Origin of the sequence: Streptomyces sp. NBC_01571 (assembly GCF_026339875.1) — a bacterium.
Taxonomy (GTDB): Bacteria; Actinomycetota; Actinomycetes; order Streptomycetales; family Streptomycetaceae; genus Streptomyces.
On sequence record NZ_JAPEPZ010000001.1, the window covers coordinates 967863 to 1024751 of the forward strand.

Below are 56889 nucleotides of genomic sequence, written 5' to 3' on the forward strand. Positions count from 1 at the left end.
CGACGCGCTGCGCGCCGCCTACGACCGGGCGTCGCCGGTCTTCGGCCGGTACCGGCTCACCCAGGTACTGCTGTGCCACGGGCGCCCCAAGGGCACCGACTACATCCGTGACGACGTGCGCAACGTGCGGACCCCGAAGATGCTGCTCGTGGGCACCCGCGGGGACCCCGCGACGCCGTACCGCTGGACCGAGGAGACCGCCGCCCGGCTCGGCTCCTCCGCCGTCGTGCTCGACAACAGGGGCGAGGGCCACACCGGGTACACCTCCTCCAAGTGCGTGCACCGGAAGGTCGACGACTTCCTGCTGTACGGCTCCCTGCCGGACAACGGCAGTTCCTGCGGCCCGGAGAGCGGAAGGGACAACCCCTGACGCACGTCACGGAAACGGCGTGACCCGGTAACACCGACAAGTCGGATACAACCCCTTGTGCTCCCCGGTCGTCACACTGGGCAGGCGTCGCCCGGCGCGCGCCGCACCGTACGTGACCGACCGTCGTGACCGAAACAGGGGAACCCACCGATGCGCATCAGCTCCGTTCTCGCCCTCCCGGCCGCCGCCGCGGCACTGCTCCTCGCCGTGCCGCAGAGCAGTTCGGCCGCCGCCGGGTCCGCCCGGCCGGCCGCCGCGGCCCAGCCCGCCAAGTGCGCCGACAGGTCCGTCGTCGTGCGCGCCCACCAGGCCACCGACCCCAGGGTGGTGCACATCAGCGTCACCAACCGGTCCGCGCGGACGTGCACCGTCGACCGCATCCCCACGGTCGTCTTCGGGGATCTCGACGGCGCGGCCCTGCCGGTGCCCGCCGGTGAGAGCGGGCCGTACGCGCTCGGCGCGGGCAGGACGGCGTACGCGGCCGTGCGGACCATCGCCGACCCGGCCGACCCCGAGGCCCGCCGGGTGGACTCGATCGGGGTCTCGGCGGACCCCGCACGGTTCGGGCGTTCCTTCACGGCCCGGGAGCTGGGCGCGGGGGACGCCGTACTCGTGTGGGAGCCGGTCACCACGTGGTGGCAGCCCTCTCAGGCCGCCGCCGACCGGCAGCTCAGCTGAAGGACACCTCCGGGGAATAGAGGTCCATCCACGTCGCCAGGTCCAGGGTCCGCTCCAGCCCCCGTCGCGACGCCTGCGTGATCTGCGGGGTGTCGCGGTGGGCGGCCTGGCGGAGCCTGTCCGGGTCGACGAGGTCGAAGACCGGATGCGCCGGCCGGGCCAGCAGGTCCTTCGCGTGGTCCTGGAGGGCGATCGCGTATTTGGGGTCCTGGGTGGACGGGTAGGGACTCTTGACCCTGTCGTACACGGACTTCGGGATCACGTCCGCGGTCGCCTCCCGCAGCAGGCTCTTCTCCCGCCCGTCGAAGGACTTCAGGGACCACGGCGTGTTGTACACGTACTCGACGAGCCGGTGGTCGCAGTACGGCACCCGCACCTCGAGGCCGACCGCCATGCTCGTGCGGTCCTTGCGGTCGAGCAGGACACGTACGAACCGGGTGAGGTGGAGGTAGCAGATCCGCCGCATCCGGTACTCGAAGTCGCTCTCGCCGTCCAGGCGCCGGATTCCCGCGACGGCCGTGCGGTAGCCGTCGGCGACGTACGCCTTGAGGTCCATCGCCTCGGTGAGGTCGGCGCGCAGGACGTCGGCGTCGTCGCCGAAGTCGCGCTGGAACCGGACGAGCCACGGGAAGGTGTCGGCGCTGCGGGCCTCCTCGTCGAAGAACTGCAGATAGCCACCGAAGACCTCGTCGGCGGACTCCCCGGAGAGCGCGACGGTGGAGTGCTCGCGGACGGCCTGGAACAGCAGATACAGCGAGGTGTCCATGTCGCCGAAGCCCATCGGGAGGTCCCTGGCCCTGATCACCTTGGCGCGGACGTCCGGGTCGGCCAGGGCCTGTGCGTCCAGGACGATGTCACGGTGGTCGGTGCCGGAGGCGCGGGCCACGTCGTGCACGAAGGGGGTGTCCGGGGTGGCCCGCAGTTCGTCGGCGACGAAGTGGTCGCTCTGGCCGACGAAGTCGACGGCGAAGCTGCGGACCCGCTCCCCGTGTTCGGCGAGCTGGCGGGCGGCGAGCGCGGTCATGGCGGAGGAGTCGAGGCCGCCGGAGAGCAGCGTGCAGCGCGGCACGTCCGCGACGAGCTGGCGGCGCACGATGTCGTCGAGGAGCGTGCGCACGGTGGCGACGGAGGTGTCGCGGTCGTCGGTCTGCGGCCGGGTCTCCAGCTGCCAGTAGACGTGCCGGCGCAGGCCGGAGCGGTCGACGGTGACGACGGTGCCGGGCTCGACCTCGTGCATGCCGTCCCAGATCGCGTGCCCTGGTGTCTTGACGAAGGTGAAGAGCTCCCGCAGACCGTCGAGGCGGACCCTCGCGCGGGCGAGCGGGTTGGCGAGAATGGCCTTGGGTTCGGAGCCGAACAGGACGCCGTCGGAGGTCGGGTAGTAGTAGAAGGGCTTGATGCCCATGCGGTCGCGGATCATCACGAGCTTGTCGTGGCGGCCGTCCCAGACGGCGAACGCGTACATGCCGTTGAGCCGTCCGGCGAGCTCCGCGCCCCATTCCAAATAGCCGCGCAGCACGACCTCCGTGTCGGAGTCGGTCGAGAAGCGGTGACCGCGGCCGGTCAGCTCACGGCGCAGTTCGGTGAAGTTGTAGGCCTCCCCCGAGTAGACCAGCGCGACCGTGCCCTCCGGGGTCTCGGCGGTCATGGGCTGCCGTCCACCGGGCAGGTCGATGATCGCGAGCCTGCGGTGGCCCAGGGCCGCGGGGCCCTCGGCCCAGGTGCCGCGGTCGTCGGGGCCGCGGCAGGACATCGTCTCCGTCATCGCATCCAATGTTTCGCCCTCGGCACGCAGCTCGCGATCGAAGGAGACCCATCCGGTGATGCCGCACATGCGTTACCTCCTGCGTCCGGTTCGCAGGCAGCGCTCCGCGCTCACCTGCACTTACAGGGTCCCGCGGTCGCTTCCACAAAACCAGTTGTATCCAGCAGCTATACCTTGAGGCTCCGCCCTGCGGGAAAGGGGCGTCAACACGGACGTAACCCGGCCGGCACAGCGACCCCGTCGATTCCGGCCGCGTTTTGCCCGCCGCGGACCCGTCGACCCCCTCGACGCCGGGCCACCCTCCGCCGGAATCGGCCAAGGGTAAAGAATTGCCCAACAAGCGGAGAGATCCCGGGACGCTTGCTCCCTTTCGCCCCTTTCCGCCCCATGCGCTTCACTCATGGTGTGCGCCGGATGCTCTCGCTGCTGTTCGTGGTCCTCGGCCTGGCCGGGGCCCTGACCCTGGCGTGCGCCGTCTCGGCCTGGTGGTGGTGCCTGGCGGGGCTCCTGATGGCACTGACGGCCGTCGGAGCGCGGGACCTGGCGCAGACCCGCCATTCGGAGCTGCGGAACCTCCCTCTCCTGGGCCATCTGCGCTTCTTCGCGGAAGCCGTGCGGCCACACGTGCAGCGCCAGGTCGTCGAGCGGAACCACGACGGGCGTCCGTACGACCGTGCGGTGCGCGGCATGGTGTACGCGCGGGCCCGTGGCGCCGAGGCGGAGGAGCCGTTCGGCACCGAGCACGACGTGTACGGCGGGGGGTACGAGTTCCTGGTGCCGTCGATGAGCCCGGTCGAGGTGCCGGAGAAACCGCCCGTGATCCGCGTCGGGGGTCCGGACTGCACCCAGCCGTACGACATGGCGCTGCTGAACGTCTCGGCGATGAGCTTCGGAGCGCTGTCCGCGAACGCGGTCCTGGCCCTCAACAGGGCGGCGGCGCTGGGTGGTTTCGCGCACGACACCGGCGAGGGCGGTCTGTCGGACCATCATCTGCGCGGCGGCGGCGATCTGGTCTGGGAGATCGGCACCGGGTACTTCGGCTGCCGGACGGCCGAAGGGGGCTTCGAGGAACGGGAGTTCGCGGACAAGGCGGCGCTGCCGGAGGTCCGGTGCGTGTCGCTCAAACTGTCCCAGGGCGCGCACCCGGGCGTCGGCGGGGTGCTGCCCGGGGCGAAGGTGAGCGCCGAGATCGCCCGGGTCCGGGGCGTCACGGCAGGGCGCACCGTGCTCTCGCCGCCGTACCACCAGGTCTTCTCGACCCCCCGCGAGCTCGTGGGGTTCATCGCCCGGATGCGGCGCTCGGCGGGCGGCAAGCCGACCGGCCTCAAGCTCTGCGTCGGTTCGCGCCGCCAGTTCCTCGCCGTGTGCAAGGCGATGCTCGCGGAAGGGGTCACACCCGACTTCATCGTGGTCGACGGTTCGGAGGGCGGCAGCGGGGCCGCGCCCCCGGAGTTCTCCGGCCGGCTCGGAACGCCGCTCACCGAGGGGCTGATCACGGTGCACAACGCCCTCGTCGGCACCGGTCTGCGCGACCGCGTGCGCGTCGGTGCGAGCGGGAAGGTCGCGACCGGCGCGGACCTCGTCACCCGGCTGCTCCAGGGCGCCGACTACACGAACGCGGCCCGCGCGATGCTGTTCGCCCTCGGCTGCCGCCAGGCGCAGCGCTGTCACACCAACACCTGCCCGGCCGGCATCACGACCCAGGATCCGCGCCGCGTCCGTGTTCTGGACGTGGCCGACAAGTCCGTACGGGTGCACCGGTACCAGCGGGCCACGGTCCACAGCGCCACCCGGATCATGGCCGCGATGGGAGTACGGGATCCCGGTGAGCTCACTCCGAGCCAGCTGCTGCGCCGTACGGACCCGGCGACCGTACGGTCCTACGCGGAGCTCTACGAGTGGCTGGAGCCCGGCGTTCTGCTCGCCGAGGCGCCGGCCTCCTGGGAGCGGGACTGGGCGGCGGCGGACCCCGACTCGTTCTGACATCAGAACTCCACCGGGTCCCGGACGATCGGGCAGGTCATGCAGTGTCCGCCGCCGCGCCCCCGTCCCAGCTCGGCGCCCACGATGGTGATGACCTCGATGCCGGCCTTCCGAAACCGCGCGTTGGTGTGGGTGTTGCGGTCGTAGGTGACGACCACACCCGGTTCGAGGGCGACCGCGTTGTTCCCGCTGTCCCACTGCTGCCGCTCCATCTTCCGGTCCAGGAGCCAGTCCCGGGCCGCGGGCCGTGCCGTCGTCTGCGCGAGGAGATCGTGCGGCTCGACGACGTCGACGCCGCGCTCGCGCAGCTTCTCCACGTAGTCCGCGTGGTCGCGCCGGGCGTTCTCCACCCACATGACGTCGTCGAAGAGCAGGTCGCCGGAGTTGGTGGGGGTGAGCCGGCGGTGCGCCAGACCCGGCGCGCAGACCAGCACCCTGCGCAGTCGGCCGACCTCGGAGTGGACGCCGTACACCGACCGGTTCATGGTGTCCTGACGGGTCACGGGGCGCCTTTCTCCGGATCGGGGGGGACGACGGTTCAGGAGGTGAGGGACTGGGGAGGCGATCCGGGTACGGCCGCCACCCGGCACGCGGACGATCAGGCCGACGCACCCGACGACCTCGCCCCGATGTGCCTGCGGCATGCTCCGGGACCCTGGCCATGGGGGGGCGCCGCAGCTGCGCGCTCTTCCGTTCCGCCCTTGCGCCGGTACGCCTCCGGCTGCGTCATGGAGGTCCTGCGGCGGTGTCGGGAGCATGAGGGGCGACCCGAGTGACACTAGCAATCAATTACCCCAAATGCCCGATAAGGGAATCAGTCCTATGGTGCTGATATGGAGCATGCGCTGAGTCCCGCAACCCTCTCCGATCTGCGCCGGCCGCGGCCCTACCCCGCGGTGTCCGTGCTGACACCGACGCACCGCCGCGAACCCGACAACGCCCAGGATCCGGTCCGGCTGCGCAATGTCGTGGCCGAGGCCAAGAAGCAGATCGAGTCCGATCCGGCCGTCACCCGTGAGCAACGCGCCGAACTGGTCCAGCAGCTCGACCAGGCCATGGCGGAGGTCGACCTGGCCCACGCCGAGGACGGTCTGGCGATCTTCGCGGCGCCCGGCGAGCACCAGGTGTGGTCGCTGGCCCGCCGGGTCCCCGAGCGTGTCGTGCTCTCGGACACCTTCCTGACCCGCAACCTGGTCGCCGCCCAGTCCTCCGAGCGGCCGTTCTGGGTGCTCTCGGTCTCGGCCGACCGGGTGACGCTGTGGAACGGCGGCGGCGCGCGGGTCGCCGAGGAGCACACCGACGGCTTTCCCCTGACCCGCAGCCTGGAGGACCCGGACGCCGAGCGCCAGGAGCGCGTGGGTGACCTGGCCAGCACCTTCCGCGCCGAGCGGACCCGGAACTTCCTGCGCGAGGCCGACACGGCGATGAGCGCCGTCCTCCGTGAGCGGAGCCGTCCGTTGTACGTCACCGGTGACACCGCCGCGCTCTCCCTCCTGGACGAGGTCGGCACGGTCACGAGGGACGCGTGGCACCTCCAGCACGGCGGCCTCGCGCACGCCACGCCCGAGGCCGTGTGGCAGGCGGTCCGTCCGCTGGTCGGCGCGGAGGAGCGGAGGAACGCCGACACGGTGGCCCGAGAGCTCGAGTCGGCCCGCGGCCGCAAGGAGTTCGCCGCCGGGGTCGACGAGGTGTGGCAGAACGCGTCGCAGGGCCGGGTCCGGCTGCTCGCCGTGGAGGAGAACTACCGCGAGACGGTCCGCGACGACGGCGACCACCTCGTGCCGGCCGAGAGCGGTGACCTGGAAGCCCGCGACGACATCGTCGACGAGATCGTCGAACAGTGCCTGGAGACCGGCGCCGAGGTCCGTTTCGTCCCCGACGGCAGTCTGGGTGACGCGAAAGGCATCGCCGGGGTGCTGCGCTACTGATCTCTCCGGCCGACAATCTCCTGGAGAACTGTCGGTCGAGAGGTGAGCACGTGAGCGAGTTGTTGGGTGTGGCGGTCCTTGGGGCAGGCCACATGGGAGCCGACCACATACGACGAATCGACCGAGTGGTGAACGGCGCCCGGGTCGCGGCAGTGGCCGATCCCGACACCGGGCGGGCCAAGGACGCCGTCGCCGGGATCGACGGAGTCTCGGTGCACACCGAGGTGTCGGCCGCCCTGGACGCGCCCGGTGTGCGGGCCGTGCTGGTCGCCTCCCCCGGGCCCGCCCACGAGGAAGCGCTGCTGGCGGCCTTCCAGCGCGGGCTGCCGGTCCTGTGCGAGAAGCCGATGGTGCCGGAGTCGGCCGGGGCGCTGCGGGTGGTGGAGGCCGAGGCACGGCTCGGGCGGCGGCTGGCGCAGGTCGGCTTCATGCGCCGGTACGACGCCGAGTACGTACGTCTGAAGTCCCTGCTGGACAGCGGGCGGCTGGGCCGTCCGCTCATGCTCCACTGCACGCACCGCAATGTCTCCTCCCCCGCCGGCTTCACCTCGGCGATGCTGGTGAACAGTTCCGTCTCGCACGAGATCGACGCGGCACGCTGGCTGCTGGGCCAGGAGCTCACGGCCGTGACGGTGCTGCGTCCGCGGCCTTCGTCGCACGCGCCCGCGGACCTCCTCGACCCCCAGCTCGTGCTGTTCGAGACCGCGGAGGGCGCACTCGTCGACGTGGAGGTCTTCGTGAACACCGGCTTCGGCTACCAGGTGCGCTGCGAGGCGGTCTGCGAGTCCGGGAGCGCACGGATCGGGGACGAGAACGCGATGCGGGTGACGACGGCGGACGGTTCCCGTCAGGAAGTGCCACAGGACTACCTCGTACGCTTCGCCGACGCCTACGACCGCGAGGTGCAGGCCTGGGTGGACGCCACCCGTGAGGGCCGGGTCACCGGGCCCAGCGTCTGGGACGGGTACGCCGCGTCGGCGGTGGCCGAGGCGGGTGTCCGGGCGCTGGAGAGCGGCGGCCGGGTGGCCGTCGAACTCGCCGCGCGCCCGGACCTCTACGCGTGATCAGCCGCTGACGCTCGCGGCGCCCGTCTCGATGTGCCCGGTGAACCGGCGTGACCAGCTCGCGTCCGAGTCGACGGTGATCGTGAAGTCGTACCAGCCGTCCTGGTACGCGACGGCGTTGAAGTAGTCCTCGGCCCAGCCGCCCGCGGCGACGGTGTACGTCCACGGCCCGTCGCCGCGGTACTGGTTCGCGGTGATGGTGAACTTCACCGCCGAGGCGGAGGAGTTGGCCATCCTGAAGTAGACCGCCGTCTTCCCGGTCCCGGGCTCGGTGGCGTAACGGGTGCTCACCTCGGCCGACTTGCCCGCCTGTGTCGCGTCGCCCCTGAACCGGCGCAGGAAGCGGTTGGGCCCGGTCATGGTGAGGTCGTACTTCCCGTCGCCGTACCCCGAGCCGATGTTGAAGTAGTCGGATGCGGTGCCGCCCCCGTCGACCGTGTACTGCCAGGGCGTGGTGTCGCGGTAGGCGTTCGGGTGGATCGAGAAGTGCGCGGCGCTCCTGGCCGGGGTGCCCTGGTTGGCCATGGCGAACCAGGCGAGGATCTTGCCGCTCGCACCGAACTCCAGGTGGTCCAGGTAGCCGTTCGGCTGGTAGGGCAGGGCTCGGGCGGGCCGGGTGCCGGGCTCCTGGACGGGCAGCGCGTTGGTGGTGGGGACCGGGTTGGGCAGGGGACCGCAGGTGGATATGCCGATGACGCTCGTGGCGGGCAGGGCGACGGCGCCGTACACGGGGTGGGCGAAGTCGAAGACGCCGGTCAGGTCGCCGGTGACCTTGCGGCGCCAGGCGCTGATGTTCGGGCAGGCGGCGGGTCTGCCCAGCGAGGTCGTCCAGGTCTCCAGGAAGCGCAGCACGGACGTGTGGTCGAAGACCTCCGACGAGACCCAGCCGCCGCGGGTCCAGGGCGAGACGACCAGCATCGGAACACGGAATCCGAGACCGTACGGAGCGCCCCCGAGGAACTCCCCGGCCGTGTTCGCGGGCGGGACCGGCGGCGGCACGTGGTCGAAGAAGCCGTCGTTCTCGTCGTAGTTGAGGAACAGGACGGTGGAGTCGAAGACGTCCTGATCGGCGGCGAGGGCCTTGTACACCAGGTCGACGAAGTGGGCGCCGTCCCCGGGCGGGGCGTAAGGGTGCTCGGAGAAGGCCTGGTTGGCGACCACCCAGGACACCTGGGGCAGGGTGCCCGCGAGGACGTCGGACCTGATGGCGGCGGCGATGTCGTCGGGTGTGGAGCCGGTGACGCGCGGCACGGAGGCCATGCCCCGGTCGTACAGCGGGTCGCCGGCCTTGGCCGTGGCGAACTTCTTGAAGTAGGCGCAGGCGTTGTCGCCGTAGTTGTCCTGCGCGTTCTGGTAGACCCTCCAGGTCACTCCGGCCGTCTGGAGCGCCTCCGCGTAGTTCTGCCAGGTCAGGCCCGACTCGTCGCCGCCGTCGTAGCTGGATCCGTCGACCTTGCCGGACCAGAGGTAGGTGCGGTTGGGACCGGTGGCGCTGAGCGTGGAGCAGAAGTAGGCGTCGCAGATCGTGTAGGCGTCGGCGAGCGCGTAGTGGAAGGGGATGTCGGAGCGGTCCAGGTAGCCGAGCGAACGGACGTTGCCCACGCCGGAGACCCAGTTGTCGAGGCGTCCCTTGTTCCAGGCGGAGTGCTGCGAGGACCAGGAGTGCGGGAGGTCGCCGTTGCACTGCGCGAGGGTCTCGCCGTCCTTGCCGCCCGCGGCCGGTGTGGAGCTCAGTTTCCACGGGTACTGCCGGCCGCCGCCGTTGGGCTGGTTGAAGACGGGGTACCCGCCGGGCAGCGTGATGCCGCTGCGGTCGCCGAATCCGCGGACGCCCTTGAGGCGGCCGAAGTAGTGGTCGAAGCTGCGGTTCTCCTGCATGAGGATGACGACGTGCCGTACGTCCGTGATGGTGCCGCTCGCCGTGCCGGCGGCCGCCGCCGGACGTGAGCCGACGCCCAGCGCGGTGCCCGCCGCCACGGATGCCCCAAGCCCCACGAAACCTCTTCGGCTGATCGGTGTCATTCGCCCGCCCTCGTCACTGGAGTGCCCCAGCGGCACACCGCGCGCAAGCGTGCACGCGGTGATCCCCGAGATCCATACCCGCGCGGTGAGTTGCGGGTGAACAGCGGCCGAACCGTGACGGTCGGCGTCGGCCTCCGGTGGGCACCTCGCGGACGGCGCGTCGCCGGCCGGACAGCGGGCCGTCCTCTCCTCACGCCTCCGGGTGGGCGTGCGGGTCCGGGACGAGGACGACCTTGCCGGTGACGGTGCCGGACTCCGCCAGGCGGACGGCCTCCGCGGCCCGGCCGAGCGGGATGCGCGCCGCGACCTGCGCGGTGATGGCACCCTCGGCGAGCAGCGCGAACACCTGCCCGAGGTCGGTGCGCAACCGGTCCTGGAAGGCCGCGGCGCGGCGCCTGCCCGCCCAGATGTTGTAGAAGTGCGTGCGCCGGCCGTTGGGCAGCAGCTTCCAGAGGAGGAGCCGGCCGACCAGCTTGAGCACCGGCAGTTTGGAGGATCCGGCGACGTCCCGTGTCGAGGCCGTGCCGTACGACACGAGCGTGCCGCCGCGCGCCAGCAGCCGGAAGGAGTCGACGATGCCGTCACCGCCGACGTGGTCGAAGACCGCGTCTACGCCGCCGGGCGCCAACTCCCGCACGCGGGCGGGCAGATCGTCGGCCCGGTAGTCGAGCGGCGTGGCGCCGAGCGCGCGGACCGCGTCGTGGTGGCGGGGCGAGGCGGTGCCGATGACGTGGATTCCGGCGTGGGCGGCGAGCTGGACGAGGGTCGAGCCCACTCCGCCGTTCGCCCCGTGCACGAGCACGGTTTCGCCGGCCCGGACGCCGGCGACGCGGTGCAGCATCTGCCAGGCGGTGATGCCGTTGACGACGACTGTCTCGGCGTCGGCGGGATCGAGGCCGCCCGGCACCTCGACCAGGTCGGCGACGGGCAGCACGACCCGGCTGGCCCAGCCGCCCACCTTCGTCAGCGCCGCGAACCGGCGGCCGACCAGCGACGCGTCGACGCCCGCGCCGGTCCCGAGCACGACACCGACGAGGTCGTAGCCGGGCACGAACGGGAAGGGAGGCTGGTCGTAGTACTTGCCGCGGCGCATCTGCTGCTCGGCGAACGAGATCCCGGAGGCCTCCAGCGCGAGGAGGACCTCACCGGCCGCCGGCTCCGGCGCGGGGCGCGTCCGGATCTGCAGGCCGGCGGGCTCCACGACCCCCGGCAGGACGACTTCGGTCACCAGGTTCGCGGTGGTGTGGGTGTCCATGACGGTCGGCTCCTCTGCTCGGCAGGAATTTTCGTTAGAGAGTCACGCTTGCGTTATAGGTTCTAACTAAAGCTTGCCCCTCTACACTGGGCACGTCAAGTCCCGTTCCGACGAGCGACAGAAGAGGCGATGACGTGACCACGGAGAGCCGGACCGGACCGGGCCCGCGCGATCGGTTCCGCGCACAGGTGCGGGAGGAGGTGAAGGCGGCGGCGCTGCGCCAGCTGGCCGACGGCGGCCCGGAGGCGCTGTCGCTCAACGCGGTCGCGAAACAGCTGGGCATGACCGGCCCGGCGCTCTACCGCTACTTCGCCAACCGGGACAGCCTGCTCACCGAGCTGGTCGTCGACGCCTACGAGACACTGGCGGCCGCCCTCGCCCGCGCCGCCGGCGCCCCCGCACGGGACGGGGCCGAACGCCTGGCCGCGGTCGTCCGGGCCTACCGCGACTGGGCGCGGACCGAACCGCACCGCTACCGGTTGCTGTTCCGGGCCCCCTTCAAGGGGTACGACGCCCACGCCACCCGCCTGGTCGAGGCGGCCCAGCGGGCGATGAACGTCGTACTGAACGTGGCGAACGCGCTGGCGTCGCCGGACGCGGCCGTGCCGGAGGATTCACAGGACCAGGTCCAGGAGTGGATGAAGCGCCGCGGAGTCGAGGACGTCCCGCCCACGGTCGCCTCGCGGACCGTGCTGCTCTGGGCTCATCTGCACGGCCTGGCGAGCCTGGAGATCGAGGGCAACTTCGCCTCCATGGGCATCGATCCGGGGCCCCTCTACGAGGCGGAGGCAGGAGAGTTCACCCACGGCCTCTGAATCCGAACATGCCCTGGACATGACCCGCACACATGACCCTCGAACACAAGAGTGAGGAAAGGCCACCGCCACCCCCGTAAGCCGTCAAGTCACGTACGCTGTCTACGACTTGGGCAAGCACCGCGCGTACCTCATCGGTCCTGGTCCACCCCTCCGGATGGACTGCGGCACATGCCAGAAGCACCACCGGATCGTGTGTTGCCAAATCCCTTACAGGGCGTCGCGGGCTGTGCAACAGTCGTAACGGTCCTTCCGCCCAGCTCTGGTCGTACCGTCCCCTCATCGGAGTGCGTCATGTCGCCCCATCTCTCTGCGGACCGCCCCGCCGCGCAGCCGCCCCCACGCGGCGCGGTCGACGCGCTGATCTCGCAGACGCGGCACCTGCGCGGCGAGGTGGACGCCGTACGACGTGACGCACCCGCCGACGGCGCGGACGCCCAGGGACGCTGGCAGCGCGCCCTCTGCGATCTGGCGATGCACCAGCTCAACGACCTGGACCAGCACCTGGCGCAGCTCCGGGACGGCCCCCCGCCGGTGCCCGTGGAACCCGCCCCCGCGCCCGCCGCACCCGGAGAGGGCTCCCTGCTCAGCAGGGTCGGAAGCGCCGAGTGGAACCTGCTGACGGACGAGGCCAGTTGGTCCGGGGAGCTCTACCAGATCCTGGGCCGTGACCCCGGCGCTCCCCCGCTCACCCTCGACGAGCTCCCGTCGCTGGTGCTCGACGAGGACCGGCCGATGCTGACGGCGATGGTCACCGACTGCCTCATCGACGCGAAACCGATCGACGGGGAGTTCCGCGTCGTGCGCCCGGACGGCGGAGTGCGGACCGTGCACATCATGGGTGAGCCCGTGCTCGACGCCGACGGCGGTACCACCGCGATGTGGGCGGTGCTGCGCGATGTCAGCGAACTGCGGCGCAGCCAAAGGACGGTGAGCGAGACCCGTGACTCGCTGCGGCACGACCGGCGCTTCGCGCAGGACGAGCACCGGCTCGCGGTCGAGCTGCAGGAGGCCGTCCTGCCGCCACGGCACGGCAGCCTGCGGTTCACCCGCCGGGGCCCGGAGGCACTGGACCTGGCCGCCCGCTATCTCCCCTCGTCGGCCACCGCACTGATCGGCGGCGACTGGTACGACGCGCTGGAACTTCCCGACGGCGAAACCCTGTTGAGCGTCGGCGACCTGACCGGACACGGCGTCACCGTCGCCTCCGGCATGGCGATGCTGCTGGGCGCTCTGCGCGGCATGGCCATGGCGGGAACCCAGCCGGGTCAACTCCTCTCCTGGCTCGATCGGTTGGTCGACGCCTCGGTACAGCCGACTCTCGGCAGCACGGTCTGCTGCCGCTACCGGCCCGGGTCCCGCACCCTCACCTGGGCGCAGGCGGGACACCCCGCCCCCTTGCTGTTCCGCAACGGGACGGGGCGCATCCTGACACCACCGCACGGCGTGCTGCTCGGCGCGACCTCGGGTGCCGCATACGGACAGGCCGAAGAGACCCTGGAGGACGGCGACCTGCTGCTCCTGCACACCGACGGACTGGTCCCTCGGTGCCACGGAGCGGCGGCCGTCCAGAGGCTGCTCGACCTGGCCCCGCGCTTCGGCGGAGCCCGCACGGCCCAGGACTGCGTACGGACGGTTGTCGAGGAGTTCGGCGAGACCCACCGCGAGGACGACGCCTGCGTGCTCGTCGCCAGGGTCGGCGGCTGAAGGGCCGGCTGAGCGGCCGGTCGATCACGCCGAACACCGGACTCGGCCCACGGGCCCCTCCCACCGGATCTCCTCGCACAGGCGGCTTCAGACCTGTGCGTCTCCCGCGCGCCTCGGCTTCGCCACCGGCTTGGGAAGGGCGAGCTGGATCTCCTCACGCAGTTCGTGGATCTTCGGGAAACTGGAGTACTGAGCGGTGAGCCGGTACATCTCGCGCAGCCGGTCCCAGGTGCGGTGGGAGGAGTTCGCCCCCATCGACACCAGCGCCAGCCGGGCGTAGCGGTCCGCCTGTTCGGGATCGTCGGCGATGAAGCACGCCGAGGCCAGTGACAGCCAGTCGAAGATCTGCGACCGCTGCCGCCCGTTCTCGCGCAGGTGCAGTGCCTCCTTGGCATGGCGCTGGGCCGTGGCTGCCGCGGCCGCGTCGTGCTCCGCGAGCGTCCGGTAGGCCAGGGCCTGCATGCCGTGCATGTCCGCCTCGTCGAACAACTGCATCCAGCTCGGCGGCGGCACGTCACCCCTGTCGGAGACGAAGAGGTCCTCCGCCTCGCCCAGGGTGCGCCGCATGGCCTGCCCCTTGCCCATCGACGCCTGTGCCCAGGCCTCGATGGTGTAGAGCATGGCCCGGGTGCGCGGCAGCATCTCGGAGCCCGAGCCCGACTTGGCGAGCTTCATCAGGTCCAGGGCGTCGTCCGGCCGGCCCAGGTGCACCATCTGGCGCGCGGCGCGGGAGAGCGCCTCCCCGGCACGGGGCCGGTCACCGCCCTCCCGGGCCGCGTGCGCGGCGATGACGAAGTACTTCTGTGCCGTGGGCTCCAGGCCGACGTCGTGCGACATCCAGCCCGCGAGGACGGCGAGGTTGGCGGCGACGCCCCACAGGCGCCGCTGCAGATGGTCGGGATGCCGGTAGGAGAGGATGCCTCCCACCTCGTTGAGCTGGCCCACCACGGCCTTGCGTTGCAGCCCGCCGCCGCGGGCTGCGTCCCAGGCCCGGAACACCTCGACCGAGCGCTCCAGTTCCTCGATCTCCTGCGACCCGATGGGGGCGGCCTCGTAGCGGTCGAACCCGGCGGAGTCGGCGTGCAGGGGATTGTCGAGGTCAGGGGCGTCGGCCACCAGGGCCGGATCGGTGTGCAGCCAATCGTGCATGGCACTGCTGAGTGCTGATCCCGCGGCGAGCGCGGCACCCGCGCCCACCAAGCCGCGTCGGTTGAGCATGAGGTCCATTCCCGTGAATTCGGTGAGGACCGCAGCAGTCCGCTCGGGCGCCCACGGCACTCCGTCGGGATGTTCCACATTCCCGCCGCCCGGCCGTTTCCCCACACGCCCGTGCCGGACCAGACCGAGGTCCTCGATGGTCACGACACGGCCGAGACGCTCGGTGAACAGAGCCGCCAGCACTCGCGGAACCGGATCACGCGGGATCTCTCCCAAGTCGATCCAGCGCCGCACCCGTGAGGTGTCGGTCGCCAGCTGGGGGTGGCCCATGGCCGCCGCCTGCCTGTTGACCAGCCTCGCGAGTTCGCCCTTGGACCAGCCGGCCAGGCCGAACAGGTCCGACAGACGAGCGTTGGGTTGTCCGTTCACATCAAGCCCCCAGGTTCTCGGCTGAGTTGACAGTAACCCTCTGTCAGTTGCTGAGCGACTATTCGCCAGGGTTCGCCAGGGTGCGCCAGATGGTGTGCCACTGGGCACCCGGTGTCAGGTAGGAATGCGCCACCCCGACCCGGTTACCGGGGACATTCCCCCAGGGTGTTCCCCGACGGCCGGGACGGGCGGCGCGGCAACTTGCAGGCACACGAAGGGATCTGTTTCGCCCATGTACACAGCATCGTCCTCCGTGTCCGCCCCGCCCCGGCCGCTGCATCCCCGTCCGGCGGGCAGCGGCCCCTACCTCGACCCCGCGCGACCGGCGGCCCCCGTGCTCGGAGCAGCCCGGACACGGCGCGTTCCGGGGATCGGCACCCAACCGCTCAGCGGGAGACTCGACTTGTCCGGCCCTCAGGGCGCACAACTGCGCACGGCGATCGCGTCGGTGCACCGGATCTGTCCCGAGTTCGCCCCCGTCCAGGTACTGCGCCGCAGCGGGCGCTCCGTGCTCCTGGTCGGCACGACCGGGCGCAGTACGGCCGTCGCGAAGTGTTTACTGGACCACTCTCCGATCTGGGCCGAGCGGATCAGGCACGAAATAGCGGCATACCGGTCGTTCGTGCGACACCGGCCGCCCGTCCGGGTGCCCCGGCTGATCGCGGCGGACCCGGACAACTGCACTCTGGTGATCGAGCGGATGCCGGGCAGGGTGGCCGCGCTCCAGCGGCACCCGGCCGAGGCGCCGCCCCGCGCGGACATCCGCGCGGCGCTGGGCGCGGTCTGCCGGCTGAACGCGTGGCGGCCACCGGCCGGGACGTTCGACGCCCCGCTGGACTACGCGGAGCGGATCTCCCGTTTCCATGAACTGGGTCTGCTCACGGACCGGGACATGGGCGATCTGCAGAAGCTGCTGCACGGCATCGCCCACTCGGCGGGCCGTCAGGGCATGGGCCAGTTCTGCCACGGGGACGCGCTGCTGTCGAACATCCTGCTCTCACCGGCCGGTCCAGTGCTGGTGGACTGGGAGCACGCGGGCTGGTACCTGCCGGGCTACGACCTGGCGACCCTGTGGGCGGTCCTCGGTGACGCTCCCGTGGCACGCCGTCAGATCAGTCAGCTCGCCCAGTCCGCGGGACCGGCGGCACGTGACGCCTTCCTGGTGAACCTGATGCTCGTACTGACCCGTGAGATCCGTACGTACGAGACAGCGGTGCAGCGCTCGATGCACGACGCGACCCCGGCGGCGCCGGGACCCGCCCACCCGGGCGCCCTGCCGTCCGGCGAGGAACAACGGCTGCTGCTGCGGCGGCTGCACGACGACTGCCAGATGGCCCGCCGGGCCGTACGGGCGGCGGTCGGCACTCGCTGAGGGGCGACGGTCGGCACTCGTCGAGGGGCTGAGGCGAGGGCCTGAGGGGGGACGAAGGTCCGCGGTGCGCCAGGATCATCGGCGCACCGCGGACCTTCGCCATGGATACCGCAACCCCTCTGCCCCGTCGGACCGCGCGCAGGAGGGACCCGTGCGCGCCGAAGGCACGGAGTCCGCGACGTACGCGCCCGGACCGGCCCACTCGTTTGCGTCGAGAACTTCACCCGATCGAGCCACAGGTCCACTCCACTGACGCCTCGCAGGCCGCCGCGCCGCCGCCACGAAAACCCTTCGATCCAGCGCTGACATGGGAAATCAGCTGCTCCTGGGCATGATTGACGGATCGTCGGATACCCGATACGACTGACCTCGTTCGGCCCCGCACGCCCCACCGCGCCCGACCGTCCCAGGAGGCTGCATTGCGAGGATCTCTCATCGACCCCGAGGCCACCGCCGGGCACAGACGCGCGCGCAGAGCCGCGGGTGTCCTCGTCTCGGCGGCACTGATGTTCCCGATGCTCGGCGCGGCCCCGGCGGCCGGCGTCGACCAGGCCTCCTCCGCGCGGCTGCAACGGGCCTTCGCCGGCGCGGCCGCCGAGTACCACGTGCCGTTGAGCGTCCTCCTGGGCGTCTCCTATCTGGAGTCCCGCTGGGACGCACACGCCGGTGCGCCCAGCGTCAGCGGCGGCTACGGCCCCATGCACCTCACCGACGCCCGGACGGCGATCGCCGGTGCAGCGCACCACAGCGAGGGCACCGAGGACGCCCGCGGCGACAGCTCCCGCGCGCCCGTCGTCCCCACGACGAAGGTCCCGGAGAACGCCCAACTGCCCGCCCGGCTCAAGACGTTGACGAAGGCGGCCGAACTCACCGGGCTCCCGGCCGAGCGCCTGCGCACGGACGCGGCCGCGAACGTCGAGGGCGGCGCCGCGCTGCTGGCCGCCGCGCAGAAGGACCTCGACGAGCCGCTGAGCGCGAACGCGGCCGACTGGTACGCCGCGGTGGCACGCTTCTCCGGCGCGGACGACAGTGCGACCGCGGCGACGTACGCCAACGACGTCTACGGCGTGATCCGTACGGGCGCCGAGCGCACCACGGACTCCGGCCAGCGGATCACGCTCGCCGCCCAGCCGGCCATCGGCCCTGACACGGCGCAACTGCGGCGGGCCGGACTGCGGACGGTCTCCGCCGCCGGCACGGAGTGCCCCACGACCGTGTCCTGCGAGTGGATCCCGGCCCCCTACGCGGAGTTCGGCGACGGCGACTACGGAAACCACGACCTCGGCAACCGGCCCGCGTCGCAGGGCATCAAGTACATCGTCATCCACGACACCGAGGGCGCCTGGGACGGCGTGATCAACCTCGTCCAGGACCCGACCTATGTGTCGTGGAACTACACCCTGCGCTCGACCGACGGGCACATCGCCCAGCACGTGAAGGCCAAGGACGTGGCCTGGCACGCGGGAAACTGGTACGTCAACGCCAAGTCGATCGGCCTGGAGCACGAGGGCTTCCTCGCCTCGCCGGACGCCTGGTACACGGAGGAGATGTACCGGGCCTCGGCGCGGCTGGTGACTTACCTCGCCAAGAAGTACGGCGTGCCCCTGGACCGGCAGCACATCCTGGGGCACGACAACGTTCCCGGTCCGACGACGTCCACAATCCCCGGGATGCACACGGACCCGGGTCCCTACTGGGACTGGGAGCACTACTTCGCCCTGCTGGACCACCCCTTGTACCACCGGACGAAGGCGGGCGGCGGCCTGGTCATGGTGCTGCCGGACTTCGCGGCGAACAAGCCGCAGTACACCGGGTGCGTCACCAGCGGCCAGGCCTGCGCCGCCCACGGCTCCAGCGAGGTGCGCCTCCACAGCCTGCCGTCCGACAGCTCACCGCTGATCAAGGACATCGGGCTGCGGCCGAACGGCGCCGACTCGACCATCGACGTGAACGACGTGGGCTCGCGTGTCTCCACCGGTCAGCAGTACGCGGTCGCCGACCGTGACGGGGACTGGACGGCGATCTGGTACCTGGGTCAGAAGGCCTGGTTCAAGAACCCCAAGGCCCACCCGACGGCGGTGAGCACGTCGGGACAGGTCATCACGCCCAAGGCGGGTCTCGCGGACATCCCCGTGTACGGGCGCGCCTACCCGGAGAAGGAGGCGTACCCGGCGGGCATTCCGGCCCAGGCGGTGTCCCCGTTGTCGTACAAGCTCCTCGCGGGTCAGAAGTACGTGGTCGGTGACAAGGTGCCGGGCGAGTACTTCTACTCGCCGACCTTCGACACGACATCGCACAAGGTCGTGACCGGGAAGGACATGTACTACGAGATCCAGTTCGGACACCGCGTCGAGTTCGTGCGCGCGGCGGATGTGGACGTGACGCGCTCGCACTCCTAGCAGCGGCACGCCTGAGCGCCTCAGGGGCCGGATCCGCTCACGGCGGATCCGGCCCCGTGCCGTCCCTCCGTCCGGCACGCGGAATTCCTCGCCATGACCGCCGTGTTGCTCTGATGATCGCCGACCGTTCCCGCATGGAACTGGCGTTCGACAGAGTTGCCGTCAACGATGGAGGAGCCCCGTGCCACTGACCTCGACCCCCTTGCGGAAGCTGGGCTTCCTGACCATCGGGTTGTTCGACGAGGCCGACCCCCGGCGGGGCCACGAGTCGACGCTGGAGATCATCGAGCTGGGTGAGCGGCTGGGCTTCGACAGCGCGTGGGTGCGTCACCGGCATCTGCAGTACGGCATCTCCTCCCCCGTCGCCGTGCTGGCCGCGGCCTCGCAGCGCACCAGCCGGATCGAACTCGGCACCGCGGTCATCCCGGTGGGCTGGGAGAACCCCCTGCGGCTCGCAGAGGACCTGGCGACCGTCGACCTGCTGTCCGGGGGCCGCCTCAATCCGGGTGTCAGCGTCGGCCCGCCCATGCACTTCGACCAGGTCAAGCAGGCGCTCTACCCCGACACCGCCGAGGCGGAGGACTTCGGCTACGGACGTGTGGAGCGGCTGCTGGACTTCGTGCGCGGCACACCGGCCACCGACTTCAGCGGCGTCGAGGGCTTCGAGGTGTTCTCCGACCGCGTCCAGCCGCAGGCGCCCGGCCTCGGCCGCCGCATGTGGTACGGCGGCGGCAGCCTACGGTCGGCGCGGTGGGCGGGCGAGCACGGGATGAACCTCCTGACCAGCAGTGTCGTCAAGGCGGAGGAGTCGGAGGACTTCGCCGAGGTGCAGCTGTCGCACATCCGGACCTTCCGCGCCCACCATCCCGACCGCGACCGGGCCCGGGTCTCCCAGGGCCTGGTCGTGATCCCCACGGACAGCGCCACGCCCGAGCAGCGCAAGAAGTACGAGGAGTACGCGCGGGGGCGCACACCGCGTACCGCGGCCCCGCAGGGTCCGGCCCGGATGATGTTCGCGCCCGACCTGGTCGGCACCTCCGAGGAGATCGCCGAACGTCTCTACGCCCACGTGGCGTTCCAGGAGGTCGACGAGGTCGCGTTCGCGCTGCCCTTCACCTTCGCGCACGAGGACTACGTCCAGATCCTCACGGACATCGCCCGCGGGCTCGGCCCCGCACTGGGCTGGCGGCCGGCCGGCTGAACGCGGCGGCTCAGCCCTGCTGGAAGAGCTCCGGGGGCAGCGGCTTGAGCAGCGCGTACAGGTCGTCGGTGATGGGGCGGTCCCAGGCGGCGATGGTCACGAGCACGTTGTCGCTGCGGTCGAACTGCACGCAGGAGATCCGGGTCTCGGAGAGCTTGAGACGGCGCACGATGAGGAGGTTGTCACCCTGCATCACCGGCATGTCCTCGACCCCGGTGACGGTGACCTCCTCGTCGTTCTCCAGCGCCAGGAGCAGCTGGGCCACCTCGAACGGGATCTCTCCCTCCTCGACCTCCCGGGCCGGCGAACCTTCGGGCAGATTGCCGATGATCATCGCCGGGCCGCGCCCGCCGAAGAGGTCGTAGCGCAGGAAGACACCCTGGCAGCTGCCGTCGGGAGCGGGCAGCAGGCCCGCGCCGAGATTGCCCGGCCAGTCGCCCGGATCCATGGCCAGAACGTCGAAGTCGGGACCGGCGGGCGTGGCGCTGCGGCGGCGGAGGAAGGACATGCCGCAATGGTACGTGTCCGGCCGCCGGCCGGGGCCCGGGGGCGTCTCCCGCACGGGGCTACGCGGGTGGCTGTTCGCCCAGCGCCGCCGCCAGTCCCGTACGGTCCGTGCCCACCTTCCGGTAGACCGCCGAGAGCAGCCGGACGACGGACGGCTCGTCGATGTGCAGTTCCTCGGCGACCTGGTCCGCGGTGCGGCCCCCGGCGGTGAGCGCGGCCGCCGTGCGCTCCCGGGCGGTGAGCGTGTCCGTCTCGGTGCTGTGCAGTCTGCGCGGGCGCAGCCCTGCGGCCGCCAGCTCGTCACGGGCCTCTTCGACGAGCCCGTCGGCGCCGCACTGTACGGCCGCGTCGAGCCCTCGGTAGAGGTGTTCGGCGGCTTCCTTGGGGCGGCCCGAGCGGCGCAGCTCGGTACCCAGGGCGACCAGGGCGCACGCGAGTTCGTACGCGGCCGGGGAGCGCTCCAGGTGGGCCACGGATTCTTCGAGGAGTTTGACGCGAGCGGAGCCCGAGGAGACCTCGGCGGCGGCCCGCAGTGCCTGGCCGACGGCCGAGGGGGCGCCGTACTGGCGGGCGCGCTGCACCGCTTCGTGGGCGGTGGCGACGGCGCGGTCCGGTGCGTCGTGGCTCTCGGCGCGGGCCAGGTGGAGCTGCCACGGGCACCAGGAGGGGTTGCGGATGCCGCGTGGGTCGAGGCGGCGGCCGGCCGCCGCCAGCTCGGCTGCGGCGTCCTTGGTGAGGCCTCGGGCGAGCAGCAGTTGCCCGTACACGATCTGGGCGTCGGGGAAGGTCACGGCGGCGGGGAAGGGCGCCCGGAACGCGTACTCCTCGGCGGTCCGGGCGGCCTCGGCGACCCGGCCGCGGGCCAGCAGGATCTCGACGAGGGTGGCGACGGCGTACCAGTGGACGGGGGTGCCGGGCCCGACGCGCTCGGCGAGCCGGAAGCCGGCGCGGACGAAGTCCTCGGCCTCGGCGAGCCGGCCGCGGCGGTAGCGGACGTAGGCGAGGATCGTGTAGCCGAAGGAGAGGTGGGCGCCGTGCCAGCCCTGGCTCTCGAAGTCGGCGATGCCGGCGGCGAACAGTTCCTCGGTGCGTCCCGGGCGGTCCGCGTACATGAAGGTGAGGGCGACCAGGATGGGCACTTCGAAGCCGCGGTCGGCCTCGGCCCAGCCCAGGCCGCCGGCGAGGGCGCGCTCGGCGTGTTCCAGTGCGACGTGGGCGGGTTCGCCGCGCAGTGTGGCGTCCCAGGCGCGCAGGCCGATGACATAGCGCTCGGTGAGGTCGCGGCCGGTCAGTCGGTCGGCGAGGCGGGTCAGCCGGCGCGAGCGGGCGGGCGAGTCGGGCTCGTCGGCCCGGAAGGCGTCCCACATGAACTGCTCGGACTGCATGCGCAGCCGTACCCGGGCGTCCGCGGTCATCCGGCTCTCCCGGGCGAGCGTCTCGGAGGCCTCGGCGAGCCGGTCGCTGTGGGCGAGGACCTGGGAGAGCCGGTAGACGACGTTGTGGCGCAGCTCGGGGTCGGTGATGGGTTCCTCGAGGGCGGCCCTGAGGTGGTTGACGGTGGTCGCCGGTTCGGTGAGCAGGGAGGCGCAGCCCAGTTCGTACAGGACGGCCGCGCGTTCCTTGAAGGGCGGTGGTTCGCGCAGGGCGCGGGCGAGGTAGCGGCGGGCCGCGTCGGGGGCGCCGGCGCGCTGGGTCTCACGGGCGGCGGCGCGCAGTTGCTGGACGACCCAGACGTCGCCGTCGGGGTGGCTCTCCATGAGGTGGCGGGCGGCGGCGGAGGGGCCGAGGCCCTCGTTGATCACGCACCACGCGGCCTGGCCGTGCAGGGCCACGCGGACACCGCCGGGGATGGCGCGGTAGACGGCGGTGGCGACCAGCGGGTGCACGAACTCCAGGGTGTCGGCGCCGGTGAGGATCCGGGCGCCGCGCAGGGCGTCCGCCGCGTCGGCGGCCTCCTCGGAGCCGAGTCCGGCGACGGCCGCGGCAAGGGGCGGGGCGATCTCCGTGCCGAGCACCGCACAAGCCCAGGCGAAGCGGACGGTGGAGGTGCCCAGGCGTTCGAGGCGGGCGATCAGGCCGCTGCCCTTGACGGCGGCGGCGAGGTCGCGCAGCAGGTGTGCGCCGGCTTCCGTCGGGACCAGCCCGCGGTCGCGCACCTTCGCGGTCAGTTCCACCGCCTCGAAGGGGTTGCCCGCCGTGACCGCCCAGCACTCCCGGCAGAACGCGTCGTCGGCCTGGGCGCCGAGGTCCTCGCGCACCAGCCGTGCGACGGCGGCGGCGCTGAGTGGTTCGAGATCGACGGGGCGCTGGCCCGCACGCCCCGGCAGGACCCTGAACGACTCGGCGTGGTCGGGGAGTTCATCGGGCCGGTAGCCGACGACGAGCAGCAGCGGGAGTTCCTCGGCGCGGGGCGCGAAGGCGGCGAGCCAGCTCAGCGACTCGGGGTCGGCCCAGTGCGCGTCGTCGAGGACGAGCACCATCGGGGCGCGCTGGACGGCGAGGTGGGTGAGGACCCAGTCGAGGCCGGCGCGCAGACCCTGCTGGTCGGGCGGAGCACCCTCGGCGGCGGCGCACAGGCCGAGCGCGGGTCCGACGATGGCGTACCAGCTGCCGAGCGAGGCGCGGAGTTCGGCCTCCGAGAATCCGGCGAGGTGCGGTTGCAGGAGTTGACGGGCGACGTGGAAGGCGACGCGCTGTTCCTGCTCGCCGCCGCGTGCGGACAGGACGGTGCAGCCCTTGGCCGCGGCGCGCCGCCGCACCTCGGCGAGGAGGGTCGTCTTGCCGATCCCGGCGCGTCCGGCGAAGGCGAGGAGCGCGCCGCGGGGCCGCTCGGGTGCTTCGGAGCCGTCCTTGCGCAGACCGGTGAGCTCGCTCAACGCCTCCTCGACAGCGGTGAGTTCACTCTCGCGTTCGTAGAGAGTCCTTCTGCTGCGTACGCTGCGCTGTCCCATCCTCCACCCCCTGGCCACGGTGGTGCGTCCTGCGCGGGGAGCGGGTGCGCACCGTGACCTCCAGGCACCTCAGCGTACGCCGATGGCGCCTTCCGGGGAGCCCTTACGGTCGCTGACGAGCGGATCTTTCGTCAATCCCGTGCGGCGGACGCGGACTTCCCGTCCCGTGGGGGTGACGGGCCCCGCGCACGTCGTTCCGGCGGGCCGGCGAACGCTTTCGGCGGGCAGCATGTTCGGGTGGGAATGTCCCTCGCGGGTGCCGCCTCCCAGGCGCACCGGGACCGCGGCCGTCCCCTCGCCCGTGGCGTCCCGTGCGGCCATGACGGGCATCTCCCTCGCGGCGGGCATGACGTCGTCGAGCGTCGGACGGCCGGCCGTGGCGCGCTCTTCGATGCCGGACCGCATCCGGGAATCCGGTCACGGTGACGGCTTCCGCCGGTCGCGAGCTGGGGCCGGCCTGACACGGGGATCTCTGATCCCGGCTTGATCGCCGTCCTCGATCACGGATCCCCGGTCCCCGAGGACGGAACGGGGTCCGGGTGATCCGACGATCCGGGACGCATCACGATTCGTGATCGGTGCCAGATCGGATTGCGTCTTGGACAGCCCCCGGCCCGGTGTTGGACTGGATCCGCGGCGGTTCCCGGCCCTGAGGCCCGGGACCGTACGGCATCAGTTCAACCTCGATCCAGCGGAGAACACCATGCCTCTCATCCACGTTCAGCAGACCCCCGGCAAGACCGCCGAACAGAAGGCCCAGTTGGTCCGTGACCTGACCGACGCGTATGTGCAGGCCACCGGCAGCAAGCCGGAGAGCGTGTGGCTGACGGTGCAGGAGATCGGTACCGACAGCTGGTCGATCGCCGGCGAGACGCTCGCGGCCCGAGCCGCCAAGCGCTGACCCCCGGACCCGTCGGCCCACCAGCCCCACACACAACCGCCGTTTCCGGGACGGCGCTTCCTGGACGGGGGGTCGGACACTCCCGACGCCACCTACGAGGGAGCTTCCCGCCGGATCCGGTGGGAGACCGGGCAGTCCGCGTATCCGATCCGCCATGCCGGTGCGGATCGAGGGGCATCAGCGGTCGCCGCTGACGGACAAGGAGCCGATCACCGCCCCGGCCACAGACGATCCGGGCCGCCCGCCGGAGCTCCTCGGCAGGGCGCCCGGCCTCCCCCATCGGGCCGGACGGCGGGGGCGGAGATCGTCCGGACGCCGGCCCCCTCCGGGTGGGTCCGCCCCCGGCCCACTTTTGACCAAGGAAGTCGTCCGTCATGAAGACCGCATCGACACGTGCGCCCTACGCGCTGCTGCTCGCCGTTCTGTGCTCGCTGAACGCCGGTGGACTGTTCGCCTCCGACATCAATCTGCCGGGTGTGCCGGCCACCGCGCACGCCTTTCACACCCCGGTCGCGTCCGTGCAGTGGACGTTCAGCGCGTTCATGATCGGCATCGCGGTCTCCCAGGCGGTCTACGGGCCGGTCTCGGACGCGTACGGCCGCAAGGGCGTCATCGTCTCCGGGCTCGGCCTGTTCGTCGTGGCCTCGCTGGTGTGCGCGGTGGCGCCCACGGTCGAGGTGTTCGGTGCCGGCCGGCTCCTCCAGGCGCTGGGCGCCGGGTCGGGCATGGTGCTGGGCCGGGCCGTGATCAGCGACTTGTACGAGGAGAGGGACGCGGCCCGGATGTTCGCCACGGTCATGCCGATCGTGGGTGTCTCCCCGTCCGTCGCTCCCCTGGTGGGCGGCTATCTGACCACGTACGTCTCCTGGCGCGCGGCATTTGCGGTGACCGCCCTGCTCGGCCTGGTGACGCTGGTCGTGATGATCACCTCGATCCCCGAGAGCCTGCCGCCGGAGCGGCGCAGCAAGCACCTCGGCACCACGCTGAAGGCCTACCCCAAGCTGCTGACCCGTCCGCTGTTCTGGGCGTACACGATCAACCTGGCGGTGGCGTACGGCGGTTACTTCGGCTACCTGGCCGCCTCCCCGCTCGTCTTCGAGAAGATGGGCCTGGCCACCCAGACCACCAGTTACTGCTACATCACCGTCTCGATCGCGTACGTCGCGGGCAACCTGACCTCGCGCACCCTGGTCCGCGCGCGGCCTGTTGACCGACTGCTGTGGATGGGCCACGGATTCTTTCTCGCCGGTGCGCTGATGATGCTCGGTCTGGGGCTGAGCGGGGCCGGCCGGCCCTGGGGTCTGCTGGTCCTGGTGTTCATGCCGGTGATGACCTTCGGCAACGGCTTCCTGCTGCCGTTGTCGATGAGTGCGGGGGTGACGGCTTTCCGCTCGACGGCGGGATCGGCGTCCGGCCTGATGGGCGCCCTCCAGTTGCTGGCCGCCTCGCTGGGAATCTTCCTCTCCAGCCGGCTGCCGGCGGGCGATCTCTCCGCCCTGGGCTGGTTCGTCATGGCCGCCGCGGTTCTGGGAACGGCCGCCTTCGCTTTGTTCCTTTCGCTGGCGGCGCGGCAGCCCTCCGCTCCACAAAGGTGTGACGGCGAATTCCGCGGCGCCGGCACGGAGGCCGGTGATCTGCGGGGAGTTACCGCCGACTGAAGGGAATCCGGGCAGTGAACAAATACCTGCCCCAGTGAATGAAACCGCATGGCCTCAAGAGCGAACCCGCCCGGTGGCGGGTGCCGTCGATCGGTGTGCGAGGATTCTCTCGCGGCGATCCCGCGAGCAAGAATGTTTCACCGTTCAATAATAGGGATCGCCCTGATGGATGGGGGGATCCTGTGGAACTGCGTCAGATTCAGTACTTCGTCACCGTTGCCGAGGAGCTGCATTTCGGCAGGGCGGCCGAGCGGCTGCACATAGGCCAGCCCGCGGTCAGCCAGCAGGTGCGCCGGCTGGAGCGGGAGCTGGGCACCCAGCTCTTCGACCGTTCCGGTCGCACCGTGACCCTCACCCCGGTCGGCCACGCCCTGCTGCCCGAGGGCCGCGAACTACTGAAGGCGCGGGACTCCTTCGCCGCCACGGCGCAACGGCTCACCACGCCGAGCGCCGCCGCCTTCCGTGTCGGCATCAGCTCCGCCCTGGGGCCCCGGCTGGACGACTTCCTGGACGCGCTACCCGACCGCGGCGCCGGCACCCGCTTCGAGTTCCAGACCCTCGACGCCCGCACGCGCCTGGAAGAGGTAGGTGCCGGACGGCTGGACGCGGCCTTCGTCCGCGGCCTCGAACACGCTCCTGGCCTGCGACTTCTCGGACTCTGGCACGATCCGCTGCTGGTCGCGCTGCCCGCCTCGCACGCGCTGGCCGCACACCGCCGCCTGGATCTGGCCGATCTGGCCGGGCTGCCCTTGCGCATCGCCTCCCGCGGGGAGAACGCAGTGCTCTTCGACGCCGTCGTCGCCGCCTGCCGCGCAGCGGGTTTCGAGCCGACCTTCGGCCCGCCCTCCACCCGGCTCCAGGACACCCTCGCCGAGCTCGGCGCGGGCGCGACCGGCTGGACCCTGATGTACCCGACAGCGGCAAACACGGTGTCCTCCCGCCGGATCTCCCTGCTTCCGCTCATCGGAGATCCCCTCACCATCCGCATGTCGCTCGCCGTACGGGAAAACGCCGACCCGGCACGCCTGGAGTTGCTGACGGCAGCAAGTGCACGGGTTCGGCGGAAAGTCGCGGGGGAGAACTGAGTCATCGGGCATGGCGAACTCTTTACCCTCCCGTTGATCTTCACTTGAAGACATGCGATACGTTATGAACAGACGAACTTCCGGCTTACGCCTTCGCCGATGTGCTTTCCGGCTGAAAAGTATGGGCAGTTGAACCGTGAAGTTCGCCAACGGGGTGATGTGACGGGGGATGCCGCTCGAGGAAAATCCTCCGAAATAACAGCGTGTTGAATCCCAGGCAATCCGTCGCGTCATGTCGCGACGGATTCACACGCGGCTGTCACCCCGCCAACTGCATGCGCCATACATGGAGGGGTAATGATCGTCAATCTTGATGTGACGCTGCGCGACGGGGGCTACCGCAACAACTTCGACTTCCCGCTGGACTACGCACTGCACCACGCGCGTGAGAGCGTCGCCGCCGGCATGGAGTGGGTCGAGATCGGCTACCGCAACGGCTCGTTCAAACCCAAGCCCGGGATCGGCCGTACTGGCGTGGGCGCCGACGACTACATACGCGCGGTCGCCGAGGTCGTCTCCCCCGACCGTCTCTGCATGATCCTGCACCCGAAGAACATCACCGAGGACGACCTGCCGCGCATGTACGATGCCGGCGTCCGCCTCATCCGGTTCTGCCTGCCCTCCGGCGCGCCGGAGCACGGGCTCGCCCTGCTCTCCCAGGCCGACGGGCTGGGCTTCACCACCACCGTCAACATCACCCGCGTCAGTCAGCTGGACCGGCGCCGACTGGTCGAACTCGCCGCGCTGTCCGGCGACGCCGGCGCCGACGTGGTCTATCTGGCCGACTCCAACGGCAGCATGCTGCCCCGCGAGGTGACCAACTGGTCACCCTGGTCCGCTCGGTGACCGACGCGGCCATCGGTCTGCACGCCCACAACAACCTCGGCCTGGCGCTGGCCAACGCCATCGCGGCCGTCGACGCGGGAGCCACCTGGATCGACTCCTCCATCCTGGGCATGGGCAAGGGCCCGGGCAACCTGGTGACCGAGCAGTGGCTGGCCTACCTCGGCCGGCGCGCCGACACCGACGCGTACGACCTCGGCCGGATCCTCAGCCTCGCCCACCGCATGGAGTCCCGGATCCCGGAAGCCACGCCCTCGCTGCCACTGCCCGACCTGGTCCTGGGGCACTTCGACCTCTCCGTCGAGGAACGCGCCAAGCTCCCCGTGGACCGGATCGGCGACGCGTTCTCGGCGGCCCGCGAACTGACCGCGGCAGGCGCCCGGTGACTTCGCGTCCCCCGGGGCCGGCGCTCGCTGCCGCGCCGGCCCCGGCCCCGGCCCTCGCCGTGCTGGGCGACGCCGACGCACCGCGCCACGCGGTCGTTCTCGCGCCCGTCATGCCCCGCTGGGACCACGGCTCGTTCTTCCACCAGGTCGCCGAACCGCTGCTCACCTCAGGACACCGGATCACGGTCTACGACACCCTGTCCTTACTGTGCGACGGTGACGACCTGAAGGCCCTCGTGGACCGCTGGGGGCGCCACCTCGCACCGCACGCGGACGGTGCGTGCGGCCCGTCCCCGGCCGTGGCCCCCGACCTGCTGGTCGGCAATGCCCTGGGCGGCGCCGTCGTCCAGGCCCTGCTCACGCACGAGTGGACCCATCACGCCAAAGTGCTGCTGCTTTCCGGTCCGTCCGTCGCCGACGACGAACTGGACACGAAACTGGAACGGATCGCCGCCGCCGTCCAGGCCCAGGGCCTTCCCTCGGCGCTGCGACTCCTCGAAGAGGCCGTCCGCGGCCCCGGCCGGCAACCCGGCGCCACCACCCTCCCGCGCACCGAGCCCGACGCCGGCCAACCCCCCGATCCCGAAGAGGAGTTGGCGGGGCGACGACTGTCCGCCGGCCTGCGGCTGCTGCACGCGGCCGATGTCCGCGGCCCTGTACGGGACTTCCCGGGCGCCCTCCTGCACGTGTACGGCGAACGGTCCCTGCTCGTCCAGCGCAAGCACTTGGCCACCGGACCCGGCCCGCGACACCACCTGACGGGCGTACCGCAGGCCGGAATGCGCCCCCACGCCGACCGGCCCGCCCTCACCCGCGACACCCTCACCCGCTTCCTGGGAGCTGAACACTCATGAACCGCAAGACCGTCGCAGTCCTGCCCGGCGACGGAATCGGACCGGAGGTCCTGGACGCCGCGCTGCCGGTGATCGAGACACTCGGCCTGCCCGTCGACCTCGAATTCGGTGACATCGGCTGGGAGTACTGGCGGAGCGAGGGCACCCCCGTTCCCGACCGTACCTGGGACCTGATCGGCCGCAGCGACGCCGTGCTGCTCGGCGCCACCACCAGCAAGCCACGCCGCGAGGCACTCGCGGAGCTGGCTCCCGAACTGCGTGCGTCTGCCCCGCAGTACATCTCGCCCATCATCCAACTCCGCCAGCGTCTCGACCTGTTCGCCAATCTGCGACCGGTGGAGAACCACCTCGGCGGCGGCACCCCGTACCGCTTCTGCGTGGTCCGGGAGAACACCGAGGGTCTGTACGCGGGCCTGGACTGGAACCACGTACCGGACGAGATGTGGCCGCTGGTCGCCGACCACCCCAACGTCCGCCGCAGCGGCCGCCCGGGCGCAACGGCCAGCGTCCGGCTGCAGACCTCGCACGGCCTGGACCGCATCCTGCGCTTCGCCTTCGAGACCGCCCGCGGCCACGGCTACGAACGGGTCACCCTCGCCGACAAGCCCAACGTCCTGCGGCACAGCAGCGCGTACGTCCTGGAACGGCTGGAGGCGATCGCCGCCGACTACCCGGAGATCCCCTTCGAGGTCCTCAACGTGGACGCGGTCGCCCTGTGGATGGCGCGCCGCCCGGAGCGCTTCGGCGTGATCGTCGCCGAGAACATGTTCGGCGACATCCTCTCCGACCTCGGCGGCGGCGTGATGGGCGGACTCGGCCTGGCGCCCAGCGCCAACATCGGTGAGGCCGGCAACTACTTCGAGCCGGTGCACGGCAGCGCCCCGGCGATGGCCGGACACGGGCGCGCCAATCCCGTCGCGGCGTTCCTCACCATCGGCCTGTTGCTGGAGCACCTCGGCTTCGAGGGCGAGGCGCGTGGTGTCCGGGACGCCGTACGCCATGTCACCCGCCGGCGCGACCGGGTCACTTACGACCTGGGCGGTGGCGCCACCACCACCGAGGCGGCCCAGGCGGTCATGGACGCCTGCCGCGAGGTCCCGCACGCCCCGACCTCAGCCGTCGTCACCATCGGGGACGAACTGCTCCGCGGTGATCTGGAGGACTCCAACGCCCGTGTCGCCTCGCGGATGCTCGCCGAGCGCGGCATCCCGGTCCGCGTCCGCCACACCATCGGCGACGACGAGGCCGGCATCGCCGACGCCATCCGTCCCTCCCTCGGCCGCGACGACGTGATCGTGGTGATGGGCGGGCTGGGCCCCACCTCGGACGACGTGACCCGCGGTGCCGTCGCCCGCGCGCTGGGACGCCCGCTCGAACACCGCGAGGAGGCGTGGCAGGGTCGTGGACCGCCTCACCCGATTCGGCGTCGCCATCCACGACGACAACCGCCGTCAGGCACTGTTCACCGAGGGCGCCGACCTGCTGCCCAACCTCAACGGTACTGCCTGGGGCTGCCGGACCCAGGTCCAGGAAAGCACCGTGATCATGCTCCCCGGGCCGCCGCGCGAATGCCTTCCGATGCTGGAGTCCGTGCTGCGCGACGGCCTGTCGCACCTCCCCGACCCCCCCGAGGTGACCGCCGTCTTCCGCCGCACGCTCGGCCTCATCGAAGCGGACGCGGCAGCCCTCGTCGATGAACTCGTACGGGACAGCGGTGTACCGGTCAAACCCGCGTACCGCTGGCACTACCCGTACGTCGACATCCGACTCGGCTGCCCGCCCGAATCCGCCGACGTCATGGCCAAGCGCCTGGACACGGCGCTCGCCGACCACGTCGTCACCGACCGGGACCGCACCGCCGTCCAGGAGCTGGCGCTTCTGCTCGACGAGCGCGGCCTCGTCCTGGACATCGACGACCAGCTCACCGGGGGCGTCCTCGCGGCCGAAGTGACCCGCGCGCGCCGGAGCGGCGAAGGCTCGGGCTCACTCGGCGTCTCCCTCTCCGGCGTCTGGCGGGGCGGGGGCCGTACGACCTACACCGGAACGGTCGCCATCACCTGCGTCGTCCGCGACGAGACCGGCGAGCGCGCCCACACGTCGACCGTCCCCCATCGCGGGGCCGAAGTCACCACCTACTTCACCGAGTTCGCGGCATGGTCCCTCACCCGGCACCTCACCGGCCGCGCCCACCCGCTCACGGAGGAATCCGCATGACCACCGCTCCCGTGGAAACCGAAGCGCTGCGCGAACGCATGGCCGGGCTGGACACGGCCGCCCTCTCGGACGCCATGGACAGCCTGCGCACCCCGCCCGGCGTGCTGCCCGGCATCGCGGCGCGCACCCCCGGCAGCATCGCCTGCGGACCCGCCTTCACCGTCCGCTACCGCGAGGTCGACGACGACACCGGCTTTCGCAACGCCGCCGACTACATCGACGACGTGCCGCCCGGTTCGGTCGTCGTCGTGGACAACGGCGGCAGCCGCATGTGCACCAACTGGGGCTCCCTCCTCAGTTCCGTCGCACTGCACCGCGGCGTCTGCGGAACGGTCGTGCACGGCTCGGTACGCGATGTGAAGGAGAGCCGCACCGCCGGGTACCCGCTGTTCAGCACCGGTGTGACGATGGTCAGCGGCAAGAACCGGGCGGTGCTGGACCGTACCGGCGCCGAGGTCGACATCGCGGGTACGTCCGTCCGCCCGGGCGACTGGATCTTCGCCGACGACAACGGCGCGCTACGCATCCCGGCCGACCTCGTCGAGGAGGTCGTCCGCCGCGCCGAGGCCGTGGAGCGTACGGAGTCCCGTATCCGGGCGGCGGCGCTCTGCGGCGACAGGCTGGACGAGGCACGCGCCCGCTTCGGCTACGCCCGTCCCTGGGAGGACAAGGGCGACCATGACGACCACTGAAGACACCGGGCGGCCCAGTCCCCCGCCCTTACAGGACGTCGGCTTCATCGACGTCCACTACCACGTAGGTCCGGACGCGTATCTGCGCCGCCACACCGCCGCCACCGCCGGTGCGATCTACGCCGGGCACGGGGGTTGGGTCGTCCTCAAGAACCACCTCGGCTCGACCGCGGCCCAGGCATGGGAGGCCCGCCAACAGGGGTTGCCCGTCTCCGGCTCGATCGTCCTCAACGCCCTGGCGGGAGGATTCGACGCGCGGGCCGTGGAACAGGCCGTCATCCAGCACGGCGAGGACAGCGGACTGCGCCTGATCGTCCATCTGCCCACGGTCACCGGCCGCACTCACCGCAGCCGGCTGACCCGCACCCCCTCCCAGCTCCTCGCCGGGGGCCTGCGCCCGCTCACCGTCGCCGACGACAGCCGGGTGTTGCGCACGGAGGTCCGTGAGGTCCTGCGCGCCGCACGGGATCTGCCGGTGGTCATCTCCACCGGCCACGCCGACGCCCACGAGGTGCGACTCCTGGTCGACGAGGCCGTACGGCTGGACCTGCCACGCCTGATGCTCAACCAGCCCGCCAATCCGATGACCGGGCTGACCTGCAAGGACCTCGTGGAGGTGGCCGCCGCGGAGCAGGTATGGACGGAGCAGACCGCGCTCACCCGACTTCTCGAATACCAGGACCTGTCCGACTTCACCGACGTCCTGTCCCTCCTGCCGAGGGTCGTCTACAGCTCCGACCTCGGCCAGCCGTCCCAGATGGACATCGAGCCATGGCTGGAGTGGAGCCGGTCGTCCTTCCACCAGGCCGAGTTGACTCCTGAACGGATCGCGGAGATCACCCGCACCGAGCCCCTGAAGATGCTGAGCCTGTGACCGCGCCCCCCGTCCTGCCGGACGTACAGGCGGGAGGCCGCCGCCCCCACCACCTGCCAGTGCTGAATGCGACCACACCCTGAAAACGCAGGAGTGGCCGGGCGGCCGGTGGCGGGGGCGGTACGCCGGAGCGCGTCGCCCCCGGTGGGCGCGCCTCGCCGAAGGGCCCCGCGGGGAACGGCCCTTCGCAGACGGCAGCCGTCTTCGTTCGGCGCGGGAGGTGCCGGCCGTCTCCCGGGTCCGGTACGGCTCGGCACCGGCCGGGGGACGGGGTCACCGCTCGCGTGTTCCTTCTCCTCGTGCGAGGCGCCGGCTCAGGTCAGATCGAACTCGCCCTCGCGGGCCCCCGACACGAACGCGCCCCACTCGGCGGGCGTGAAGATCAAGGAAGGGCTCTCGGCGCGGCCGCTGTTGCGCATCGCGATGAAGCCCTCGACAAAGGCGATCTGGACGTCACCTCGCCCTCGGCTGCTGGACTGCCACTCGGCGTTGCTCAGGTCCAGCTCAGGCTTGTCCCAGCCCGCGAGCGGGTGTTGCTCGATGGTGCTCTCGGCCACGTCCGTGCTCCTCCCGGTTCGTCGTCCGCCGCCAGCCTAGCGATCGGTTCCGGTGGCGGACAGGCCACGTGAGGGGGACGGTTTCAGGAGCTGGGCGGCTCGGCCCCGACCAGCCACATCGAGAAGAACTGGGAGCCGCCTCCGTAGGCGTGTCCCAGTACCCTGCGAGCCCCTTCCACCTGGTGTTCTCCCGCCTGCCCGCGTACCTGGAGCGCCGCTTCCGCGAAGCGGATCATCCCGGAGGCGCCGATCGGATTGGTGGAGAGGACGCCGCCCGACATGTTGACGGGCAGGTCCCCGTCGAGCTCGGTCACCCCGGATTCCGTGAGTTTCCAGCCCTCGCCCTCGTCGGCGAAGCCGAGGTTCTCCAGCCACATGGGTTCGTACCAGGAGAAAGGTACGTACATTTCCACGGCGTCGATGTCCCGGCGCGGGTCCGTGATGCCCGCCTGCCGGTAGACGTCGGCCGCGCAGTCCTTGCCCGCCCGCGGTGACACACAGTCCTTGCCGGCGAACAGGGTGGGCTCGCTGCGCATCGCGCCGCCGTGCAGCCACGCGGGCGGACGGGGTGAACGGGCCGCGCCCGCACGGTCGGTGAGGATCATGGCGCAGGCGCCGTCCGAGGACGGGCAGGTCTCCGAGTAGCGGATCGGGTCCCAGAGCATCGGGGAGGCCTGGACCTTCTCCAGGGTGATGTCGTGCTCGTGGAGGTGCGCGTAGGGGTTCTTGAGCGCGTTGCGGCGGTCCTTGTACGCGACCAGGGAACCGACGGTGTCGGGCGCACCCGTACGCCGCATGTACGCGCGTACGTGCGGCGCGAAGAAACCGCCCGCCCCCGCCAGCAGCGGCTGCTGGAAGGGGATCGGCAGGGACAGGCCCCACATGGCGTTCGACTCGGACTGCTTCTCGTAGGCCAGGGTCAGGACGGTGCCGTGGACGCGGCCCGCGACGAGGTTGGTGGCGACCAGTGCGGTCGAGCCGCCGACGGAGCCCGCCGTGTGCACGCGCAGCATCGGCTTGCCGACGGCGCCGAGCGCGTCGGCGAGGTACAGCTCCGGCATCATGACGCCCTCGAAGAAGTCGGGTGCCTTGCCGATGACGACGGCGTCGACGTCGGACCAGGTCAGCTCCGCGTCGTCCAGGGCCCGGCGGGCCGCCTCGCGGACCAGGCCGGCGATCGACACGTCCCGCCGGGCCGCCACGTGCTTGGTCTGGCCGACGCCTACGACGGCCACGGGCTCCTTGCTCATCGCGGATCCCCTTCGAGTACGGCGACCAGGTTCTGTTGGAGGCAGGGCCCCGAGGTGGCGTGGGCGAGCGCCCGGTCGGAGGTGCCCCGGTGGATGCGCGCGGCGGCCTCCCCGATGCGGACGAGTCCGGCCACCATGACCGGATTGGCCGCGAGCGCTCCGCCGGAGGGGTTGACGTCCACGTCGTCGGCGAGCCGCAGCGCCTTGCGCAGGACGACCTCCTGCGAGGTGAAGGGCGCGTGCAACTCCGCCGTTTCGACGGGCCGTTCGAAGGCCCCGGCCCGCTCGGCGGCGAGGCGGGCGGACGGGGAGTCGGTCAGGTCGCGCACGCCGAGGCCGTGGGCCTCGATGCGGTGGTCGATGCCGCGGATCCAGGCGGGCCGCTCGCACAGCTCGCGGGCCCGCTCGCCCGCCGCGAGGATCACCGCGGCGGCGCCGTCCCCGACCGGCGGGCAGTCACCGGCCCGCAGGGGACGTACGACGTAGTCGCCCTGGGTCACCGAACCCCGCAGCTGCGCGTGGGAGTTGGCGGCCGCCGAGGTCCGGCTGCGGGACGCGACACCGGCGAGCGCGTGCTCGTCGGTGTCCCCCGCGTCGATGAGCGCCCGGGCCTGGAGTGCGGCGAGCGCGACCGAGTCGGGCCACAGGGGCGCGACGTAGTACGGGTCGAGCTGCCGGGTCAGGACGTCCCGTACGGAACCGGGCGACGACTTCCCGTACGCGTACACGAGCGCAGTGTCGGCGTCACCGGTGAGGAGCTTCGTCCAGGCCTCGTACAGCGCCCACGCCCCGTCCATCTCCACGTGCGACTCGGAGATCGGCGGCCAGGCGCCCACCCCGTCGAGCGCCATGGTGAAGGAGAAGGCACGGCCCGCGAGGTAGTCCGTCGAACCGGAGCAGGTGAAGTCGATGTCGCTGGTCTTCAGGCCGGTCCGGTCCAGGACCTCGTGCAGGACCGGCATGAGCATCTCCACCTCGGAGAGTTCGTCGCTGGAGCGCCGGTGGTCGGTCTGCCCGAAGGCGACCACGGCGACGTCCCTGATGGGCCGCATCTACAACAGCTCCTTGTACGTCTCGTAGTCCGCGTCGGGTTCACCGGCCGGCCGGTAGTGGTCCGGGTGACGGCCGTCCCGCGTCCACACCGGCTCCACCCGCAGCCCCATCCGCACCTGGTCGTAGGGGATGCCGCCGATCCGGCCGTGCAGCGCGAGGTCGGCGCCGTCGAGGGCGATGTGGGCGTAGACGTAGGGCACCTCGATGTCGAGGTTCCTGGCCTTGATGTTGACGATGCAGTACGTGGTGACCGTGCCCCGCGGTCCCACCTCGACCTGTTCCGCGGTGGCGACCCCGCAGGTGGGGCACGCGCCCCGGGGCGGGACGTACACCTTGCGGCACAACGGGCAGCGCTCCCCCACGGTGCGCCGCTCGGAGAGGGCCTCGAGGTAGGCGCTCTGGGCGCGTCCGGGTGAGTACACGTAGTCGAGGCGGGCGGGGGTGACGATGCCGGTCACCATGTCGGCGAACCGGCCGTCGTGACCGCCGGTTTCGCCCGGATCGCCGTCGTACGGTTCGAAGCAGGCGATGTCCGTGATGGCCCCGGAGCGTTCACCGGCCCAGCGGACCCGCACCCGCATGCCGGTGCGCACGGCGTCGGGGCCGGGAGCGTCGAGGGCGTGCAGCAGGGCCGTGTCGGCGCCGTCGAGCCTGACCAGGACCCAGGCGAACGGGGTGTCGAGGGGCTGGCCCCGGCGCGGGGCGTGGTTCCAGGCCCAGGTGGTGACGGTGCCGGTGGGAGCGACCTCGACCAGGTCGCGGAGCTCGTCGGCGGTGACGGGGTCGTACTCGACGGGTGGGACGAGCGTCCTGCCGTCGGTGGTCCGCACGCCGAGGACCACCCGCTCGCGCAGTCCGGTGAGGAACGCGCTCTGAACGGGGCCGAGCGAACGGGTGAAGGGGAACTCGACGACGAGGGGGGCTTTGAGGACTTCGGGCATCCCGGATGTCTCCTTCGGGGGTCAGGCGCGCCCGGGCGGGGGCTCGGGGGTCAGACGCGCCGGTAGACGGGTGGGCGCTTCTCGGCGAAGGCGCGGGAACCCTCCTTGGCGTCCGCGGTGTCGAAGATCGGCCAGCCGCGCGCGAGTTCGGCGGCGAGGCCGTCGGTCTCGGTCATCCCGGCGGTCTCGTACACGGACGCCTTGACCGCCTCGACGGCGAGCGGGCCACAGGCGTTGATCTGTTCGGCGATCTCGAGCGCCTTGGCGAGCGCCGTTCCGTCCGGCACGACCTGGCCGACGAGACCGATGCCGGCGGCCTCCGCGGCCGAGTAGGAGCGCCCTGTCAGCAGCATTTCGAGGGCGTGCGTGCGCGGGATCTGACGTGGCAGTCGCACGGTGGACCCGCCGATCGGGAACAGTCCGCGTCTGACCTCGAAGAGGCCGAAGAGCGCCGACTCGCCCGCGACACGGATGTCGGTGCCCTGGAGGATCTCGGTACCGCCCGCGACACAGGGTCCCTCGACGGCGGCGATCACCGGTTTACGGGGGCGGTGATGGCGCAGCATCGCCTTCCAGTGCAGATCGGGGTCGGCTTTCAGCCGGTCCCGGTACCGCTCGCCCGCCATGCCCCCACCGGCCAGCGCCTTGAGGTCCATGCCGGCGCAGAAGGCGCCGCCCGCGCCGGTGAGCACGATCGAGCGGACCGCGTCGTCCGCGTCGGCCTCGGTCCAGCCGTCGTACAGGCCGACCAGCATCGGCAGTGAAAGCGCGTTCTTGGCCTCGGGCCTGTTGAGCGTGAGCACCAGCGTGGCGCCTTCGCGCCGCACGGTGAGGTGTTCCGTCCCACCCATTGCCGTCCTCCCGTCGCAGGAACGAGAACAGGTTGCAGGAGGCGTGGAGTCAGTACAAGGGTTTTCTGACAGACAGTCAGATTTCTTCTGCGCGGGCCCTTCCCAGTTGCGGCGGGCTTTGCTCTGATGACCGTCGAGCCGAGGGGCGGCCCCGGACGTTCGGCGTCAGGAGGAGCGGTGGAGTACAACCTTGCCGACCTGTTCGAGTCGGTCGTCGACGCGGTCCCCGACCGCGAGGCGCTGGTCTACCTCGACCACCCCGGCACGGGCGCGGAGCGCCGGCTGACGTACGCGCAACTGGACTCGGCGGCGAACCGCATCGCCCACCACCTGATCGACAGCGGCATCCGCCCCGGCGAGCACCTGGGGCTGCACCTGTACAACGGGATCGAGTACGTACAGACCGTGCTGGCCTGCCTGAAGGCGCGGATCGTGCCGGTCAACGTCAACTACCGCTACGTCGAGGAGGAGTTGGTCTACCTCTATCAGGACGCGGATCTGGTGGCCCTGGTCTTCGACGCGGAGTTCGCCGACCGGGTGACGGCGGCGCTCCCGCGAACCCGGGCGCTGCGCCATCTCGTGCGCGTGGGAACACCCGCGTCCGGCGCCGGGACGGCCGGCGCGCGGACCGCTCCCGACACCTCCGCTCCCGCTCCGCCTCCGGCTCCGACCCTCGTGGACTTCGCGGACGCCGAGGCCGCCGGGTCTCCCGGGCGGGGTTTCCCGGCGCGCTCGGCGGACGACCAGTTCATCATCTACACAGGCGGCACGACCGGTATGCCCAAGGGCGTCATGTGGCGGCAGGAGGACCTCTTCTTCGCGGGCCTGGGCGGCGGCGCCCCGACGGGTGAGCCGGTCGCGAAGCCGGAGGAGCTCGCCGAGCGGGTCGCGGCGGGCGGTGAGGGCATCACGTTCTTCCCCACTCCCCCGCTGATGCACGGCACTTCGACACTGACGGCCTTCATCGGGTTCAACTTCGGGCAACGGGTGGTGATCCACCGCAAGTTCGTGCCCGAGGAGGTCCTGCGGACGATCGAGCGGGAGAGGGTCACCAGCGTGTCGCTGGTCGGCGACGCGATGCTGCGACCCCTGGTCGACGCGCTGAAGGGGTCCATGAAGGGCACGGACTGCTCCTCCATGTTCAGCCTGTCGTCGTCCGGCGCCATCATGTCGGAGACGGTCCGCGCGCAGTTCCAGGCGCTGGTCCCGAACGTGATGCTGCTCAACAACTTCGGCTCCTCGGAGTCCGGCTTCAACGGCACCGCCACTGCCGACTCGGGCCCCGAAAGAGGCTTCCGGGTGCGCGTCAATTCCCGTACGCAGGTGGTGGATCCGGCGACCCACGAACCGATCGCCGCCGGTGAGGTCGGACGCATCGCGCAGCGCGGCCATGTACCCCTCGGCTACTACAACGACCCCAGGAAGACCGCCGAGACCTTCTTCCACAGGGGCGGCGAGCGGTGGGTGCTGCTCGGCGACATGGCGACCGTCGACGAGGAGGGCATCGTCACCGTCCTCGGCCGCGGCTCCCAGTGCATCAACACCGGTGGCGAGAAGGTCTACCCGGAGGAGGTCGAGCAGGCCCTCAAGTCCCATCCGGACGTGTACGACGCCCTGGTCGCCGGGGTGCCGGACGAGAGGTGGGGCAACCACGTGGCGGCGGTCGTGCAGCTGCGCGAGGGCGCGCGCCGGCCGTCCCTGGAGGACATCCAGGACCACGTCCGGGACCACCTGGCCGGCTACAAGATCCCCCGCCAGCTGGTCATCACGGACGCCATCCAGCGATCACCCAGCGGCAAGGCCGACTACCGCTGGGCACGCTCGGTGGCCGCGGAGGCCGGCGGCTGAGCCCCGCGCGCGACCCTCGCCCGCCGCACCTCGCGCACGGGCCCGCGAAGAAACTGGGCGCCGACCCCTTGCACGAGACGGACCGGCCTGAATTACTGATCCCGAACAGCTCGACCGAATGATCGGTCGCCCGGATTGGTACGGTTGGTGAGGGAGGAGTCCCCATGGCGGATTCCACGGTGTCGAAGGACCTGCTGGACGCGGGAGAGCGGCTGGACGCCGACGCGCTGCGGGCGTTGCAGGAGGAGCGGCTGCGGGCGTCGTTGCGGCACGCGTACGAGAACGTGCCCTTCTACCGGGAGTCCTTCGACAAGGCGGGCGTACGGCCGGACGACTGCCGCACCCTGTCCGACCTGGCACGTTTCCCGTTCACGACGAAGGCGGACCTGCGCGAGAACTATCCGTACGGGATGTTCGCCGTGCCCCAGGAGCGGATCCGCCGCCTGCACGCGTCGAGCGGGACCACCGGGCGCCCCACGGTCGTCGGCTACACGGAAAACGACCTCTCCATGTGGTCCGACATGGTGGCCCGTTCGATCCGGGCGGCGGGCGGCCGTCCGGGCGACAAGGTGCATGTGGCCTACGGCTACGGGCTGTTCACCGGAGGTCTCGGCGCGCACTACGGCGCCGAACGGCTCGGCTGTACGGTGATCCCCGCGTCCGGCGGCATGACGGCGCGGCAGGTCCAGCTGATCCAGGACCTGCGCCCCCAGGTCATCATGGTGACCCCTTCGTACATGCTCACGCTGCTCGACGAGTTCGAGCGGCAGGGTGTCGACCCGCGCGGCACCTCGCTGCGGGTGGGGGTCTTCGGCGCGGAGCCGTGGACGGAGGAGATGCGGCGCGAGATCGAGGAGCGGTTCGCCATCGACGCCGTGGACATCTACGGCCTGTCGGAGGTGGTCGGCCCGGGCGTCGCCCAGGAGTGCGTGGAGACCAAGGACGGGCTGCACATCTGGGAGGACCACTTCTATCCGGAGGTCGTCGACCCGATCACCGGGGAGGTGCTGCCGGACGGCGCCGAGGGCGAGCTGGTGTTCACCTCGCTCACCAAGGAGGCCATGCCCGTGATCCGCTACCGGACGCGGGACCTCACCCGGCTGCTGCCCGGCACCGCCCGCGTCTTCCGCCGGATGGAGAAGATCACCGGGCGCAGCGACGACATGGTGATCCTGCGGGGGGTCAATCTCTTCCCGACGCAGATCGAGGAGATCGTGCTGCGCACGCCGGGCGTCGCGCCGCACTTCCAGCTCCGGCTGACCCGCGAGGGCCGTCTCGACGCGCTCACCGTACGTGCCGAGGCGCGGCCCGGCGCCACACCCGAACTCCGCGCCGCGGCCGTGCACTCCATCACGGCGGCCGTGAAGGACGGGATCGGCGTGTCGGTCACCGTCGAGGTCGTCGAGCCGGAGTCGCTGGAGCGGTCCGTGGGGAAGATCAGGCGGATCGTCGACCTGCGGGAGCGCTGAATCGTGTCCGCCGCCGGACCGCGGGGTCCGGCGCGGCCTACGACTCCGCCGCGAACCGGTCCCTCAGTTCCCGCTTGAGGATCTTCCCGCTCGCGTTGCGCGGCAGCTCGTCCACGAACAGCACCCGCTTGGGCGCTTTGAAGTGGGCGAGCTTCTCGCGTGCGTGCGCGACGAGTTCGTCCCCGCTGATCTCACCGCGCGCGACGACGACCGCCGTGACCGCCTCGATCCACCGTTCGTCGGGCAGACCGATCACCGCCACCTCGGCGACCGACTCGTGCGTGTAGAGCGCGTCCTCCACCTGCCGCGAAGCGACCAGGACGCCCCCGGAGTTGATGACGTCCTTCACCCGGTCCACGACGGTGAAGAAGCCGTCCTCGTCGTGGACCGCGAGGTCACCGGAGTGGAACCAGCCGTCGCGGAAGGCCTCGGCCGTCTCCTCCGGCTTGTCCCAGTAGCCCTCGCACAACTGCGGTGAGCGGTAGACGATCTCGCCCCGCTCCCCGTCGGCCACGTCCTTGCCGGACTCGTCGACGACCCGCGCCTCCACGAACAGCACCGGCCGGCCACAGGAGTCCATCCGGCCCTTGTGCTCGTGGGGGCCGAGGACCATGGCCAGGGGGCCGATCTCGCTCTGGCCGAAGCAGTTGTAGAACGCCAGCTTCGGCAGTTGTTCCCGCAGTCGCTCCAGGACGGGCACCGGCATGATCGACGCCCCGTAGTACGCCTTGCGCAGCCCGCTCAGGTCGCGGGTCGCGAAGTCGGGCCGGTTGGACAGGCCGATCCACACGGTGGGCGGGGCGAACAGGCTGTCCGCGCGTCCCGCCTCGACCAGGTCGAGGATCGTGTCGGCGTCGGGCGCGTCGAGGATCACGTTCACGGCGCCGACGGCGAGATACGGCAGCAGGAACACATGCATCTGTGCCGAGTGGTAGAGCGGCAGCGCGTGCACGGGCAGGTCGCCGGCCTGCAGGTCGAGAGCGGTGATCGCGCTCAGGTACTCGTGCACCAGCGCGCGGTGCGTCATCATCGCGCCCTTGGGCAGCGCGGTGGTGCCCGACGTGTACAGGAGTTGTGTCAGATCCTCACCGCGCGGCTCCGGACCGTCGTACGGCGGGGTCTCGGCCAGCCGCGCGAGCAGTGAGTCGCCGGCGTCGCGCAGGGGCAGGGTGCGCGTCCCCTCGGGCAGGTTCCCGGCCAGGCCCGGATCGGTCAGGACGAGTCCACAGCCGGCCTGGCCGACGATGTACGCCAGGTCGTCACCGGTCAGGTTCTGGTTGACCGGCACGTGCACCAGTCCGGCCCGGGCGCAGGCGAGGAAGCCGATCAGGTACGCGTCCGAGTTGTGGCCGTAGGCGCCGACCCGGTCGCCGGGCGCCAGTCCCGCGGAGCGCAGGGCCTGGGCCGCGCGGGAGACGGCCTCGTCGAGTTCGGCGTAGGTCCATGAGCGGTCGCGGTAGTGGACCGCGACGCGCTCCGGGGTCCGCCGGGCGCTGCGTCGCAGCACCCCGTCGACCGTGACACTTCGTCCCGCCGTCATGACCTGCTCCTTCGTCCGCCGCTCTGGCGTGATCCTCGTTCCGGTCCGTGAGCGCGGTCAAGCGTCCGGCGTGCTGGTCGCGAAGACGCTCCGCCTGTCGTGGCGCTGGACCCGAAGGGCGGTTCGACCGAACGGGAGCTGGTGACGCGGCAGTTCACCAACCGTACCCCGCGGCTGACCTCGCCTCGGGCGACGCGGCGAGGGCGGGCGCCACGCCGCCGGGCGGTACGGCGACGGGGCGGCGACGGCGGACCCGTCGACGTGCCCGGGGCGGCTCGCACACTCGGGGCACGGGGCACGGGACCGTAGGAACACGCCTGGCACACGGTCTGCGGGTTCGCCACGGCCCCTCGCCGACACGGTGCCGGAGCCGCGCCGGTGCCGGAGCCACGCACGGCGGGTTCCGCGCTCAACTCGATCCGCGCGCCCACCAGTTCGTCGTGCGGGCAGGGAAGCGCGTCCCGGCGCCGGTCGGCACGGAGTCGCTGGGAGTGCGGAACGAGGTCGAGCCGGTGCGGGACCGCGTCCGGCGGAGAAACCGAGGTCACCACCGGGTCCTCGTACATCCGGGCGGGACCTCGGGGACTCGTCTCACACGGCTCGGGTGCGGCCCTCCCAGTACGGATCCCGCAGCCGCCGCTTGTACAGCTTCCCGTTCGGGTCGCGCGGCATCGACTCGATGAAGTCGACGCTCTTGGGGCGCTTGTACCCGGCGAGCCGTTCCGCGCAGTGGCGCAGGACGTCCGCGGCGAGGGCCGCTCCCGGGGGGTGTCCGGGCGCGGGCTCGACGACGGCCTTGACCTCCTCGCCCCAGTCGTCGTGCGGGATGCCGAAGGCCGCCGCGTCGGCGACGGCGGGGTGGGCGAGCAGCGCGGCCTCGATCTCGGCCGGGTAGATGTTGACGCCGCCGGAGATGATCATGTCGATCTTGCGGTCGCGGAGGAAGAGATAGCCGTCCTCGTCGAGACAGCCGAGGTCGCCGACGGTGAAGAAGTCACCGATGCGGTTCTTCTTCGTCTTGCTCTCGTCCTTGTGGTACGAGAATCCGCCGGTGCTCATCTTCATGTAGACGGTGCCGAGTTCACCGGGCGGCAGTCGCTTGCCGTCGTCGTCGAAGACGGCGAGTTCGCTGATGGGCCAGGCCTTGCCGACGGTGCCGGGTTTCTTCAGCCAGTCCTCGGCCGTCGCGAAGGCGCCGCCGCCCTCGCTGGCCGCGTAGTACTCCTCGACGCTGTGACCCCACCACTCGATCATGGCCCGTTTCACGTGGTCGGGGCAGGGGGCGGCGCCGTGGATGGCGTGCCGCATCGACGACACGTCGTAGCGGGCCCGGACCTCGTCGGGGAGCGCCAGCAGCCGGTGGAACTGGGTCGGGACCATGTGGGTGTGGGTGCACCGGTGGGTGTCGATGACCCGGAGCATCTCCTCGGGGGTCCACTTGTCCATCAGCACCAGACGGTGGCCGATGTGCAGGGAGGCGCCCGCGAACTGGAGTACGGCCGTGTGGTAGAGCGGCGAGCAGACGAGGTGGACGTTGTCGTCGAAGGGCCTGATGCCGAAGATGCCGAGGAAGCCGCCGAGGTAGGACTCCTCGGGGAGCTTGCCGGGCAGCGGTCGGCGGATGCCGCGGGGGCGGCCCGTGGTGCCCGAGGTGTAGTTCATGACCCAGCCGAGGGTGCGGTCGGCGGGCGCCGATCCGTCCTGTCCGGCGAGGAGTTCGGCGTAGGGCCGGAACCCGTCGACACTGCCGACGGTGTAGCGGCTCGTGGGTGGCAGTCCCGCCTCGTCGGCGGCGTGGCGGGCGGCGTCGGCGAACCGTTCGTGGGCGATGAGGACCTTGGCGCCCGAGTCCGAGACGATCCAGGCGATCTCGGGCCCGACGAGGTGGTGGTTGACGGGGACGAGATAGAGGCCGGCCTGCGAGGCGGCGAGGTAGGCGACGAGGAACTCGACGCCGTTGGGCAGGACGACGGCGAAGGCGTCGCCGCGTTCCAGCCCGGCGGCGCGCAGCCCGTGCACCAGTTGGTTGGCCGCGGTGTGCAGTCGGCCGGCGGTCCACTCGTCGCCGTCCGGGGTGACGAGGACCGTCCGCCCGGGGTCGGCGGCGGCCTGGGCCCAGAAGCCGTTCGGTGAGGTCGAGGTGGTCACGGTCGGGCGCTCCTTCCGGCGATCCTGTTGATGCGGTCGACGGCGTGCTCGAAACCGCGGGTCAGGTCGTCGAAGACGGCCCGCACGCTGCGTTCGCTGTTCATCCGGCCGACGATCTGCCCGACGGGCGTCCCGAGCAGCGGCTCCACCTCGTACTTCTGGATGCGGGAGACGGCCTCGGCCACCAGCAGCCCCTGCAGGGGCATGGGCAGGGTGCCTGGACCGTGCGGATCGTCCCAGGCGTCGGTCCACTCGGTGCGCAACTGGCGGGCCGGCTTGCCGGTCAGCGCGCGCGAGCGGACGGTGTCGCCGGACCCGGCGGCCAGCAGCTTGCGTGTCACGGCCGGCGAGTGCAGGTCGGCCTCGGTGACGGTCAGCCACAGGGAGCCGAGCCATACGCCCTGGGCGCCGAGGCTGACCGCGGCGGCCACCTGCTGTCCGCTGCCGATGCCGCCCGCCGCGAGGACGGGCAGCGGGTCGACGGCGTCGACGACCTCCGGCGTGAGCACCATCGAGGCGATCTCCCCGGTGTGGCCGCCCGCCTCGTAGCCCTGCGCGACGACGACGTCGATACCCGCCTCGGCGTGCTTACGGGCGTGCCGGGCGCTGCCCGCGAGGGCCGCGACGAGCACCCCTTGGTCGTGAGCGCGCCGCACGACGTCGGCGGGCGGTGAGCCCAGCGCGTTGGCCAGCAGCCTGATGGGGTAGTCGAAGGCGACGTCGAGCTGGGTGCGCGCGACCTGTTCCATCCAGCCCGTGATGCGCCAGCCGGGGGCCTCCCCCTCGGCGAGGCCGGGCACGCCGTACTTGGCGAGGGTGTCCGCGACGAACTGCCGGTGTCCCTCGGGGATCATCGCTTCGACGTCCGCCTCGGAGACCCCCTCGACCTTCTTGGCCGGCATCACCACGTCCAGGCCGTAGGGCCTGCCCCCGACGTTCGCCTCCATCCAGTCGAGGTCGCGCTTGAGGTCGTCGGGGGCGGTGTAGCGGACCGCGCCGAGCACGCCGAGACCGCCCGCGCGACTGATGGCCGCGGCGACGGCGGGAAACGGCGTGAAGCCGAAGATGGCGTGCTCGATCCCCAGTTGCTTGCTCAGCTCCGTCTGCATGGCCGCAGGATGCCGCAGTCGTCCGGCCGAGGGAAGGGGTTTTCTGATGCTCCGTCAGTTTTCTCGGCGGCCGTCCTCCTCCAGCACGGCCATGGCGGCGTTGTGCCCCGGCACCCCGCTCACCCCGCCGCCGCGCACCGCGCCCGCCCCGCACAGCAGGACGTTGGCGTGCGCCGTCTCGACGCCCCAGCGGCCCGTGCCCTCCTGGGCGTACGGGAAGGCGAGGTCGCGGTGGAAGATGTTGCCGCCGGGCAGCCGCAGATCGCGCTCCAGGTCGAGCGGGGTCTTCGCCTCGATGCACGGGCGGCCCTCCGCGTCGGTGGCCAGGCAGTCCGCGAGCGGCTCCGCGAGCTGGGCGTCCAGCTGCGCCAGGGTCGACTTCAACAGCTCCGCACGCACGGCGTCGTTGTCGTGCGCGAAGAGCCGGGCGGGCGTGTGCAGGCCGAAGAGCGTAAGCGTCTGGTAGCCCTGCTCGACCAGCTCCGGGCCGAGGATGCTGGGGTCGGTGAGTGAGTGGCAGTAGATCTCGGAGGGCGGGGCGTCGGGCAGCGCGCCGGCGGCGGCCTGCGCGTGAGCGGTCGCCAACTGCTCGTACCCCTCGGCCACATGGAAGGTCCCGGAGAACGCCTCGCGCGGATCGACGGAGCTGTCGCGCAGCCTCGGCAGCCGCTTGAGCAGCATGTTCACCTTGAGCTGTGCGCCTTCGGCCGGGGTCGGCGCCGCCTCGCCCGTGAGGGTCGCGAGCTCCTGCGGCGAGGCGTTCACCAGGACGTGCCGGGCCGCGACCACGCCCTCCCCGTCCGCGGTCCGGTACGTGACCTCCGCGGTCCGCCCGTCGGTCTCCACGCGGATCGCCTCGTGGCCGGTGGCGATCACGGCGCCCGCGCCGCGCGCCGCGCCGGCGATGGCGTCCGTGAGGGCGCCCATGCCGCCGACCGGCACGTCCCAGGCACCGGTGCCGCCGCCGATCACGTGGTACAGGAAGCAGCGGTTCTGCCGCAGCGAGGGGTCGTGGGCGTCGGCGAAGGTGCCGATGAGTGCGTCGGTGAGGACGACGCCCCGCACGAGGTCGTCGCTGAAGTTCTCCTCGACGGCGACGCCCACCGGCTCCTCGAACAGCACCCGCCAGGCGTCCTCGTCGTCGATCCGGCCACGCAGCTCGTCGCGGGTGGGCAGCGGTTCGGTGAGGGTCGGGAACACCCGCTGGGCGACACGGCCGGTCATGCCGTAGAAGCGCTGCCATGCCTCGTACTCGCGGTCCGATCCGGTCAGCCGCCGGAACGCCTCGCGGGTGCGCCGCTCGCCGCCGCCGACGAGCAGTCCGGTGGGCCGACCGTCGCGTTCGACGGGCGTGTAGGAGGACACGGTGCGCCCGCGGACCCGGAAGTCGAGGCTCAGATCACGCACGATCTTCCGGGGCAGCAGGCTGACCAGGTACGAGTAGCGCGACAGCCGCGCGTCGACCCCGGCGAACGGCCGGGTGGACACGGCGGCGCCGCCGGTGGTCCCCAGGCGCTCCAGCACCAGGACAGAGCGTCCGGCACGGGCCAGGTAGGCGGCGGCGACGAGACCGTTGTGGCCCCCGCCGACGATCACGGCGTCATATCCCTCGTATACAGGCATGGTTCTTGGTAGCACGCGATGATCTAGGTCTGCCAGAGGTACGCGGCAGCCGGCGGGCGCCCGGATGGACGCTCGCGGCGGCCCGGGAGGTTCAGTGCCCCTCGGCCGCCCGCTGCTGCCGCAGCGCCGCGACCCGTCGGTACAGCTCCACCGCCTCCTGGGCGCGCCCCAGCTGCTCCAGACAGTGCGCCTCGTCGTTGCGGCTGGCCAGGGTGTCGGGGTGGTTCTCGCCGAGGACGCGCTCGCGGGCGCCGGCGACGGCACGGTACTCGGTGAGGGCGTCGGCCCAGCGGCCGAGCCAGCCGAGGCCGACGGCGACCTCACGGCGGCTGACGAGGGTGTCCGGATGGCCGGGGCCGAGGACACGTTCACGGATCGCGCACACGTCCCGGGACTCGGCGAGCGCCTCCTCCCAGCGCCCCATCCGGCCGAGGTTGACGCCGAGTCCGTGCCGGGCGCGGAGGGTCTCGGGGTGGGCGGGGCCGTGCACCCTGGTGCGGTCGTCGATCAGGTCGCGGTACACCTCCAGGGCCTGTTCGCTGCGGCCGAGCCGGCCGAGACTGATGGCGACCTCGTAGCGGGCGGAGAGCGTGTCCGGGTGGTCGGGGCCGAGGGCCCGCGCCCGCGCCTCGGCCACCTCCCGGTAGGTACTCAGCGCCTCCGGCCATCTCCCCAACTGACCCAGCGCATAGGCGACTTCATAGCGGGTGAGAAGAGTGTCGGGGTGGGCCGGACCGAGCACCCGCGCGCGGGCGTCGGCGACCCCGCTCGCCATCCGGTAGGAGTCCTCGAGGCGGCCCAGCCTGCTCAGGTTGAAGGCGAGGTTGTGCCGGCAGCGCAGGGTGTCCGGATGGTCGGGGCCCATGGCGCGTTCCCGGGCGGCCAGCACGGACGTATAGGCCTGGTGCGCCTCGAAATGACGGCCCAACTGGCCCAGGACGTATGCCGTTTCCTGTCGGGCGGCCAGGGTGTCGGGGTGGTCGGGGCCGAGCACCCGCTCCCTGGCCCGGGCGACGTGCGCGTAGGCGTGCAGCGCGTCCGCGGCCCGGCCGGTGCGGCTGAGCGTGAAGCCGACCTCGTACCGGCTGGCGAGCGTGTCGGGGTGGTCGGGGCCCAGGAGGTGCTCCCGCTCGGCGGCGACCGCGCGGTGCACCTCGCCCGCCTCGGTCCACCGGCCCAGTCGGCCCAGACTGAGTCCCGCGTTGTGCCGTCCCGCCAGGGCGGTGAGCAACTCCGGTGACGGCGTGGGCCGTTCGGTGCGGTCCGGCGGCGCGGAATCCGTCGTCGAGGGGCGTACGGTCCACTCGCCGGTCAGCCCGGCCGACGCGTCCGGCGGTGTGGCACGCAGCCCGGCGCCGGTCGCCTTGTGGCCGGTGGTCATGCCCCGCGTCCAGGAGGGCAGCACCGGGTCGCGGGTGGGTGGCGGCTGCGCCGAGGACGCCAGGATCCGCTGGTCGGGGGCCGGCCGGCCGAGGACCGGGGACAGGACGGTCGGCGCGTGCACCGGCGCCGTACGGCCCTCGCTGATCCGGCGGCCGAGCTCGCCGGCGTCCTGCGGGCGCCGCTCCGGCTCCTTGGCCAGCAGGTCCAGGATGATCCGCTCGACGTACTCGGGCAGCTCCGCCCGGCGCCTGCGCGGTGGCTCGGGAGAGGTGTCGCGGTGGCTGATGAGGACCGCCCACGCGTCGGAGAGGTCGAACGGCGGAGCCCCGGTGGCGATCTCGTAGAGCACACATCCGAAGGAGTAGAGGTCGCTGCGCCGGTCGACCTCGGCACCGCTGATCTGCTCCGGCGACATGTAGTGCGGGGTGCCCATCGCGATACCGGTGCCGGTCAGCCGGGCCGTGAAGTCGATGTCGTGGCCGAGCCGGGCGATGCCGAAATCGCAGATCTTCACGGTGCCGTCGGCGAGCCGCATGATGTTCGCCGGTTTCAGGTCCCGGTGCACGATGCCCTGTTGATGGGTGTACGCGAGCGCGGCCGACACCTGGTCGGCGATGTCGACGACGTCGGCGACCGGCAGCGGATGCTGCTTGTTGTCCTCCAGCAACTGACCGAGGTTGTGTCCCGCCAGCAGCTCCATGACCAGGTACAGCACACCGTCGGACTCGCCGAAGTCGTGCACCACGGTCACCCCGCGGTGCTGCAGCGCGGCGGCCACCCGGGCCTCGCGCCGGAATCTCTCCCGCAGGACACCGGTGAAGGACGGGTCGTGGTGCGGACTGAGGGGCTTGAGGCACTTCACGGCGACCTGCCGCCCCAGCGACTCGTCGCGGGCGCGCCACACCTCGCCCATGCCTCCCCGCCCGATCAGATCGAGCAGTCGGTACCGGCTCTGGATCAGCCTGGTCTCCGCCATCTCGTGCGATCGCCCCCGTCGCTGCTCGCCGCGCCCTCCCCTGGCCCGTCCAGTATGGCGAGTTATCTGCCGACTTTGTACGGCACCCGGCGCGAGCCGGAGCGGCGCCGCGCCATGGCGCGCGGCACGTGCGGGGACGGGTGTTGCCGACGAAGACGTGCGGGAACGCAGCGCGGTACGGTGCCCGCGACGCGCACCGACCGGGCCACCGGGCGGACGGCGGGGCCGGTCCGCCGTACGGTCCGCGGGGCGTACGGCGGCAGAGCGGCGTACGGCGGCGGAGCGGGGTACGGCGGCGGAGCGGGGTACAGCGGCAGAGCGGCGTACGCCGGCGGAGCGAGGTACAGCGACAGAGCGACGTACGACGGCGGAGCGAGGTACAGCGGCAGAGCGGCGTACGCCGGCCGCACCACGCGCCGCCACAGCGCGGCGCGCGCCGGGACGCGCACCTGATGGGACGCTCCAACGGGCCGCGAAGGCGTGCCCCCCAGCATCGGGGCGGCGCTCAGGGCATTCAGGCAGGTCACCCCGAACCCTGACCCTGTGGTTGCCCGTCTGGTGCCCCGGACGTACCGGCAGGGCTGTCAGTCGTGGGTGCCAGAATCGGCGGCATGACGCTGTGCGACTACTTCTCCGCCGCTGACGACCAAGCCGCCGTCGCCGTGGGTGACTTGCCCGGGGGGCCGGGCCCGGCCGCGCTCGACGTGGTCTCCCTGAAGGGCGTCGACCCGGTGGTCGCCCTCGCCCGTCTCGAGGCGATCGCGACGGACTGCAGTTATGAGGAGGCCGGTCGGCGCCCTCGGTCCGGGCAGCTGCTGTCCGGGCCGGACGGCGACGGCCCGCTCGTGTTCAGCCTGTCGGACACTCTGGTGGCGGCCCTCGTCACCGCGGCTCGAGGCGACCTCCGGCGCATCGCGGAGTCGTGGTCCACGACCGACGAACTGCGGCAGAACCAGGTCGACGCCGGGACGGCGGCCGGCGCCCTGGAAGCCCTGGCCGGCCTCGCTCGACGCGCTCGGCCGGCCGGCCTGCGCCTGTACTGCTGGTGGGCGCTGTGAAAGGCCAGGCCTCCACGACGGCAGGTCAACGCCGTACCCGCGGCATCCCCAGCCCGATCCACGAGATGATCTCCCGCTGGATCTCGTTGTTGCCGCCGCCGAAGGTGAAGATCACCGCCGACCGGTAGCCGCGTTCCAGTTCGCCGTGCAGGACGGCGCCCTCCGAACCCTCCTTCAGAACACCCGGCATGGCGACGATCTCCATGAGCCAGGCGTACGCGTCCCGACGCGCCTCGGAGCCGTACACCTTGACCGCGGAGGCGTCCTGCGGGGTGAGGGTGCCCTGCTGGACGGCGTTCACCATCTGCCAGTTCAGGAGCTTCATGGCGTCGAGCCGGGCGTGGGTCTGCGCGAGCCGGCGGCGCACCCAGGGGAGGTCGACGACCCGGCGGCCGTCGGCGAGCTTGGTCTCCATGACCCAGCGCTGGACGTCGTGCAGGGCACGGATCGCCATGGTGCCGTGGGCGGCGAGGGTGACGCGCTCGTGGTTGAGCTGGTTCGTGATCAGCCGCCAGCCCTTGTTCTCCTCACCGACCCGGCGGGAGACGGGGACGCGGATGTTCTCGTAGTAGCTGGCGGTGGTGTCGTGCGAGGCGAGGGTGTTGATGAGGGTGCAGGAGTAGCCGGGGTCGGAGGTCGGTACGAGGAGCATGGTGATGCCCTTGTGGGGCGGGGCGTCCGGGTCGGTGCGGACGGCGAGCCACACCCAGTCGGCGGTGTCGCCGTTCGTCGTCCAGATCTTCTGCCCGTTGACCGTGTAGTGGCCGGTGGTCTCGTCGCCCTCGCGTACGGCCCGGGTCTTCAGCGCGGCCAGATCGGTGCCCGCGTCGGGCTCGCTGTAGCCGATCGCGAAGTCGATCTCGCCGGAGAGGATCCTGGGCAGGAAGTACCCCTTCTGCTCCTCGGTACCGAACTGCATGATCGTCGGGCCGACGGTGTTCAGCGCCATCAGGGGCAGCGGTACGCCCGCCTGGGCGGCCTCGTCGAAGAAGATGAACTGCTCCATGGGCGTGAGGCCGCTGCCGCCGTACTCCTTGGGCCAGCCCACACCGAGCCGGCCGTCCGCGCCGAGGCGGCGGATCGTCTCACGGTAGAACCGCTTCTGCGCCGCCGGGTCGCCGTAGCGGGCATAGGCGTTGTCGGGCACCAGCTCGGCGAAGTAGTCGCGCAGTTCGGTCCGCAACCGCTGCTGCTCCGGCGTGTATTCGAGATGCACGGCGCCTCCTGGCTCCCCAAGGCGGGACCTGACGGCGCACACCGTAGAACGTGTTCCAGAAATAGGGAATGGCGCTGACATGCGTGAGGGGGCGCCCGGTCGGGCGCCCCCTTCTGTGCGAGCCGTCAGTGGCAGGGGAAACCGAGGAGGTGGCGGGCGTCGTGCACCCACTCGTGGACGTTCTCACCGGACACGACGGAGGTGGCGCCCTGTTCGGCGCCGACGAAGTAGAGCAGGACCAGCATCAGGACGCCGAAGAAGACCGCCCAGGGGACGATCGCACCGATCGGCAGCTTGGCGGGAACGGCGGTGGGGGTGGCGGTCGGCTGGGCGACGGACTGCGCCATGGGGCGGTACCTCCTGGGGAACTCGCGTCCCGTCTCGGTGGTGCACAGGACGACGGCCGCGGGTCTGACTTGCTCGACCTCCGCCGCCCCTGGGAGGGGTGGCGTGCGCTGGGCATACAGTGGCGCGACCGTGCCGGACTCCCACCGGACTTCCGCCGAACCGTCGTCAATATCATCCCGACCGTACCGCGAAGCCCGGGCCCGGCCAAGGGCGCGTGGCAGGAGCGCAGTTGCGTGCCGGGGCCCGGTCGGGGTGGGTGGATTCCCGGTTCCGGCGGGGGATTTGGGCACGGATGAACACGACAGCGCACGAGAGTGAACGTATGACGAGCCGAGTGATCTTGATCTCAGCCGCGCTCAGCGCGGCGCTGCGGGAGGCCCGCTTCGACGAAGGGGGCCGGGTGGAGGCCGCGGGGCTGCGGCTCGCGCGGGCCGCCGCGGGCGCGGTGCCCGGCGCGGAGCGGCTGTGGGTCTCCCCCAGCGTGCGGTGCCGCGAGACCGCTGACGCGCTGGGCCTGGACGCGATGCTGGACGTTCCGGAGCTGGCCGGTCTCGACGTGGGCCGATGGCGTGGCGCGACGCTGGAGGAGGTCAGCTCGAAGGAACCGGAGGCGGTGGCCCGGTGGCTGGCCGATCCCGGTGCGGCACCGCACGGCGGGGAGTCGGTACGGGCGTTCTGCGACCGGGTGGCGGACTGCCTCGACACGGCCGCGCAGTTGACGGGCCGGACCGTCGCCGTGGTGGAGCCGGAGGTGGTACGGGCCCTGGTGGTACGGGTATTGGGCGCGCCGGAGTCGGCGTTCTGGCGGGTCGACGTACCGCCCCTGACCGCCACCGAGTTCAGCGGCCGCTCCGGGCGCTGGAACGTACGAGTCGGACGGCCACTCGTCCCGTCGGCGGAAGCGGCCGGCTCAGGCGGGTAGCAGGGTCGCGAGGAAGTCCGTGCAGGCCTGGGCGCACGCGCGGCAGGCCCGCGCGCTGACCTGCGCACCGGGACACCGGTCGAAGACGTCCGCGCACTCGCGGCAGACGGACCGGCACCACTCGACCTGGACACGGATGCCCGCCTCGCCCCGGGGGTGCTGCCCGTCCAGGACGAGGCAGGTCGCGTCGCACACCTCGGCGCACATGAGGCCCATCCGCCGCGCGAGTTGCCGCACCTTGGGTCCGTCGGGATCCATGCAGCTCGCCCGCAGCGCACAGGCGCGGGCGCACTCGACGCAGGCCTGCGCGCAGTCGAAGCGGTCTTCCAGGAAGCGGACCGGTTCCTGGAGGAGGGTCGGTTCCGGGAAGCGGACCGATTCGGGGAAGCGGACCGGCTCCTGCTCGGGTGCCGGCGCAGTCGTCTGTTTCACCTTCGTCTTCGTCGTGGTCACCCGGCGCGGGTAGCCCCCGGGGATCGCGTCAAACCCCGCGTGGACGCCCGGCACCGGGGGCGCGGCTCATTGTCCCGCGGCGTCCGCCGCCTCCCGCGAGATCCGCTCGAACTGCGCGCCCATCGCCTCGGAGAGCGCATGAGCCGCCGAGAGCGGGCGGACCATGACCATCAGGTCGTCGATCCTGCCGTCCTCGTCGAAGTGCAGGAAGTCGCAACCGTTGATCTCCTTGTCGCCCACCTTCGCCGTGAAGACCAGCGCGTGGTCACGGCCGTCGGCGCCCGCGATCTCCCTTACGTAGCGGAAGTCGGTGAAGACGCGGGTGACGCCGCGCAGGATGGCCGCGGTGATCGCCTTGCCCGGGTACGGCTTGAAGGCGACGGGGCTGGTGAACACGACGTCGTCGGCCAGCAGCTCCTCGACCGCGGCGAGGTCTCCGGCCTCCACGGCCTTGCGGAAGGGGTGCATCGGGGTCCCCGCTCTCATAGTCAACTAATTGAATAGGTGCGTAAGAGATTAGTCGCGGGGGTGTATGCCGTCTAGCCTTGGCCCATGGCATTGCGCAACGCGGTCCTCGCCGCGCTCCTGGAGGGTGAGGCGTCGGGGTACGACCTGGCCAAGGGGTTCGACGCCTCGGTGGCCAACTTCTGGATGGCGACCCCGCAGCAGCTCTACCGGGAACTCGAGCGGATGACGTCCGAGGGACTCATCGAGGCCCGGCTGGTGCGGCAGGAGCGGCGGCCGAACAAGCGGGTCTTCTCCCTCACCGCGGCGGGCCGCGTCGCCCTGCGCGAGTTCACCGCGGACCCTCCGAAACCCACCGCCATCCGCGACGAACTGCTGGTCAAGGTGCAGTCCGTCGACGCGGGCGACGACGCGGCCGTACGGGCGGCGATCGCCGAGCGGCTGGAGTGGGCGCGCGCCAAGCTGGCCCGCTACGAGCGGCTGCGCGCGCGACTGCTGGACGGACGCACCGAGGACGAGTTCCTGGCCCGCGCGGAGCGTGTGGGCCCCTATCTCACCCTGATGCGGGGGCGCTCCTTCGAGGAGGAGAACATCCGGTGGGCGGAACGGGCCCTGGCCATTCTGGAGCGGCGGGCCGCGGTGCGCCCCTAAGGGCTGTCCCGTGATCCCCGGTGGGCGCACGACGACAGCTGCGGCACCTCGCCGCGTTGCCGGATCGCCCGAATACGCCCAGCATGAGGACGACCCTCCGCCTTGCGATGCACCGCATCCGACGCCGCGCGCTGATCCACGGGGGTTACGGGACAGCCCTTAGGCAACCGGGTCGGAGGTTCTTCGCCGGTCGGGGATCGTCGGAGATCCGTCCTGCAGGTCCCAGGACCGGGGTCGGGTGAGCTCCTGCCACTCGTCGCGGAGCAGGGCCAGCACCGCGACGTCGTACCGACGGCCCCGGTGCAGGCAGGCGGAGCGGCGCACCCCCTCCTGAACGAACCCCGACCTCGCCAGGACGCCGAGGGCCCCGGTGTTGGTGGTGTGGGTGACCGCCTGGACGCGGTGCATGGGCAGTTCACCGAAGGCGAGGTCGACCAGCGCGTCGACGGCGTCCGCGCCATGGCCCCGGCCCCGGTGGCCGGGGTCCAGAAGCAGCATGATCTCGGCTGTGCCGTCGACCATGTCCTGGTCCGTCAGGGCGATGTGGCCGATCGGTGTGCCGTCGGGGAGCAGGACGAGGAAGTCGTCGCGGTCGTGCTCGTCGCGGTCGCGCTCGATACGCTCGCGCACGCCAGAGAGGGAACGCGGCCAGATGCCGATTTCGTGGGCGGCAACGGGGTCGGAGCGCCAGACGTGGATCAGCTCCGCGTCGTCGGCGTCGAGCGGCGCGAAGGCGACGCCCCTGCCCCGCCAGCAGACCTCGCGAGGCGATTCCGTCTGCTCGTCCTCCAGTTGCACCCCGGTACGCCGCCCCACAACCGCTGCCCCGTCTTCGATCACGGACGGAGGCTACCGACCCCCGGGACCGGTGGACCAGTCATTTCCGTCCCCGGCCGGCCTGCTGCGCGCGGGACCCGGTGATCCCGGTCGGAAGACGTTCGCCGGATCGTCGCTCCGGGGTGTCGATGGGATCGGGCCGGCCGCGCGGAGCGGTGCGGGCCGCCGAAGGAGCGGGCCCGGCGGCGCGGGTGGCGCGACGGCCCGGGGCCCGCCTGCCGGGATCCGGCCCCGCGAACGTGAGCGGTTACGCTGAGGTCATGCCGTCCACACGTCGAACAGCGCGCCAGACAGACCTCCTCGAACGGCTCGTCGCCTTGCTGGCGGCGGAGGGGTTCGCGTCGTTCACGCTCGACGAGCTGACCGAGCGGCTGCGCTGCTCGAAGACGACGCTGTACCAACTCGCGGGCAGCAAGCAGGAGTTGGTCCGGGAGGCGGTGAAGCACTACTTCCGGGAGGCGGCCGGCGCCATCGAGAAGCAGGTGGCGGACACCTCCGCGCCGGCCGACCGCGTGGTGGTCTACCTGAACGCGGTCGCCGAGCGGTTGCGACCGCTGTCCCGGCGATTCCTCGACGACATGGCCCAGTTCGAACCGGCCCGCGAGGTGTACGAGGCCAACACCCGCCTCGCCGCTGCCCGGATCAGACAGCTGATCGCGGACGGTGTCGCCGCGGGCGCGTTCCGTGACGTCCATGCCGCGTTCGTGGGCGAGGTGGTGGCCGCCACCATGCAGGAGATCCAGCGCGGCGAGGTGGCCGCGCGCACCGGGCTGAGCGACGCGGAGGCCTACGCGGAGCTGGCCTCGCTCATCGTGCACGCCGTCTCACCCTGACCGCACCGCCGGGGGCGAGGAGTCGACGCCCCAGTCACGGAGCACCGACTCGGTGTCCGCGCCCGCCGCACGGGGCGCCGAGGGCTGTCTGCTGGGGGTGCGCGAGAAGCGCGGCGCCGGTGCGGCCTGCAGGATGCCGTCGACCTCGACCAGGGTGCGCCGGGCCACCATGTGCGGGTGGGCGCCCGCCTCGGCGAAGGTGAGCACGGGCGTCACGCACGCGTCCGTTCCGGCGAAGTGCTCCGCC

At 71.6% G+C, this 56889-nt stretch carries 51 protein-coding genes (2 of these 51 running past the window's edge); 26 read left to right on the plus strand and 25 right to left on the minus strand.

Going from position 1 to position 56889, the window contains the following annotated elements:
- On the plus strand, window positions 1-370 hold the end of the coding sequence (locus OHB41_RS04475; RefSeq protein ID WP_266696641.1) for an alpha/beta hydrolase. The gene continues 1214 nt to the left of window position 1, outside the view; 370 of the gene's 1584 nt are visible here — the last part of the coding sequence; the start codon falls outside the window, past its left edge; it ends in the stop codon at window positions 368-370.
- 150 nt (window positions 371-520) lie between these two features.
- On the plus strand, window positions 521-1048 hold the full coding sequence (locus tag OHB41_RS04480; protein WP_266696642.1) for a DUF4232 domain-containing protein: 528 nt from the start codon (window positions 521-523) through the stop codon (window positions 1046-1048).
- Here OHB41_RS04480 and asnB read toward each other — a convergent pair.
- Window positions 1041-2882 carry an asparagine synthase (glutamine-hydrolyzing) gene (gene asnB, locus OHB41_RS04485; protein WP_266696643.1) on the minus strand — a complete coding sequence of 614 codons (1842 nt, stop codon included), beginning with the start codon at window positions 2880-2882 and terminating at the stop codon, window positions 1041-1043. The two genes, OHB41_RS04480 and asnB, sit on opposite strands and share 8 nt — an antisense overlap.
- A 345-nt stretch (window positions 2883-3227) precedes the next feature.
- Between asnB and OHB41_RS04490 the strand changes: the two genes are divergently transcribed.
- Window positions 3228-4796, plus strand: coding sequence for an FMN-binding glutamate synthase family protein (locus tag OHB41_RS04490; RefSeq protein ID WP_266705648.1), 1569 nt, complete (start codon window positions 3228-3230; stop codon window positions 4794-4796).
- 2 nt (window positions 4797-4798) lie between these two features.
- Here OHB41_RS04490 and OHB41_RS04495 read toward each other — a convergent pair whose 3' ends face one another.
- On the minus strand, window positions 4799-5299 hold the full coding sequence (locus tag OHB41_RS04495; RefSeq protein ID WP_526024888.1) for an arginine deiminase family protein: 501 nt from the start codon (window positions 5297-5299) through the stop codon (window positions 4799-4801).
- 330 nt (window positions 5300-5629) lie between these two features.
- On the opposite strand from OHB41_RS04495, the gene OHB41_RS04500 reads away from it, so the two are divergent.
- Together OHB41_RS04500 and OHB41_RS04505 are read left to right on the plus strand one after the other, a co-directional pair.
- The gene (locus OHB41_RS04500) at window positions 5630-6724 is read left to right on the plus strand and encodes a baeRF3 domain-containing protein (RefSeq protein WP_266696644.1); all 1095 of its coding nucleotides are present in this window, start codon (window positions 5630-5632) and stop codon (window positions 6722-6724) included.
- Between the two features lie 50 nt (window positions 6725-6774).
- Entirely contained in the window at window positions 6775-7788 is a 1014-nt protein-coding gene (locus OHB41_RS04505; RefSeq protein ID WP_266696645.1) for a Gfo/Idh/MocA family protein, read from the plus strand.
- Here the strand turns inward: OHB41_RS04505 and OHB41_RS04510 are convergent, their stop codons facing one another.
- A complete protein-coding gene (locus OHB41_RS04510) occupies window positions 7789-9810 on the minus strand; it encodes a phosphocholine-specific phospholipase C (protein WP_266696646.1) in 2022 nt (673 codons plus the stop codon). It abuts the gene before it with no gap.
- A gap of 190 nt (window positions 9811-10000) precedes the next feature.
- The gene (locus tag OHB41_RS04515; RefSeq protein WP_266696647.1) at window positions 10001-11065 is read right to left on the minus strand and encodes a medium chain dehydrogenase/reductase family protein; all 1065 of its coding nucleotides are present in this window, start codon (window positions 11063-11065) and stop codon (window positions 10001-10003) included.
- Window positions 11066-11199: 134 nt separating this feature from the next.
- Here OHB41_RS04515 and OHB41_RS04520 point away from each other — a divergent pair, with 134 nt between their 5' ends.
- Window positions 11200-11880 (plus strand): TetR/AcrR family transcriptional regulator, encoded by a 681-nt coding sequence (locus OHB41_RS04520; RefSeq protein WP_266696648.1) that lies wholly within the window; start codon window positions 11200-11202, stop codon window positions 11878-11880.
- A gap of 294 nt (window positions 11881-12174) precedes the next feature.
- On the plus strand, window positions 12175-13587 hold the full coding sequence (locus OHB41_RS04525) for a PP2C family protein-serine/threonine phosphatase (RefSeq protein ID WP_266696649.1): 1413 nt from the start codon (window positions 12175-12177) through the stop codon (window positions 13585-13587).
- A gap of 87 nt (window positions 13588-13674) precedes the next feature.
- On the opposite strand, the gene OHB41_RS04530 is transcribed toward OHB41_RS04525, so the two are convergent.
- Window positions 13675-15174 carry a DNA-binding protein NsdB gene (locus OHB41_RS04530; RefSeq protein WP_266696650.1) on the minus strand — a complete coding sequence of 500 codons (1500 nt, stop codon included), beginning with the start codon at window positions 15172-15174 and terminating at the stop codon, window positions 13675-13677.
- A gap of 232 nt (window positions 15175-15406) precedes the next feature.
- Here OHB41_RS04530 and OHB41_RS04535 point away from each other — a divergent pair, with 232 nt between their 5' ends.
- The 3 genes from OHB41_RS04535 (at window position 15407) to OHB41_RS04545 (ending at window position 20146) form a co-directional block, all read left to right on the plus strand.
- Complete coding sequence (locus OHB41_RS04535) at window positions 15407-16546, plus strand: aminoglycoside phosphotransferase family protein (protein ID WP_266696651.1); 1140 nt, start codon at window positions 15407-15409, stop codon at window positions 16544-16546.
- Window positions 16547-16965: 419 nt separating this feature from the next.
- Window positions 16966-18945 (plus strand): N-acetylmuramoyl-L-alanine amidase, encoded by a 1980-nt coding sequence (locus tag OHB41_RS04540; RefSeq protein ID WP_266696652.1) that lies wholly within the window; start codon window positions 16966-16968, stop codon window positions 18943-18945.
- Window positions 18946-19126: 181 nt separating this feature from the next.
- Window positions 19127-20146: an LLM class flavin-dependent oxidoreductase gene (locus tag OHB41_RS04545; protein ID WP_266696653.1), complete on the plus strand. Its 1020-nt coding sequence runs from the start codon at window positions 19127-19129 to the stop codon at window positions 20144-20146.
- Between the two features lie 10 nt (window positions 20147-20156).
- Here OHB41_RS04545 and OHB41_RS04550 read toward each other — a convergent pair whose 3' ends face one another.
- The 3 genes from OHB41_RS04550 to OHB41_RS04560 form a co-directional block, all read right to left on the minus strand.
- Window positions 20157-20654, minus strand: a complete 498-nt coding sequence (locus tag OHB41_RS04550) for a hypothetical protein (protein WP_153292346.1) — start codon at window positions 20652-20654, stop codon at window positions 20157-20159.
- Between the two features lie 58 nt (window positions 20655-20712).
- Entirely contained in the window at window positions 20713-23604 is a 2892-nt protein-coding gene (locus OHB41_RS04555) for a helix-turn-helix transcriptional regulator (RefSeq protein ID WP_266696654.1), read from the minus strand.
- A 69-nt stretch (window positions 23605-23673) separates the two neighbouring features.
- Entirely contained in the window at window positions 23674-24009 is a 336-nt protein-coding gene (locus OHB41_RS04560; RefSeq protein ID WP_266696655.1) for a hypothetical protein, read from the minus strand.
- Window positions 24010-24307: 298 nt separating this feature from the next.
- Here OHB41_RS04560 and OHB41_RS04565 point away from each other — a divergent pair, with 298 nt between their 5' ends.
- From OHB41_RS04565 to OHB41_RS04605, 10 genes are all read left to right on the plus strand, one after another.
- The gene (locus tag OHB41_RS04565) at window positions 24308-24505 is read left to right on the plus strand and encodes a tautomerase family protein (protein ID WP_266696656.1); all 198 of its coding nucleotides are present in this window, start codon (window positions 24308-24310) and stop codon (window positions 24503-24505) included.
- Between the two features lie 374 nt (window positions 24506-24879).
- A complete protein-coding gene (locus tag OHB41_RS04570) occupies window positions 24880-26163 on the plus strand; it encodes a multidrug effflux MFS transporter (RefSeq protein ID WP_266696657.1) in 1284 nt (427 codons plus the stop codon).
- A gap of 182 nt (window positions 26164-26345) precedes the next feature.
- Window positions 26346-27248 carry a LysR family transcriptional regulator gene (locus tag OHB41_RS04575; RefSeq protein WP_266696658.1) on the plus strand — a complete coding sequence of 301 codons (903 nt, stop codon included), beginning with the start codon at window positions 26346-26348 and terminating at the stop codon, window positions 27246-27248.
- Between the two features lie 297 nt (window positions 27249-27545).
- Entirely contained in the window at window positions 27546-28094 is a 549-nt protein-coding gene (locus OHB41_RS52550; RefSeq protein ID WP_526024889.1) for a beta/alpha barrel domain-containing protein, read from the plus strand.
- A complete protein-coding gene (locus OHB41_RS52555) occupies window positions 28091-28477 on the plus strand; it encodes a hydroxymethylglutaryl-CoA lyase-like TIM-barrel protein (RefSeq protein WP_526024890.1) in 387 nt (128 codons plus the stop codon). The genes OHB41_RS52550 and OHB41_RS52555 overlap by 4 nt, the downstream gene beginning before the upstream one ends.
- Window positions 28474-29331, plus strand: a complete 858-nt coding sequence (locus tag OHB41_RS04585) for a hypothetical protein (RefSeq protein WP_266696659.1) — start codon at window positions 28474-28476, stop codon at window positions 29329-29331. The genes OHB41_RS52555 and OHB41_RS04585 overlap by 4 nt, the downstream gene beginning before the upstream one ends.
- On the plus strand, window positions 29328-31028 hold the full coding sequence (locus tag OHB41_RS04590) for an isocitrate/isopropylmalate family dehydrogenase (protein ID WP_266696660.1): 1701 nt from the start codon (window positions 29328-29330) through the stop codon (window positions 31026-31028). The genes OHB41_RS04585 and OHB41_RS04590 overlap by 4 nt, the downstream gene beginning before the upstream one ends.
- Window positions 30964-31545: a hypothetical protein gene (locus tag OHB41_RS04595; RefSeq protein ID WP_266696661.1), complete on the plus strand. Its 582-nt coding sequence runs from the start codon at window positions 30964-30966 to the stop codon at window positions 31543-31545. The genes OHB41_RS04590 and OHB41_RS04595 overlap by 65 nt, the downstream gene beginning before the upstream one ends.
- On the plus strand, window positions 31542-32237 hold the full coding sequence (locus tag OHB41_RS04600; protein WP_266696662.1) for an RraA family protein: 696 nt from the start codon (window positions 31542-31544) through the stop codon (window positions 32235-32237). The genes OHB41_RS04595 and OHB41_RS04600 overlap by 4 nt, the downstream gene beginning before the upstream one ends.
- Window positions 32224-33111, plus strand: coding sequence for a DUF6282 family protein (locus OHB41_RS04605; RefSeq protein ID WP_266696663.1), 888 nt, complete (start codon window positions 32224-32226; stop codon window positions 33109-33111). Before OHB41_RS04600 ends, OHB41_RS04605 begins: the two co-directional genes overlap by 14 nt.
- Before the next feature lie 314 nt (window positions 33112-33425).
- Here OHB41_RS04605 and OHB41_RS04610 read toward each other — a convergent pair whose 3' ends face one another.
- The 5 genes from OHB41_RS04610 to OHB41_RS04630 form a co-directional block, all read right to left on the minus strand.
- Complete coding sequence (locus OHB41_RS04610; RefSeq protein WP_153292344.1) at window positions 33426-33668, minus strand: DUF397 domain-containing protein; 243 nt, start codon at window positions 33666-33668, stop codon at window positions 33426-33428.
- Window positions 33669-33751: 83 nt separating this feature from the next.
- The gene (locus tag OHB41_RS04615) at window positions 33752-34918 is read right to left on the minus strand and encodes a thiolase family protein (RefSeq protein ID WP_266696664.1); all 1167 of its coding nucleotides are present in this window, start codon (window positions 34916-34918) and stop codon (window positions 33752-33754) included.
- Window positions 34915-35970: a thiolase family protein gene (locus OHB41_RS04620; protein ID WP_266696665.1), complete on the minus strand. Its 1056-nt coding sequence runs from the start codon at window positions 35968-35970 to the stop codon at window positions 34915-34917. The genes OHB41_RS04615 and OHB41_RS04620 overlap by 4 nt, the downstream gene beginning before the upstream one ends.
- Window positions 35971-36912, minus strand: coding sequence for a Zn-ribbon domain-containing OB-fold protein (locus tag OHB41_RS04625; RefSeq protein WP_266696666.1), 942 nt, complete (start codon window positions 36910-36912; stop codon window positions 35971-35973). It lies immediately after the preceding gene.
- Window positions 36913-36962: 50 nt separating this feature from the next.
- On the minus strand, window positions 36963-37763 hold the full coding sequence (locus tag OHB41_RS04630; RefSeq protein ID WP_266696667.1) for a crotonase/enoyl-CoA hydratase family protein: 801 nt from the start codon (window positions 37761-37763) through the stop codon (window positions 36963-36965).
- A gap of 177 nt (window positions 37764-37940) precedes the next feature.
- Here OHB41_RS04630 and OHB41_RS04635 point away from each other — a divergent pair, with 177 nt between their 5' ends.
- The gene (locus OHB41_RS04635) at window positions 37941-39611 is read left to right on the plus strand and encodes an acyl-CoA synthetase (protein ID WP_266696668.1); all 1671 of its coding nucleotides are present in this window, start codon (window positions 37941-37943) and stop codon (window positions 39609-39611) included.
- Window positions 39612-39775: 164 nt separating this feature from the next.
- Entirely contained in the window at window positions 39776-41080 is a 1305-nt protein-coding gene (paaK, locus tag OHB41_RS04640) for a phenylacetate--CoA ligase PaaK (RefSeq protein ID WP_266696669.1), read from the plus strand.
- Between the two features lie 37 nt (window positions 41081-41117).
- Here the strand turns inward: paaK and OHB41_RS04645 are convergent, their stop codons facing one another.
- The 6 genes from OHB41_RS04645 to OHB41_RS04670 all read right to left on the minus strand — a co-directional run bounded on the left by OHB41_RS04645 (window position 41118) and on the right by OHB41_RS04670 (window position 50308).
- Entirely contained in the window at window positions 41118-42620 is a 1503-nt protein-coding gene (locus tag OHB41_RS04645) for an acyl-CoA synthetase (RefSeq protein WP_266696670.1), read from the minus strand.
- Between the two features lie 591 nt (window positions 42621-43211).
- On the minus strand, window positions 43212-44768 hold the full coding sequence (locus tag OHB41_RS04650; protein ID WP_266696671.1) for an acyl-CoA synthetase: 1557 nt from the start codon (window positions 44766-44768) through the stop codon (window positions 43212-43214).
- Window positions 44765-45877: an NAD(P)H-dependent flavin oxidoreductase gene (locus OHB41_RS04655; RefSeq protein WP_266696672.1), complete on the minus strand. Its 1113-nt coding sequence runs from the start codon at window positions 45875-45877 to the stop codon at window positions 44765-44767. Before OHB41_RS04655 ends, OHB41_RS04650 begins: the two co-directional genes overlap by 4 nt.
- A 54-nt stretch (window positions 45878-45931) precedes the next feature.
- Complete coding sequence (locus OHB41_RS04660) at window positions 45932-47500, minus strand: phytoene desaturase family protein (protein WP_266696673.1); 1569 nt, start codon at window positions 47498-47500, stop codon at window positions 45932-45934.
- Window positions 47501-47591: 91 nt separating this feature from the next.
- The gene (locus OHB41_RS04665) at window positions 47592-49859 is read right to left on the minus strand and encodes a serine/threonine-protein kinase (protein WP_266696674.1); all 2268 of its coding nucleotides are present in this window, start codon (window positions 49857-49859) and stop codon (window positions 47592-47594) included.
- A 62-nt stretch (window positions 49860-49921) separates the two neighbouring features.
- On the minus strand, window positions 49922-50308 hold the full coding sequence (locus OHB41_RS04670; RefSeq protein WP_266696675.1) for a hypothetical protein: 387 nt from the start codon (window positions 50306-50308) through the stop codon (window positions 49922-49924).
- A gap of 162 nt (window positions 50309-50470) precedes the next feature.
- Between OHB41_RS04670 and OHB41_RS04675 the strand changes: the two genes are divergently transcribed.
- Entirely contained in the window at window positions 50471-50917 is a 447-nt protein-coding gene (locus tag OHB41_RS04675; protein WP_266696676.1) for a hypothetical protein, read from the plus strand.
- A 25-nt stretch (window positions 50918-50942) separates the two neighbouring features.
- Here the strand turns inward: OHB41_RS04675 and OHB41_RS04680 are convergent, their stop codons facing one another.
- Together OHB41_RS04680 and OHB41_RS04685 are read right to left on the minus strand one after the other, a co-directional pair.
- Complete coding sequence (locus tag OHB41_RS04680) at window positions 50943-52133, minus strand: acyl-CoA dehydrogenase family protein (protein ID WP_266696677.1); 1191 nt, start codon at window positions 52131-52133, stop codon at window positions 50943-50945.
- 125 nt (window positions 52134-52258) lie between these two features.
- Complete coding sequence (locus OHB41_RS04685) at window positions 52259-52480, minus strand: CbtB domain-containing protein (RefSeq protein ID WP_266696678.1); 222 nt, start codon at window positions 52478-52480, stop codon at window positions 52259-52261.
- A gap of 323 nt (window positions 52481-52803) precedes the next feature.
- Here OHB41_RS04685 and OHB41_RS04690 point away from each other — a divergent pair, with 323 nt between their 5' ends.
- A complete protein-coding gene (locus tag OHB41_RS04690) occupies window positions 52804-53403 on the plus strand; it encodes a histidine phosphatase family protein (RefSeq protein WP_266696679.1) in 600 nt (199 codons plus the stop codon).
- Here OHB41_RS04690 and OHB41_RS04695 read toward each other — a convergent pair.
- On the minus strand, window positions 53392-53733 hold the full coding sequence (locus OHB41_RS04695) for a four-helix bundle copper-binding protein (RefSeq protein WP_266705652.1): 342 nt from the start codon (window positions 53731-53733) through the stop codon (window positions 53392-53394). The genes OHB41_RS04690 and OHB41_RS04695 overlap by 12 nt on opposite strands.
- Window positions 53734-53922: 189 nt before the next feature.
- Entirely contained in the window at window positions 53923-54324 is a 402-nt protein-coding gene (locus OHB41_RS04700) for a nuclear transport factor 2 family protein (protein WP_266705654.1), read from the minus strand.
- Between the two features lie 84 nt (window positions 54325-54408).
- Between OHB41_RS04700 and OHB41_RS04705 the strand changes: the two genes are divergently transcribed.
- Entirely contained in the window at window positions 54409-54972 is a 564-nt protein-coding gene (locus OHB41_RS04705) for a PadR family transcriptional regulator (RefSeq protein ID WP_266696680.1), read from the plus strand.
- Between the two features lie 159 nt (window positions 54973-55131).
- Here the strand turns inward: OHB41_RS04705 and OHB41_RS04710 are convergent, their stop codons facing one another.
- Window positions 55132-55812 carry a GNAT family N-acetyltransferase gene (locus OHB41_RS04710; RefSeq protein ID WP_323138352.1) on the minus strand — a complete coding sequence of 227 codons (681 nt, stop codon included), beginning with the start codon at window positions 55810-55812 and terminating at the stop codon, window positions 55132-55134.
- Window positions 55813-56069: 257 nt separating this feature from the next.
- On the opposite strand from OHB41_RS04710, the gene OHB41_RS04715 reads away from it, so the two are divergent.
- Window positions 56070-56642, plus strand: a complete 573-nt coding sequence (locus tag OHB41_RS04715; RefSeq protein WP_266696681.1) for a TetR/AcrR family transcriptional regulator — start codon at window positions 56070-56072, stop codon at window positions 56640-56642.
- On the opposite strand, the gene OHB41_RS04720 is transcribed toward OHB41_RS04715, so the two are convergent.
- Window positions 56634-56889, minus strand: partial view of a CaiB/BaiF CoA transferase family protein gene (locus tag OHB41_RS04720; RefSeq protein ID WP_266696682.1) — the 3' end only. The gene runs 893 nt beyond the window's last position; the window shows 256 of its 1149 coding nt (coding positions 894-1149); its start codon lies beyond the right edge, outside the window; its stop codon occupies window positions 56634-56636. The two genes, OHB41_RS04715 and OHB41_RS04720, sit on opposite strands and share 9 nt — an antisense overlap.

What these genes read in the sequence shown, in the direction of transcription:
- OHB41_RS04480 (WP_266696642.1), top strand. Translation starts at nt 521, where the DNA reads ATGCGCATCAGCTCCGTTCTCGCCCTCCCGGCCGCCGCCGCGGCACTG.
- asnB (WP_266696643.1), bottom strand. Translation starts at nt 2,882, where the DNA reads ATGTGCGGCATCACCGGATGGGTCTCCTTCGATCGCGAGCTGCGTGCC.
- OHB41_RS04490 (WP_266705648.1), top strand. Translation starts at nt 3,228, where the DNA reads ATGCTCTCGCTGCTGTTCGTGGTCCTCGGCCTGGCCGGGGCCCTGACC.
- OHB41_RS04500 (WP_266696644.1), top strand. Translation starts at nt 5,630, where the DNA reads ATGGAGCATGCGCTGAGTCCCGCAACCCTCTCCGATCTGCGCCGGCCG.
- OHB41_RS04510 (WP_266696646.1), bottom strand. Translation starts at nt 9,810, where the DNA reads ATGACACCGATCAGCCGAAGAGGTTTCGTGGGGCTTGGGGCATCCGTG.
- OHB41_RS04515 (WP_266696647.1), bottom strand. Translation starts at nt 11,065, where the DNA reads ATGGACACCCACACCACCGCGAACCTGGTGACCGAAGTCGTCCTGCCG.
- OHB41_RS04525 (WP_266696649.1), top strand. Translation starts at nt 12,175, where the DNA reads ATGTCGCCCCATCTCTCTGCGGACCGCCCCGCCGCGCAGCCGCCCCCA.
- OHB41_RS04535 (WP_266696651.1), top strand. Translation starts at nt 15,407, where the DNA reads ATGTACACAGCATCGTCCTCCGTGTCCGCCCCGCCCCGGCCGCTGCAT.
- OHB41_RS04550 (WP_153292346.1), bottom strand. Translation starts at nt 20,654, where the DNA reads ATGTCCTTCCTCCGCCGCCGCAGCGCCACGCCCGCCGGTCCCGACTTC.
- OHB41_RS04555 (WP_266696654.1), bottom strand. Translation starts at nt 23,604, where the DNA reads ATGGGACAGCGCAGCGTACGCAGCAGAAGGACTCTCTACGAACGCGAG.
- OHB41_RS04560 (WP_266696655.1), bottom strand. Translation starts at nt 24,009, where the DNA reads ATGCGGTCCGGCATCGAAGAGCGCGCCACGGCCGGCCGTCCGACGCTC.
- OHB41_RS04565 (WP_266696656.1), top strand. Translation starts at nt 24,308, where the DNA reads ATGCCTCTCATCCACGTTCAGCAGACCCCCGGCAAGACCGCCGAACAG.
- OHB41_RS04570 (WP_266696657.1), top strand. Translation starts at nt 24,880, where the DNA reads ATGAAGACCGCATCGACACGTGCGCCCTACGCGCTGCTGCTCGCCGTT.
- OHB41_RS52550 (WP_526024889.1), top strand. Translation starts at nt 27,546, where the DNA reads ATGATCGTCAATCTTGATGTGACGCTGCGCGACGGGGGCTACCGCAAC.
- OHB41_RS04590 (WP_266696660.1), top strand. Translation starts at nt 29,328, where the DNA reads ATGAACCGCAAGACCGTCGCAGTCCTGCCCGGCGACGGAATCGGACCG.
- OHB41_RS04600 (WP_266696662.1), top strand. Translation starts at nt 31,542, where the DNA reads ATGACCACCGCTCCCGTGGAAACCGAAGCGCTGCGCGAACGCATGGCC.
- OHB41_RS04605 (WP_266696663.1), top strand. Translation starts at nt 32,224, where the DNA reads ATGACGACCACTGAAGACACCGGGCGGCCCAGTCCCCCGCCCTTACAG.
- OHB41_RS04615 (WP_266696664.1), bottom strand. Translation starts at nt 34,918, where the DNA reads ATGAGCAAGGAGCCCGTGGCCGTCGTAGGCGTCGGCCAGACCAAGCAC.
- OHB41_RS04620 (WP_266696665.1), bottom strand. Translation starts at nt 35,970, where the DNA reads ATGCGGCCCATCAGGGACGTCGCCGTGGTCGCCTTCGGGCAGACCGAC.
- OHB41_RS04625 (WP_266696666.1), bottom strand. Translation starts at nt 36,912, where the DNA reads ATGCCCGAAGTCCTCAAAGCCCCCCTCGTCGTCGAGTTCCCCTTCACC.
- OHB41_RS04630 (WP_266696667.1), bottom strand. Translation starts at nt 37,763, where the DNA reads ATGGGTGGGACGGAACACCTCACCGTGCGGCGCGAAGGCGCCACGCTG.
- paaK (WP_266696669.1), top strand. Translation starts at nt 39,776, where the DNA reads ATGGCGGATTCCACGGTGTCGAAGGACCTGCTGGACGCGGGAGAGCGG.
- OHB41_RS04645 (WP_266696670.1), bottom strand. Translation starts at nt 42,620, where the DNA reads ATGACGGCGGGACGAAGTGTCACGGTCGACGGGGTGCTGCGACGCAGC.
- OHB41_RS04655 (WP_266696672.1), bottom strand. Translation starts at nt 45,877, where the DNA reads ATGCAGACGGAGCTGAGCAAGCAACTGGGGATCGAGCACGCCATCTTC.
- OHB41_RS04660 (WP_266696673.1), bottom strand. Translation starts at nt 47,500, where the DNA reads ATGCCTGTATACGAGGGATATGACGCCGTGATCGTCGGCGGGGGCCAC.
- OHB41_RS04665 (WP_266696674.1), bottom strand. Translation starts at nt 49,859, where the DNA reads ATGGCGGAGACCAGGCTGATCCAGAGCCGGTACCGACTGCTCGATCTG.
- OHB41_RS04675 (WP_266696676.1), top strand. Translation starts at nt 50,471, where the DNA reads ATGACGCTGTGCGACTACTTCTCCGCCGCTGACGACCAAGCCGCCGTC.
- OHB41_RS04685 (WP_266696678.1), bottom strand. Translation starts at nt 52,480, where the DNA reads ATGGCGCAGTCCGTCGCCCAGCCGACCGCCACCCCCACCGCCGTTCCC.
- OHB41_RS04690 (WP_266696679.1), top strand. Translation starts at nt 52,804, where the DNA reads ATGACGAGCCGAGTGATCTTGATCTCAGCCGCGCTCAGCGCGGCGCTG.
- OHB41_RS04700 (WP_266705654.1), bottom strand. Translation starts at nt 54,324, where the DNA reads ATGCACCCCTTCCGCAAGGCCGTGGAGGCCGGAGACCTCGCCGCGGTC.
- OHB41_RS04705 (WP_266696680.1), top strand. Translation starts at nt 54,409, where the DNA reads ATGGCATTGCGCAACGCGGTCCTCGCCGCGCTCCTGGAGGGTGAGGCG.
- OHB41_RS04715 (WP_266696681.1), top strand. Translation starts at nt 56,070, where the DNA reads ATGCCGTCCACACGTCGAACAGCGCGCCAGACAGACCTCCTCGAACGG.